52 protein-coding genes and 1 pseudogene (1 of these 53 only partly in view) are annotated in these 57,186 nt (G+C 64.9%); 18 read left to right on the plus strand and 35 right to left on the minus strand.

Going from position 1 to position 57,186, the window contains the following annotated elements:
- The 3 genes from DEH80_RS16150 to DEH80_RS16160 form a co-directional block, all read right to left on the minus strand.
- A partial coding sequence (locus DEH80_RS16150; protein WP_109721558.1) for an efflux RND transporter periplasmic adaptor subunit occupies positions 1 to 1,651 on the minus strand: 1,651 nt, incomplete at its 3' end.
- Positions 1,648 to 2,916, minus strand: coding sequence for a TolC family protein (locus tag DEH80_RS16155; RefSeq protein ID WP_109721559.1), 1,269 nt, complete (start codon positions 2,914 to 2,916; stop codon positions 1,648 to 1,650). The genes DEH80_RS16150 and DEH80_RS16155, both read right to left, overlap by 4 nt.
- 99 nt (positions 2,917 to 3,015) lie before the next feature.
- Positions 3,016 to 3,381, minus strand: a complete 366-nt coding sequence (locus DEH80_RS16160; protein WP_109721560.1) for a hypothetical protein — start codon at positions 3,379 to 3,381, stop codon at positions 3,016 to 3,018.
- A gap of 126 nt (positions 3,382 to 3,507) precedes the next feature.
- On the opposite strand from DEH80_RS16160, the gene DEH80_RS16165 reads away from it, so the two are divergent.
- Positions 3,508 to 4,644 carry an acyl-CoA dehydrogenase family protein gene (locus DEH80_RS16165; protein ID WP_109721561.1) on the plus strand — a complete coding sequence of 379 codons (1,137 nt, stop codon included), beginning with the start codon at positions 3,508 to 3,510 and terminating at the stop codon, positions 4,642 to 4,644.
- A gap of 92 nt (positions 4,645 to 4,736) precedes the next feature.
- Here DEH80_RS16165 and DEH80_RS16170 read toward each other — a convergent pair whose 3' ends face one another.
- Positions 4,737 to 5,726: an NAD-dependent epimerase/dehydratase family protein gene (locus DEH80_RS16170; protein WP_109721562.1), complete on the minus strand. Its 990-nt coding sequence runs from the start codon at positions 5,724 to 5,726 to the stop codon at positions 4,737 to 4,739.
- A gap of 127 nt (positions 5,727 to 5,853) precedes the next feature.
- On the opposite strand from DEH80_RS16170, the gene DEH80_RS16175 reads away from it, so the two are divergent.
- From DEH80_RS16175 to pdeM, 5 genes are all read left to right on the plus strand, one after another.
- A complete protein-coding gene (locus DEH80_RS16175; RefSeq protein ID WP_109721563.1) occupies positions 5,854 to 6,312 on the plus strand; it encodes a MarR family winged helix-turn-helix transcriptional regulator in 459 nt (152 codons plus the stop codon).
- Between the two features lie 315 nt (positions 6,313 to 6,627).
- Entirely contained in the window at positions 6,628 to 7,620 is a 993-nt protein-coding gene (locus DEH80_RS16180; RefSeq protein WP_109721564.1) for a ligase-associated DNA damage response exonuclease, read from the plus strand.
- The gene (locus DEH80_RS16185) at positions 7,617 to 9,215 is read left to right on the plus strand and encodes an ATP-dependent DNA ligase (RefSeq protein WP_109721565.1); all 1,599 of its coding nucleotides are present in this window, start codon (positions 7,617 to 7,619) and stop codon (positions 9,213 to 9,215) included. The genes DEH80_RS16180 and DEH80_RS16185 overlap by 4 nt, the downstream gene beginning before the upstream one ends.
- Entirely contained in the window at positions 9,212 to 11,623 is a 2,412-nt protein-coding gene (locus DEH80_RS16190; RefSeq protein WP_109721566.1) for a ligase-associated DNA damage response DEXH box helicase, read from the plus strand. Before DEH80_RS16185 ends, DEH80_RS16190 begins: the two co-directional genes overlap by 4 nt.
- A complete protein-coding gene (pdeM, locus tag DEH80_RS16195) occupies positions 11,604 to 12,293 on the plus strand; it encodes a ligase-associated DNA damage response endonuclease PdeM (RefSeq protein ID WP_165831524.1) in 690 nt (229 codons plus the stop codon). The genes DEH80_RS16190 and pdeM overlap by 20 nt, the downstream gene beginning before the upstream one ends.
- Here pdeM and DEH80_RS16200 read toward each other — a convergent pair.
- Positions 12,271 to 12,675: a hypothetical protein gene (locus DEH80_RS16200; protein ID WP_133249287.1), complete on the minus strand. Its 405-nt coding sequence runs from the start codon at positions 12,673 to 12,675 to the stop codon at positions 12,271 to 12,273. The genes pdeM and DEH80_RS16200 overlap by 23 nt on opposite strands.
- Positions 12,676 to 12,865: 190 nt before the next feature.
- Between DEH80_RS16200 and DEH80_RS16205 the strand changes: the two genes are divergently transcribed.
- Genes DEH80_RS16205 through DEH80_RS16220 form a run of 4 tightly spaced genes read left to right on the plus strand, consistent with a single transcriptional unit; the run spans position 12,866 to position 17,925 of the window.
- A complete protein-coding gene (locus DEH80_RS16205; protein WP_109721569.1) occupies positions 12,866 to 14,860 on the plus strand; it encodes a TonB-dependent receptor plug domain-containing protein in 1,995 nt (664 codons plus the stop codon).
- Positions 14,842 to 15,390 carry a YfiR family protein gene (locus DEH80_RS16210; protein WP_109721570.1) on the plus strand — a complete coding sequence of 183 codons (549 nt, stop codon included), beginning with the start codon at positions 14,842 to 14,844 and terminating at the stop codon, positions 15,388 to 15,390. Before DEH80_RS16205 ends, DEH80_RS16210 begins: the two co-directional genes overlap by 19 nt.
- Positions 15,391 to 15,394: 4 nt before the next feature.
- The gene (locus tag DEH80_RS16215) at positions 15,395 to 16,966 is read left to right on the plus strand and encodes an ATP-binding protein (protein ID WP_165831525.1); all 1,572 of its coding nucleotides are present in this window, start codon (positions 15,395 to 15,397) and stop codon (positions 16,964 to 16,966) included.
- A complete protein-coding gene (locus tag DEH80_RS16220) occupies positions 16,963 to 17,925 on the plus strand; it encodes a DUF3369 domain-containing protein (RefSeq protein ID WP_133249288.1) in 963 nt (320 codons plus the stop codon). The genes DEH80_RS16215 and DEH80_RS16220 overlap by 4 nt, the downstream gene beginning before the upstream one ends.
- Here the strand turns inward: DEH80_RS16220 and DEH80_RS16225 are convergent.
- From DEH80_RS16225 to DEH80_RS16265, 10 genes and pseudogenes are all read right to left on the minus strand, one after another.
- Positions 17,922 to 19,094 carry a molybdopterin molybdotransferase MoeA gene (locus tag DEH80_RS16225; protein WP_109721573.1) on the minus strand — a complete coding sequence of 391 codons (1,173 nt, stop codon included), beginning with the start codon at positions 19,092 to 19,094 and terminating at the stop codon, positions 17,922 to 17,924. The two genes, DEH80_RS16220 and DEH80_RS16225, sit on opposite strands and share 4 nt — an antisense overlap.
- A 112-nt stretch (positions 19,095 to 19,206) precedes the next feature.
- The gene (gene moaCB / locus DEH80_RS16230; RefSeq protein WP_279323128.1) at positions 19,207 to 20,223 is read right to left on the minus strand and encodes a bifunctional molybdenum cofactor biosynthesis protein MoaC/MoaB; all 1,017 of its coding nucleotides are present in this window, start codon (positions 20,221 to 20,223) and stop codon (positions 19,207 to 19,209) included.
- Positions 20,168 to 21,151, minus strand: a complete 984-nt coding sequence (gene moaA / locus DEH80_RS16235; protein WP_109721610.1) for a GTP 3',8-cyclase MoaA — start codon at positions 21,149 to 21,151, stop codon at positions 20,168 to 20,170. Before moaA ends, moaCB begins: the two co-directional genes overlap by 56 nt.
- The gene (locus DEH80_RS16240) at positions 21,148 to 21,777 is read right to left on the minus strand and encodes an NTP transferase domain-containing protein (RefSeq protein WP_109721575.1); all 630 of its coding nucleotides are present in this window, start codon (positions 21,775 to 21,777) and stop codon (positions 21,148 to 21,150) included. The genes moaA and DEH80_RS16240 overlap by 4 nt, the downstream gene beginning before the upstream one ends.
- Entirely contained in the window at positions 21,774 to 23,225 is a 1,452-nt protein-coding gene (locus DEH80_RS16245; RefSeq protein WP_109721576.1) for a ThiF family adenylyltransferase, read from the minus strand. Before DEH80_RS16245 ends, DEH80_RS16240 begins: the two co-directional genes overlap by 4 nt.
- Positions 23,226 to 23,231: 6 nt before the next feature.
- On the minus strand, positions 23,232 to 23,471 hold the full coding sequence (moaD, locus tag DEH80_RS16250) for a molybdopterin converting factor subunit 1 (protein WP_109721577.1): 240 nt from the start codon (positions 23,469 to 23,471) through the stop codon (positions 23,232 to 23,234).
- On the minus strand, positions 23,468 to 24,766 hold the full coding sequence (locus DEH80_RS17770) for a CmpA/NrtA family ABC transporter substrate-binding protein (protein WP_330408671.1): 1,299 nt from the start codon (positions 24,764 to 24,766) through the stop codon (positions 23,468 to 23,470). The genes moaD and DEH80_RS17770 overlap by 4 nt, the downstream gene beginning before the upstream one ends.
- Positions 24,755 to 25,573 (minus strand): annotated as a pseudogene (locus tag DEH80_RS17775) (ABC transporter ATP-binding protein); the annotation flags it as partial. The pseudogene DEH80_RS17775 and the gene DEH80_RS17770, both read right to left, overlap by 12 nt.
- 13 nt (positions 25,574 to 25,586) lie before the next feature.
- Positions 25,587 to 26,600 (minus strand): ABC transporter permease, encoded by a 1,014-nt coding sequence (locus DEH80_RS16260; RefSeq protein ID WP_109721579.1) that lies wholly within the window; start codon positions 26,598 to 26,600, stop codon positions 25,587 to 25,589.
- A 90-nt stretch (positions 26,601 to 26,690) separates the two neighbouring features.
- The gene (locus DEH80_RS16265; RefSeq protein WP_109721580.1) at positions 26,691 to 28,040 is read right to left on the minus strand and encodes a CmpA/NrtA family ABC transporter substrate-binding protein; all 1,350 of its coding nucleotides are present in this window, start codon (positions 28,038 to 28,040) and stop codon (positions 26,691 to 26,693) included.
- 246 nt (positions 28,041 to 28,286) lie between these two features.
- On the opposite strand from DEH80_RS16265, the gene DEH80_RS16270 reads away from it, so the two are divergent.
- The gene (locus DEH80_RS16270) at positions 28,287 to 29,141 is read left to right on the plus strand and encodes a uroporphyrinogen-III synthase (RefSeq protein ID WP_109721581.1); all 855 of its coding nucleotides are present in this window, start codon (positions 28,287 to 28,289) and stop codon (positions 29,139 to 29,141) included.
- Positions 29,142 to 29,148: 7 nt separating this feature from the next.
- On the opposite strand, the gene modC is transcribed toward DEH80_RS16270, so the two are convergent.
- The 10 genes from modC to DEH80_RS16320 all read right to left on the minus strand — a co-directional run bounded on the left by modC (position 29,149) and on the right by DEH80_RS16320 (position 42,285).
- The gene (gene modC, locus DEH80_RS16275) at positions 29,149 to 30,243 is read right to left on the minus strand and encodes a molybdenum ABC transporter ATP-binding protein (RefSeq protein ID WP_109721582.1); all 1,095 of its coding nucleotides are present in this window, start codon (positions 30,241 to 30,243) and stop codon (positions 29,149 to 29,151) included.
- Positions 30,240 to 30,932, minus strand: coding sequence for a molybdate ABC transporter permease subunit (gene modB / locus DEH80_RS16280; RefSeq protein WP_109721583.1), 693 nt, complete (start codon positions 30,930 to 30,932; stop codon positions 30,240 to 30,242). The genes modC and modB overlap by 4 nt, the downstream gene beginning before the upstream one ends.
- The gene (modA, locus tag DEH80_RS16285) at positions 30,929 to 31,699 is read right to left on the minus strand and encodes a molybdate ABC transporter substrate-binding protein (protein ID WP_109721584.1); all 771 of its coding nucleotides are present in this window, start codon (positions 31,697 to 31,699) and stop codon (positions 30,929 to 30,931) included. Before modA ends, modB begins: the two co-directional genes overlap by 4 nt.
- Complete coding sequence (locus DEH80_RS16290) at positions 31,696 to 34,380, minus strand: nitrate reductase (protein WP_109721585.1); 2,685 nt, start codon at positions 34,378 to 34,380, stop codon at positions 31,696 to 31,698. Before DEH80_RS16290 ends, modA begins: the two co-directional genes overlap by 4 nt.
- A 1-nt stretch (position 34,381) precedes the next feature.
- On the minus strand, positions 34,382 to 34,714 hold the full coding sequence (nirD, locus tag DEH80_RS16295) for a nitrite reductase small subunit NirD (RefSeq protein WP_109721611.1): 333 nt from the start codon (positions 34,712 to 34,714) through the stop codon (positions 34,382 to 34,384).
- Between the two features lie 5 nt (positions 34,715 to 34,719).
- Complete coding sequence (gene nirB / locus DEH80_RS16300; protein ID WP_109721586.1) at positions 34,720 to 37,197, minus strand: nitrite reductase large subunit NirB; 2,478 nt, start codon at positions 37,195 to 37,197, stop codon at positions 34,720 to 34,722.
- 34 nt (positions 37,198 to 37,231) lie between these two features.
- Positions 37,232 to 38,455, minus strand: coding sequence for an alginate export family protein (locus DEH80_RS16305; RefSeq protein ID WP_165831526.1), 1,224 nt, complete (start codon positions 38,453 to 38,455; stop codon positions 37,232 to 37,234).
- 214 nt (positions 38,456 to 38,669) lie between these two features.
- On the minus strand, positions 38,670 to 39,236 hold the full coding sequence (locus DEH80_RS16310; protein ID WP_109721588.1) for an ANTAR domain-containing response regulator: 567 nt from the start codon (positions 39,234 to 39,236) through the stop codon (positions 38,670 to 38,672).
- Between the two features lie 225 nt (positions 39,237 to 39,461).
- The gene (locus DEH80_RS16315; protein ID WP_109721589.1) at positions 39,462 to 40,058 is read right to left on the minus strand and encodes an ATP-dependent Clp protease proteolytic subunit; all 597 of its coding nucleotides are present in this window, start codon (positions 40,056 to 40,058) and stop codon (positions 39,462 to 39,464) included.
- A 142-nt stretch (positions 40,059 to 40,200) separates the two neighbouring features.
- Positions 40,201 to 42,285: a DUF1302 domain-containing protein gene (locus DEH80_RS16320; RefSeq protein WP_165831527.1), complete on the minus strand. Its 2,085-nt coding sequence runs from the start codon at positions 42,283 to 42,285 to the stop codon at positions 40,201 to 40,203.
- Between the two features lie 213 nt (positions 42,286 to 42,498).
- Here DEH80_RS16320 and DEH80_RS16325 point away from each other — a divergent pair, with 213 nt between their 5' ends.
- Positions 42,499 to 43,029: a Panacea domain-containing protein gene (locus tag DEH80_RS16325; protein ID WP_109721591.1), complete on the plus strand. Its 531-nt coding sequence runs from the start codon at positions 42,499 to 42,501 to the stop codon at positions 43,027 to 43,029.
- On the opposite strand, the gene DEH80_RS16330 is transcribed toward DEH80_RS16325, so the two are convergent.
- Positions 43,019 to 43,288, minus strand: coding sequence for a hypothetical protein (locus tag DEH80_RS16330; protein ID WP_109721592.1), 270 nt, complete (start codon positions 43,286 to 43,288; stop codon positions 43,019 to 43,021). The two genes, DEH80_RS16325 and DEH80_RS16330, sit on opposite strands and share 11 nt — an antisense overlap.
- Positions 43,289 to 43,389: 101 nt before the next feature.
- Between DEH80_RS16330 and DEH80_RS16335 the strand changes: the two genes are divergently transcribed.
- Entirely contained in the window at positions 43,390 to 43,776 is a 387-nt protein-coding gene (locus DEH80_RS16335) for an MAPEG family protein (RefSeq protein ID WP_109721593.1), read from the plus strand.
- 209 nt (positions 43,777 to 43,985) lie between these two features.
- Here DEH80_RS16335 and arfB read toward each other — a convergent pair whose 3' ends face one another.
- From arfB to DEH80_RS16350, 3 genes are all read right to left on the minus strand, one after another.
- Positions 43,986 to 44,408, minus strand: a complete 423-nt coding sequence (arfB, locus tag DEH80_RS16340; RefSeq protein WP_109721612.1) for an alternative ribosome rescue aminoacyl-tRNA hydrolase ArfB — start codon at positions 44,406 to 44,408, stop codon at positions 43,986 to 43,988.
- 70 nt (positions 44,409 to 44,478) lie between these two features.
- A complete protein-coding gene (locus tag DEH80_RS16345; RefSeq protein ID WP_109721594.1) occupies positions 44,479 to 45,123 on the minus strand; it encodes a hypothetical protein in 645 nt (214 codons plus the stop codon).
- A gap of 12 nt (positions 45,124 to 45,135) precedes the next feature.
- Entirely contained in the window at positions 45,136 to 45,756 is a 621-nt protein-coding gene (locus DEH80_RS16350) for a hypothetical protein (protein WP_133249289.1), read from the minus strand.
- A gap of 326 nt (positions 45,757 to 46,082) precedes the next feature.
- Between DEH80_RS16350 and DEH80_RS16355 the strand changes: the two genes are divergently transcribed.
- From DEH80_RS16355 to DEH80_RS16365, 3 genes are read left to right on the plus strand one after another with little or no spacing between them, the layout of a single operon-like run.
- Positions 46,083 to 47,075: a cytochrome-c peroxidase gene (locus tag DEH80_RS16355; protein ID WP_109721596.1), complete on the plus strand. Its 993-nt coding sequence runs from the start codon at positions 46,083 to 46,085 to the stop codon at positions 47,073 to 47,075.
- Between the two features lie 11 nt (positions 47,076 to 47,086).
- Complete coding sequence (locus tag DEH80_RS16360; protein WP_109721597.1) at positions 47,087 to 47,743, plus strand: cupredoxin domain-containing protein; 657 nt, start codon at positions 47,087 to 47,089, stop codon at positions 47,741 to 47,743.
- On the plus strand, positions 47,740 to 48,339 hold the full coding sequence (locus tag DEH80_RS16365; RefSeq protein WP_109721598.1) for a cytochrome P460 family protein: 600 nt from the start codon (positions 47,740 to 47,742) through the stop codon (positions 48,337 to 48,339). The genes DEH80_RS16360 and DEH80_RS16365 overlap by 4 nt, the downstream gene beginning before the upstream one ends.
- On the opposite strand, the gene DEH80_RS16370 is transcribed toward DEH80_RS16365, so the two are convergent.
- The 5 genes from DEH80_RS16370 to DEH80_RS16390 form a co-directional block, all read right to left on the minus strand.
- The gene (locus DEH80_RS16370) at positions 48,336 to 49,562 is read right to left on the minus strand and encodes a serine hydrolase domain-containing protein (protein ID WP_109721599.1); all 1,227 of its coding nucleotides are present in this window, start codon (positions 49,560 to 49,562) and stop codon (positions 48,336 to 48,338) included. The two genes, DEH80_RS16365 and DEH80_RS16370, sit on opposite strands and share 4 nt — an antisense overlap.
- Positions 49,563 to 49,567: 5 nt before the next feature.
- Positions 49,568 to 50,314 carry an SDR family oxidoreductase gene (locus DEH80_RS16375; protein ID WP_109721613.1) on the minus strand — a complete coding sequence of 249 codons (747 nt, stop codon included), beginning with the start codon at positions 50,312 to 50,314 and terminating at the stop codon, positions 49,568 to 49,570.
- A 106-nt stretch (positions 50,315 to 50,420) separates the two neighbouring features.
- Complete coding sequence (locus tag DEH80_RS16380; protein WP_109721600.1) at positions 50,421 to 52,175, minus strand: alkaline phosphatase D family protein; 1,755 nt, start codon at positions 52,173 to 52,175, stop codon at positions 50,421 to 50,423.
- Positions 52,176 to 52,282: 107 nt separating this feature from the next.
- The gene (locus DEH80_RS16385) at positions 52,283 to 54,652 is read right to left on the minus strand and encodes a neutral/alkaline non-lysosomal ceramidase N-terminal domain-containing protein (RefSeq protein WP_109721601.1); all 2,370 of its coding nucleotides are present in this window, start codon (positions 54,650 to 54,652) and stop codon (positions 52,283 to 52,285) included.
- Positions 54,653 to 54,727: 75 nt separating this feature from the next.
- On the minus strand, positions 54,728 to 55,177 hold the full coding sequence (locus DEH80_RS16390) for a metallophosphoesterase family protein (protein WP_165831528.1): 450 nt from the start codon (positions 55,175 to 55,177) through the stop codon (positions 54,728 to 54,730).
- Between DEH80_RS16390 and DEH80_RS16395 the strand changes: the two genes are divergently transcribed.
- Both DEH80_RS16395 and DEH80_RS16400 read left to right on the plus strand, forming a co-directional pair.
- Complete coding sequence (locus DEH80_RS16395) at positions 55,176 to 55,856, plus strand: imelysin family protein (RefSeq protein WP_165831529.1); 681 nt, start codon at positions 55,176 to 55,178, stop codon at positions 55,854 to 55,856. The genes DEH80_RS16390 and DEH80_RS16395 overlap by 2 nt on opposite strands.
- Positions 55,857 to 55,946: 90 nt before the next feature.
- Positions 55,947 to 56,336 carry a hypothetical protein gene (locus DEH80_RS16400; protein WP_109721604.1) on the plus strand — a complete coding sequence of 130 codons (390 nt, stop codon included), beginning with the start codon at positions 55,947 to 55,949 and terminating at the stop codon, positions 56,334 to 56,336.
- Between the two features lie 141 nt (positions 56,337 to 56,477).
- On the opposite strand, the gene ilvD is transcribed toward DEH80_RS16400, so the two are convergent.
- Positions 56,478 to 57,186, minus strand: the end of a protein-coding gene (gene ilvD, locus DEH80_RS16405) for a dihydroxy-acid dehydratase (RefSeq protein ID WP_109721605.1). The gene runs 1,148 nt beyond the window's last position; only the last 709 of its 1,857 coding nucleotides appear in the window; the start codon falls outside the window, past its right edge — the gene reads right to left on this strand; it ends in the stop codon at positions 56,478 to 56,480.

Genomic DNA, 57,186 nt, shown 5'->3' on the forward strand with positions numbered 1-57,186 from the left:
CCATCTCACCATGGTCCATCTCACCATGGTCCATCTCACCATGGTCCATCTCACCATGGTCCATCTCACCATGGTCCATCTCACCATGGTCCATCTCACCATGGTCCATCTCACCATGGTCCATCTCACCATGGCCCATCTCACCATGGCCCATCTCGCCGTGATCCATCGGCGCTGCCGACCTGGCGTCGATCTCGGTGATCACATAGCGCGCGGCGCCCTGCCGCTCGACCCGAACCTCGACCCGATCCCCCGGGGACCATGCTGCCGGGTCCAGTCCCGCACCCAGATCAAACGACATGGTCATCCCTGGCATGGACAGGCCGGTCTCGCCAAGCGGTTCAAGCGGCCCGTGTTCCAGGCGAACCGTGCCATCGGCGACGTTCACCTCGCGGACGATCGCCCGGGCCCGGCCAGCCGGCCGCTGACGGGCTCGCAGGCGTAGCGTCTCGGCATCCAGATTGGCCTCGGAATCGATCAAGAACTGACCGCTGATCACAACCTGATCGCCGGCCGCCAAACCCTCTAGCACCGCGGTCCGCCCCTCGGTGCTCAGCCCGGTGGTGACGGGAACAATGTCGTACTGGCCAGGCGCTGCCACGCGCACCACGCGATCACCCTGGCCCGTTCGGATCACGGCCTGTGTTGGCACCGTCAGCATCGAGGCATCGGGCTCCGGGGTCAGCGTCACGTCGGCAAACATGCCCGGCACGAGCTGCTCGTCTGGATTGTCGAACACCAGACGCGCCCGCTGCGTGCGGGTCGAGGCGTCGACCTCAGGCATCACGAGGTCCACCCGGCCGGTCCATTGCCGCCCGGGCCATGCCTGCACCGTTGCAGCGGCGGCCAGTCCGGGCCTGAGTCGGGCGGCTTGTCGCTCGGGCACGTCCACATAGATCCACACACGGTCGAGCCGGGCCAGCGTCATGACCATGCTCCCGGGCGTGACGAACTGGCCGGGGCGCGCATCCAGCGAGGCAACCACCCAGGGTGCCTGCGCGTGGCGGTCGCTCCGCTCCCTCGCTGAGCCTCGGCGCGCCAGCGCTGCGATCTGCGCGCGCGTGTAGCCCAGGGCCAGCAGCCGGTCGGCGGCGGCCTCCCGTAACGCGCGGTGCCCTCGGGCGCTGAGGTATTCGCGCTCAGCCGCCAACAGATCCGGAGAGAACAACGAGAACAGCAAGTCACCGGGCTGCACGCGCTCACCCACCGTCGAAACCCCCAGCTGCTCCAGCCAGCCAGCCGCACGGCTATGCACCATGTTCAGGCTATCGGCATCCAGCGCCACGACACCGCTGGCACGAATGGTGGGCGCCAGACGCTCCCGCCGCACGACGGCCTTGCGTATCCCCAAATGCTGAACGACGGCCGGCTCGATCTGAACATCGACGCTCTGACCGGAGCCCCCGCCGCAAACGGGCACCAAATCCATGCCCATCGGCGACTTCCCGGGACCGTCGCGCCGATAGCTGGCGTCCATTGGCGCCACCCAGTACTCGGCTGGTGCCCCCTCGCAAGGCCCGTCGCCGCCTCCGGCGCCGGACCGCATCGCCTCGGTGCCTGGCTCAGGGGCGCGAAACGTCCCCAGCGAGTAACCGACCACAGCGGCCATGAGCACGGCGATCAGCACAATCCAACGTTGATAGGTGTTCACGATCCGGTCTCCCCTAGCAGCTGTTCGTCCAGCATCCCACCGGTTAAGCGCGCGATACGGGCGCGGTGCTTCCATTGGCGCGCCTCCGCAGCCAGGCGGCCCACTCGCGCCTGCAACAGGCCCTCCTCGGCATTGATGACAGCATCTACATCGCCACGCCCGCTGGCATAGTCGGCCATCGCGGCCTCCAGCGTCTGACGCGCCAGAGGCACCAGATCGCCTCGATAAAGCTGCAGCATCTGCGCGGCGGCACGGTCGGCGGCCACCTGCTCGGCCAGCGCCGCGACCAGGTGCTGAACCTGCTGCCGCTGTTCGGCCTCCAGCCCGGCGATTCGTGCATCGGCGGCGGCCTCGGCCGCGCGGCGTTTGGATTGACCCAGGGGCAGATTCAGCATCACCCCGACCTGGGTTCGGTACTCCGACCGCGGCAAGGTCCCCAGATAGTTCGCGGTCAGCCGGAGGTCAGGCTTGTACGCCAGCGCCGCCAGTTCACGATTCAGCTGCGCCGTTCTACCCTGGGCCTGCAGTTTCAACAGGCGCGGATTGGACTGCCGCAACGCGCCCTCGAGTGCTGCGATGGGCGGCAGCGCAGGCAGGGTGGACCAGCCGCTGGGCCGGGGCACGCTCGAATGGATGGGACGATTGCGCATGGCATTCACCCTCGCCTCCACCATGCGACGCCGCGCGGTGAACTCCAGCGCCTGGCGGCGGCGCTCGGCCAGCCGCGTTGAGGCGCGGAGCAGCGCATGCTGAGACCCGGCGCCCGCCCGATAACGGCCCGACGTGGCCTGTTGAAGCTCGGTAAGCCGCTGCTGCTGCTCGGCATTGATTCGCAGGGCGCCATGCAGGTAGTGCAGCTCGGCGTAGGCCTGACGGGCTGTGGCCGACAGCGCCAGCCGCAGTGCCCGCAGATCTGACTCTGCGACGCGAACGTTGGATTCGGCCGCCTTGCGTTGTACCGCTCGCTTACCCGGCCAGGGCAGCGGCTGGGCAACACCCACGATATGGCCCGGATCGATGCCCGCCGCGTCCACGGACCGTGGCGCGATGGCGTAGGTTAGTTGCGGATCGTCCAGGGCACCGGCCGGCTCGACCTGCCAAGCCGCGGCGGCGACAGCCTGCTGCAGGGCGTCCACACCAGGATTGGCGGCCAGGGTTTCGTCAACCAGCGCCTGCGCCGTCCAGGCCTGCGCAAGCAGGGGCTGGCTGCACAACAGCAAAAAAGCCAGACGCCACCAGGCGCCATCGAAGTCTCTGTCAATCATGTTGAGTCCTGACTGGATCGGCCGTGCGAACGGCCCGAAGCCGGTCCGGTGCGGATTCCGGACAGGCGTAAGCGCCGCACCTCGTGGGTGCGGTGACCGTCAGGTCAGACTGGGAGGTCGGATGAGATCAGCCGTGATCCCGTCACGCGTGGCGCGAGTACCGGCACGCCGCGGCGAGTCGGCCAGGGGCGCTGCGAGGTTCCAGAGCGGGACGACAGCCCCCGCGAGCACGCCGCTCATACAGGCTGCGCCCTGTGCGCAATCGGCGTGAGGCAACTCAGGTCCATCCACCTCGGCGACGGCGCTGACCAGCGCGTGGCAAGGCGGTTGATCGGCCTGGGCACTCGCCTCGGTGTGTGTCGGCTGTGTCGGTGGCGCCGGCCGTTCGAGGCAACAGGCCTCTGTGGCCTGGACGACAGGCATCCCGGCCAGGACAAAGACGAGGCTTAGAACGATCCAGCGCATGGTGGCGAGTCTAACCCTGTTGTCGACTCCAGGGTCAATGCGCCCACCCCGCCCCCATCCAAAGACTGGCTGCCAGCCGTCGCCCACAGTGGTACCGTCCGCAGCCTGCGATGCACTGGATGAGACATGGATAACGAACTAGAACTCTTTCGCGACAACGTCCGACGCTTTTTCACAGACGAGGTCCTCCCCGATTACGAGCGGTGGGAGCGCGAGGGCATCATGCCCCGCGATCTCTGGAACCGCATGGGTGAGGCAGGGCTGCTTTGTGTGGATGTCGCGGAAGAACACGGCGGTATCGGCGCGGAATTTCCGTTCTCCTGCGTCATTCTGGAAGAGACCGCGCGCCTGGGCATGATGAGCCTGGCCACGAATCTGGCCGTTCACTCGGACATCGTCGCCCCGTATATCTCCCACCTCGGCACGGACGAGCAAAAGGCCTACTGGCTGCCCCGACTGGCCAGCGGGGAAGCCGTCGGCGCCATCGGCATGACCGAGCCCGGCGCAGGCTCCGACCTGCAGGCGATCAAGACCAATGCCGTGGCCGATGGTGATGACTACATCATCAACGGGCAGAAGACCTTCATCACCAACGGGCAGCATGCCGACCTGGTCATTCTGGCGGTTAAGACCGACCCCAAGGCCGGCGCCCGGGGCACGACGCTATTCCTGATCGACACCCACCTCGATGGTTTCAGCCGCGGCCGCAACCTGGAGAAGATCGGGCAGCACGCCGGCGACACCTCGGAGCTTTACTTCAGCGACTTGCGCACGCCAGCAAGCTCCGTGCTCGGCAGGCTGGGTGGCGGGTTCGGGCATTTGATGGACGAGCTGCCCCGCGAACGGCTGGCGCTGGGCGTCACGGCCGTTGGCGCTGCGCAGGGCTGCATCGAGCAGACCATCGACTATGTGCAAAACCGCAAGGCCTTCGGACAGGCCATCGGCAGCTTTCAGAACACGCGCTTCGAGCTGGCGCGCATGAAAACAGATCTCGAGGTGAATCGAGCCTTCGTGAATCACTGCGCCAGCCTGTATGCCCAGGGGCAGCTCGATGTTCCCACCGCAGCCATGGTCAAGCTGGCCAGCACGGAGATGCAATGCAATGTGGCCGATGGCTGCCTGCAGCTATTCGGTGGCTACGGTTACATGAGCGAATACCCCATCGCGCGGGCCTTTGCCGATGCGCGGGTCCAGCGGATTTACGGCGGTACCTCCGAAATCATGAAAGAGGTCATCGCCCGGTCCATGCTGGGGCGCGCCTAGCTACGCCAGATCGCGCCAAGCGCTGCAAGTCGTCTGGCGGGATCAGCCATCCCTGATCCCGCCATCACCTCCCGCCCGGCTGGGCGGCTCGCTCAGGCCGGGAGATAGCCCACACTGCGGAACCAGTCCAGCGCGCTGTCCAGGGTTTGCTCCAGGGTCAGCCGGGGCTGGTAATCCAGTTCGCGCAAAGCCTTGTCGCCGCTGAGGTGCTGGCCGGCCGACATCACCGCAATCGCCGTGGCACTGATCTGCGGTGGTGGTCCGCCCAACCGATACCGCAGGGCCTGCACCGCGCTCACGGCCCGGGCAACCGGCAAAGGCACCGCGCGCGGCACGGCGGTGCCCAGACGGCGAGCCGCCAGTGTCATGATCTCGTCCATACTCGTATTGCTGCCGGTCAGCAGGTAGCGCTCGCCCGCCGCGCCGCGCTCGATCACGGCCAGAATGCCGCGCCCGGCATCCTCGGCGGCCACGACATTGCGGTTGCCGCGCACATAATTGGGCAATGCGCCATTGCCGAGACGCGTCAGCAACTGGCCGGTCGACGGCCCATAGTCATACGGCCCGAACGTCATGGCCGGAATCGCGATGGACACCGCGAGTTGCTGATCCGACGCCTGGGCGTAGTGGGCGTCCATGGCCCACTTCAGGCGCACGTACGGATTACGTGTCCGGGGCGCCGTGTCACGGATGCAGCGCTCATCTCCGACCGCACCCTCCCCCGCTGGCGCCAGCGCAATCGAGCCACCGACGTAAACGGCACGCGACACAGCAGCGGCTCGGCAGGCCGTCAGGAAATCTTCGGTTTGCCGCAGTGCTGTGCGGACTTCATCGCGCCACGGTCGCGGTGTCGTGGGGTAGTACGCGGCCGCGTTGACCACCGCATCGAGCCCGGCGAAGGCCTGCTCCAGCGATGCCCGCTCGTTGGCATCGGCCACCCGGCATTCGGCGGCCAGATCGCTGACGCGTGACAGGTCTGACCCAGCACGGTGTAGGACCACAACCTCGTGCCCGGCTGCCTGCGCGGCCGCTGCAGCGTGGTGCCCCAACATGCCGGTGCCACCCAGAACTCCGATTTTCATGCCGCCTAACCCCTTGATGTGCCTCACGCACTGTCGAGCCCCATCGCAGCTGCGTCAAGACACAAGACTTGACCCGGTCCCGGCCAATATGGACAGTGCATAGGCACACTTATAGTTAGAGGCATCCGTGCCCCGATCTCGCGTCCCCGTTGGCCCCTCGTCCCTGATTGTCGAAATCGCCCGCCTGATCCGTCGGGATTTCGGTCAGCGTGCCGAGCACCTGAACCTGACCCAGTCCCAGTGGCGCGCGCTGTACCAAATCTCGCATCGTCCGGGGATCAACCAAGCCAAGCTCGCCGAGAAATTGGAGGTGCATCCGGTGTCCGTCACCCAGGTGGTCGACCGACTGGTCAAGGCGGGCTGGGTCGTCCGTGTTCCCGACCCCATGGACCGTCGAGCCGTGCAATTGCAGCTCACTGACGCCTGTGTCCCCCTGCTCGAAGAAATGGACCGGATTTCCATCGAAACCCGCGAGACCGTGCTGGCCGGGCTGGATGAGACACAGCGCAAGGACCTCGAGGATGTGCTGCGCCACGTCCGGGCCAACCTGCGCCAGGCGTTCGGCGCAGATGAAAGCGACGATTGATAGCCAAGCCCTCGGCTTTTCGTGCCGCCACGTTGCGGTCCGCTAACCGACGAGGCACGGCGCGCGAAGCAATGTTTGGTCATTCCGAATAAACGAGGCGCGACGCGGTCAGGCCTGTTTGCAGGCGCGCATGACCTGACGTCGCGGTGCCCTCGCCGCGTCTTGTTGTAGCGGGCGGCAAGATCACCGATCTCTCACGCGGCCAGCCTGCCGCCATCGACCTTGTTCACGCCTGCCAGTCCTGTGGCCCTGCACTAATCTCGCGCCCTCGACCACATCTGGCCGAAGGCCGCACTGGCGGCTGGGCGAGAATTCTTGGCTGCACCCCTGCTTCAACAAACTGATCGCGGGCTGTACTGCGCGCCCGGCGATTTCTACATCGACCCCTGGCGGCCGGTGGACCGGGCGATCATCACGCATGCCCACGCAGACCATGCGCGGCCGGGTCACGCCCACTATCTGGCCCATGCGCAAAGCTGGCCGGTCATGCAACGCCGTCTGGGCGAAATCTCCGGTGACATCGTTCGCTACGGCGAGGTCATCCGCCATCAGGGCGTCACCATCAGCCTGCATCCGGCCGGGCATATTCTCGGGTCGGCACAGGTCCGTGTGGAGTCCCGCGGCGAGGTCTGGGTGGTCACGGGTGATTACAAGCGCGATGCGGACGCCACCTGTACGGCGTTCGAGCCGCAGCGGTGCCACACGCTGATCTCCGAGGTGACGTTCGGGTACCCGGTGTACCGCTGGCCTGGCGAAGCGGTGGTGCTCGAGCAGCTACGGCAGTGGTGGGCGCAATGCCGCGTCCGGGGCGAGGCCGCCGTCCTGTTCTGCTACGCCTTGGGCAAGGCACAGCGCCTGTTACATGGCCTGCGTGCCCTCGATGAACCGGTGGTCGTGCATGGCGCCCTGCCCCCCATTAACGCCATCTACGAAGCCGCCGGTGTTCCGCTGGCACCATGCGAAACCGTTGGCCGCCGGCAACAAAGCTTTGCCGGACGCCTGGTCATGGCCCCACCCAGCGCCGCCGGCAGTGCCTGGATGAAACGCTTCCCCAAGCGTTCGACTGCATTTGCCTCGGGTTGGATGCAACTCCGCGGAAACCGACGGCGGCGGGGCTATGACCGGGGCTTCGTGTTGTCCGACCACGCCGACTGGGCAGGTCTGCTGCAGACCGTTGCAGACAGTCAGGCCGAGCAGGTACTGCTCACCCACGGCGACAGCGCCCCGCTGGAACGCCTGCTGCGTGAACGTGGTCTGGATGCCCGCGCCCTGGAGGCGCAGCGCCCGCCGGGCGAAGACAGCCCATGAAACGTTTCGCCGCACTCTTCCACACCCTGGACGGCAGCACGCGCAGTTCGCACAAGCGCGCGGCCCTGGTCGCATACTTCGCATCCGCGCCCGCCCGGGATGCGGCCCACGCGGTGGCAACACTCTGCGGTCAGCGCCCACGCCGCGCGGTTAATGCCACACGACTACGCCAGGCCGCCGCGCAACGCACCGGATTGCCGCTTTGGTTGATCGAGGAGACCTATCACCACGTTGGCGACCTGGCCGAGACCATTGCACTGCTGCTGCCCGAGCCCGATCACCCGCAGTCCATCCCCTTGCATGAACTGCTCGAACGGCGCCTACCGGCACTGGCAAGGGCGGATGAAGCCGGGCAAATCGATCAACTCTGTCGGCTGTGGTCTCACTTGCCTGCCGATGAGCGACTGGTCTTCAACAAACTGTTGACGGGGGGCTTTCGGGTCGGTGTGGCCCGCCAAAGCGTCATCCATGCCCTGGCGGCGCATCTTCAGGTCGACGCCGAACGGATCGCCGCACGATTAATGGGGCGCATCGAGCCGGACCCCGGCCTCATGGACCGGCTGGGTGCTGACGAGCGCCCCGCGGATTCGCTGGCCCCCTACCCCTTTTTGCTGGCACACCCGGCTCCGGAATCCATTCAGGATCTCGGGGACGCCACGGACTATCTGGCCGAATGGAAGTGGGATGGCATGCGTGCCCAGCTCGTCGTACGCAACGGTGCTGTCGCGATCTGGTCACGTGGCGAAGACGATGTCACCCCGCTCTTTCCGGAATTACGGGATGCGGCCGCAACGCTGGCGGATGGCACGGTACTCGATGGTGAAATTCTGGCCTGGGATGCCAGGGGTGTCCGTCCCTTCGGGGATTTGCAGCGTCGACTGAATCGCAAGCGCGTCAGCACGAAACTCATGGCAGACGTGCCTGTGCGGATGCTGGTCTACGACCTCCTCGAAGACGCGGGCATCGACCTGCGCGACCAGCCCCTGGCCATGCGCCGGCAACGGCTACAGCGCCGCGCGGTCCATCTGGGCGAGGCGCTGCGCCCGTCCCCCCTGGTCGAGGGCCGAGACTGGGCCACCCTGCAATCGGCGTTTCGTCAGGCGCGTGAGCGTGGCGTGGAAGGCCTGATGCTCAAGCACAAGACCAGCCGCTACAGCAGCGGTCGCCCGCGCGGTTACTGGTGGAAGTGGAAGGTCGAGCCCTACACCGTGGATTGTGTCCTGCTCTACGCCCAGGCGGGTCATGGGCGTCGCTCCAATCTGTACACCGATTACACGCTGGGCGTCTGGTCAGGCGATGCGCTGGTCCCGGTGGCCAAGGCCTACTCCGGTCTCACCGATGAGGAGTTGTCGGAAATGGATCGCTGGATTCGTCGACACACCACGGATCGGTTCGGCCCGGTGCGTGCGGTGGAGGCTGGCCAGGTCTTCGAGATCGCCTTCGAGGGCCTGCGCCCATCCAGCCGGCACAAGTCCGGGATTGCGCTGCGTTTTCCAAGAATCCAGCGTTGGCGGCAGGACAAGTCACCAGAGCAGGCCGATCACCTCCGCGCCCTGCAAGACCTGCTGCAAGGCGCCGGTTCCCAGACGCCATGACCCAGACGCCGATGCATCACTGGATGGCCGATCAGGGCATGGCGCCGCTGACGCATCAGGCCGCCTTGTGGACGGCCTGGTCCGAAGGCCAATCCGGGCTGCTCCACGCGCCGACCGGTCATGGGAAATCCCTGGCCGCCCTGGGCGGTTTGCTCAACAGCACGATCACCGGCGGCCGCCTGCGGATGCTGTGGATCACCCCGATGCGTGCACTGGCCGCCGACTTACAGCAGGCCTTCGAGGCGCCTGTTGCGGCGATTAAGCCCGGCTGGAGCGTCGAATGCCGCACCGGCGACACCGGCCAGTCCCAACGCAGCCGCCAACGCCGCAAACCACCCGAAATCCTGATCACCACGCCGGAGTCGGCCAGCTTGCTGCTGACCTATCGCGACATGCTCACGCACCTGGCGGGTGTCGACACGGTGGTCGTCGATGAATGGCATGAGCTACTGGGCAATAAGCGAGGGGTGCAGACCCAGTTGTTGCTCGCTGCACTCCGCGTCGCGAACCCTTCGCTGCGGGTCTGGGGCCTGTCCGCCACCATCGGCAATCTGGAAGAAGCCCGTGATGTCTTGCTGGGCCCGGGTCGAGACGGCGCGCTACTCGCTGCGACAAGCCAGAAACCTTTGGTCATCGAATCACTGCTACCGGACACCCAGGACCGGCTGACCTGGGCCGGCCACCTGGGCCTGCGTCTGCTGCCCCGTATCGTCGAACAGATCACGGCCGCCCGCAGCACACTGCTGTTCACCAATACGCGGTCACAGGCTGAACGTTGGTTTGAAGCCCTGGCCTGTACCGAAGCCTTGGATGGGCGGATCGCCCTGCATCACGGATCGCTGGACCGCAGCCTGCGCGATGCCGCCGAACAAGGCCTCAAAACAGGATCGCTGCGCTGCGTGGTCTCGACTTCCAGCCTGGACCTGGGCGTGGATTTCTCACCCGTCGACCAGGTCATCCAGATCGGTTCGCCCCGCACCCTGGCCCGTCTGATCCAGCGCGCGGGGCGTGCCGGGCATCAGCCCGGGGCCAGCAGCCGGATTCTTTGCGTCCCAACCCACACCCTGGAACTGGCCGAATTCGCCGCCGCCCGCCGACTCTGGGCGTCGGGCCGTGTCGAGGCACGCCAACCGCCGAATGAACCGATCGATGTGCTGTTGCAACACGTCGTCACCCGCTGTCTCGGCCAGCCGCAACGGCCCGATGCGCTGCTCGCCGAGCTGCGCCAAACCCATGCCTACCGCCATCTCAGCGATGCCCGCTGGGACTGGGTGCTGGATTTTCTGGGTCGCGGCGGCGAGGTGCTGCGAGCCTACCCGGAATACCACCGCGTGCGGGCCGACGCACACGGACACCTGCGCGTCAGCAATGCCACCGTGGCCCGTCGCCACCGCATGATGGTCGGCACCATCGCCGCTGATGCCACCATGCGTCTGCGCTGGTTGAAAGGTGGGTCGCTGGGGCATGTGGAAGAGGCCTTCATCTCCCGGCTGAAACCCGGCGACCAGTTCCTGTTCTCGGGGCGGGCACTGGAGCTCGTCCGGGTGCGCGAGCTCACGGCCTATGTGCGACGGGCGCGTCGCCGGCGGGTGGCCGTGCCGCGCTGGGCTGGGGGCCGCCTGCCATTATCAGAGGCCCTGTCCACCGCCTTTATTGATTGGCTTGCGAAGCCGGATGCCGCGCCAGAATATGCCGCACTTGCACCCTTGCTGCGGCTGCAGCAACAGGTATCGTCCCTGCCCAGCCATGAGTCTCTGCTGGTCGAGACCACCCGGTCGCGAGAGGGCTGGCATCTGGCGCTGTTTCCTTGCGCCGGCCAGGCCGTACACGAAGGCCTCGGCGCCTGCCTCGCCTGGCTGGTCACGCGGCAGCAGGCGCGCAGCATCACGGTGGCCAGTAACGACTACGGTTTGGAACTGCTGTCGAGCAAGCCCTGGCCGGACGATTCAGCCTGGCTCGCCCAGCTGCTGGATTTCGGATCGGTGGAGGATCTGCTCACCGAGGCGCTGAACGCCACCGAGCTGTCCAAGCGCCAGTTCCGGGATGTCGCGCAGACCGCCGGACTGGTCTTTACCGGCTATCCCGGTCGCGGCAAGTCGACGCGACAGGTGCAGATGTCGACCGGCCTGCTCTTTGATGTGTTCGCGCGCTACGACCCCGACAACCCGCTGTTAATGCAGGCCAGCCTTGAATCGCGTCGCCAGGCACTGGACTGGGGCCGCTTCCAGCAAACCCTAACCCGGCTACGCCGGCAGCCGATTCGCTGGCATGCCACCGAGTCTCTCAGTCCCTTCGCCTTCCCACTCTACGCCGAAGCCCAGCGTCAGCAGTTGTCCAGCGAATCCCTTGCCGAGCGACTGCAGCGAGCGGCCGAACTGATTGAACGTCGTGCAAGTCACGCCGCCTGAGGGACTTTCGCTGACGCTTGGCGGCGAGAAGCTCTGGCTGCTGCCCGAGCGCGCGCTCTGGTGGCCGGCTCAGCAGGCCGTGGTGGTGGCCGACGTGCACCTGGGAAAGGATGCGGTGTTTCGACGTCAGGGTCTGGCCATCCCCAAGGGCGGCGCCGGGTCTGATCTGGCAAGGCTCACGCAGCTGATCCGACGCCACGACGCCGCTCGGCTCCTCGTCCTGGGCGACTGGCTGCATGCGGCTCCGCGCGCTTCCGAAGACTGGACTCCCGAGTTACTGGCATGGCGCGACACGCACGCGGACCTGGAGTTCAGCTGGGTGGTCGGCAACCACGACCGCCGGATCGAAACGCTGGCCGTCCAACTCAATGCTCATTGCCTTGAGGAAGCCCGTTCGCTCAACGGCCTGGCGCTTTGTCACGAACCGCCAGAGCGACTGGATCGGCCCAGTCTTTGTGGTCACTGGCACCCGGTATTGCGACTACAAACCGGCGCGAGAACCCGTCAGCGGCTGCCGGCATTCTGGTTGGCGGGCCATCGCCTGGTGCTCCCGGCCTTTGGCAGCCTGACAGGCGGCCACCCCATCCAGGGGGCGCCAACAGATCGAACCTGGGTCACCGACGGCACGACGGTGTTCGAGTGGCCGCCTAGTCCTCGTTCAAAGCGCTGACGACCTGTGCGCGCAGCGCGCGACCGTCCGGCGGCGTGGCCCGACTGTCCAGCCGCTCGATGGCCAACGCACCCGCCTCGGTCAAGGTCAGCTCGTATCGATGTCCGGTGTGCCGTGATTCCAGCAGGCCGGCCCCCACCAGCGCGCCAGTCGCCCCTACAAAATCCAGACTCCGGATATGGGTCTGGTCAGCCAGCTCAGGCCAGTAGGCCCTAAGATCGACGGCATCGCCGGCCGAAACGCCCCTGGCCTTCAGGTCCAGCAAAATAGCTTGGCTGGCGGCCTGACAGAACAACTCATTGGCCGCCGTGCGCTTGGCCTCCCGGCGTTCGCGCGCAGCCTCACCGTCGTTGCGACGGTCGAACAATTGATCGCTTTTCATGATGTCCCCAATCCCCAAGCCTCGCATCCTACCGAAACCGCGGTGATCTCTGCGAGCCCGCCCCGGGCAGGCCATCGCCATCGCACTGCCTTCATCGCCCCTTCACCACGCAATCGCTACGCTCGACATCGATGCAGACCTGCGACCACCCGCTGCAGGGGGACTGGATGCGATACGCAGAGGGGGACAGATGAAGCCAGACAACCGCCGCGACGGACCCGGCCACCCAGACCGCTGGCCTGGGCGCATTGGCCGATGGGTCTGGCCATTGCTCTTGTGCGGACCGGCATGGTCGGCGCAGCTCGATCTGGCGTCCAACGATTTCACGGCCTTGTCGCTGGAAGAGTTGCTGGAGCTCGAAGTCGTCACCGTGTCCAAGGCAGCGGAGCCGGCGGCCCAGGCGCCTGCGGCGGTTTACGTGCTGACACGCGACGAAATCCTGCAATCCGGTGCACGGTCAATTCCTGACGCCCTGCGCCTGGTCCCAGGCGTCAACGTGGCGGCGGTGGACGCCCGCGAGTACGCAATCTCTATTCGCGGCTTTAACAGCACGACCTCCGACAAGCTCGAGGTACTCATCGACGGACGCAGCGTCTACACCCCCCTGTTCTCGGGGGTCTTCTGGGACGTGCTGGACCTGCCGCTGGATGACCTTGACCGTATCGAGATTGTGCGTGGCCCCGGTGCCACGCTTTGGGGCGCCAATGCGGTGAACGGCGTGATCAATATCGTGACCCGCAGCGCGTTCGAAACAGATGGCACGGCCGTGGTCACCCAGCTGGGCACCGAACGCAACGCTGCGACACTGCGCACAGGCTCCAGTCAGTGGCTGGACGGCCAGGCCGCCGCGCGCGTCTACGCTCGCGCGGTGGAGCGCAAGAGCAGCCGCATGCCCAACGGGGACAGCGGTGCCGATCGGCAAACCCTGGTTGCCAGCGGCGGCCGCTTTGATGCCCGGCTCACCGACACACAAACCCTGATGGGCACCGCCGAGCTTTATGCCGCGCATGCAGCCGACACCGCCGTGACAGGTTCGGAGTCGGTCGAGAACGACGCGCGCGGGGCATCGCTGAATCTGGTCTGGAGTCACCAATACGCCGACACAGGCAGCACCGAGCTGCGACTGGCGTACACCGGCTATCGACGGGACTACCCGACCCTGTACCGCGAAGTGCGGGACACGGTCGACCTGCAGGGCCAATGGTCCACGCGGCTGGCGGAGCGACACCAGATCACGGCAGGCCTGGGCTATCGTCGATCCCGCGACGAAACCGGGGGGCCGCCCCGCGCCATTATCTTCACCCCGGCCGACCGCAGCATCGATCAGCCCAGCGCGTTCGTGCAGGACCGGGTCACGCTCTGGCAGGACCGCCTGACGCTGACGGTCGGCTCCAAGTTCGAGCACAACGACTTCACGGGTTACGAGGTCCAACCCGGCGTAAGGATCGGCCTGAAAACCGACAACGGCTACTTCTGGAGCTCGGCATCCCGCGCGGTGCGCACGCCCAACCGCTTTGACCATGACATCGGCCTGTACTGCCCGCCACCAGACGGTCTTCCGGGCTTTTGTGGCGGGGACGAGACACTGCGCATCGGCAACCCGGACCTCGACTCCGAGCAGGTCTGGACCTACGAGGCCGGCTGGCGACATTCCCTGCTCGACTGGCTGACCATCGACCTCGCGCTGTTCCACAGCGACTATGAGCAGCTGCGCAGCAATGAGCCGGCCACCCTGGGCATCCGCTTTGACAACCGCCTGGCGGCCCGAAGCCGCGGTGGCGAGGCCCTGCTTATCGCTCGGCCTTTCGATCACTGGGAATGGCGGCTCTGGTACGCCGGTCTCGATATCGACGCCGAGATGGGCTCCAGCCAGGACCAGGAAGGCGCCGACGGGATCGAAGGTGGCAGCCCCAGCCACCAGGCGCTGACAGCGCTGCGCTGGTCTCCCGGTCAGTGGGTGCTGGCAGGCATTCTGCGGTACGTCGACGAACTGGAGTCCGAGCAGGTGCCCGCCTACACGGAACTGGACATCCTGGTAGAACGGCAGCTGCAGCCCGGCCTGTCCATTGCGCTAATTGGGAGTAACCTGCTGGACGATCACCACCCTGAGTTCGGTGAGCCGGATGAGCGACGCGAAACTGAGCGCAGCCTGATGCTGGAGTTGCAATGGCTATGGGACCGGTAATCGCGCTGCGCCCCGCCTCACTCTGGCGTGGCGGCGGATGGGTGTTGCTGGCGGCAGCCATCGGTTTTGCATCGCCGAGCCACGCGGCCGTAGGCGACCGGGTCAAGGCGGCCTTTCTGCTGAATTTCGCCAAGTTCGTGGACTGGCCTGCCGGCCACTTCGATGCGCCGGATTCGCCTGTTCAACTCTGCCTGCAAGTGCCTGATGACGTGGCGGACACCATCCGCAGCTCGCTGGCCGGTAAATCGGTGGGGCGTCGCCCGATGCGCGTGGAGCGTCGTCCCGAGTCGCTGGATGGCTGTGATCTGGCCTATCTGCGAGGCGACGACGACCGGGTACGCCAGCAACTGGGGCGGCTGCCCAGCCCCGGGCTGCTCAGCGTCTACGAACATCCCGACACCGTGGAAAGCGGCGTGATTCGGCTATTTTTGGAAGAACGCAAAATCCGTTTTTCCATTGATGTGGAATCTGCCCAGGCCCAGCAGCTCACGGTTAGCGCCAAGCTGCTCAGCGTGGCCCGGCAACCCTGAGCCCGTGCTGCGTAACCAGCCCATCGGCCGCAAGCTCACCGTCATCGCCATGGTGGCGGCCGCTGCAGGCCTGCTCCTCGCGGCGGGCGCCCTGATCTGGCTGGCCTATCAGTCCGAATTGCGCGCCAGCGAGCGCAATCTCCAGACCATCGGCACGCTGATGGCGGCCAACAGCACGGCGGCGCTAAGCTTTAATGATCCGTCCACCGCCACCGAGGTGCTGGCCACCCTGGATGCAACACCGGCGATTGTTCGGGCCTGCCTCTACGCCGAGGGAGAGCCCGCGGTGTTCGCCAGCTTTCAACGTCCCGAATCCGCTGATTGCCAAACCGGAGAGGTACAACTCGATGGCGTGGTCACGGCGCGGCTGCCCGTCCAGCTGCTGGGCGAAACTCTCGGACACCTGCAACTCACCGCCACGCTAGCCCCGGTCTATGCCCAGTTGCGCCAGCAGGTGCAGCTGACTTTAACGGTGCTGATTGGCAGCCTGCTGGTCACGGTCCCCCTGATGACCCGGCTGCAGCGGATGATCACCGATCCGGTTCTCCACCTGGGCACGGTGGCGCGACAAGTCAGCGAAACCCGCGACTACAGCCTGCGCGCCCAGGATTCCGGTGCGGACGAAATCGGCCAGCTCGCACGTGATTTCAACACCATGCTGGCGCGCATTCAGCACCGGGATGCCGACATTCTGGCCGCGCAGAAACGCCTGGCCACCCAGGTCGAGGAAACCCGGACCGCCAACCGCGAACTCGAGCAGACCATGGATCAGCTGCAAACAGCCCAAACCCAGCTGGTCCAAACCGAAAAACTCGCTTCGCTGGGCGGACTGGTCGCCGGCGTCGCGCATGAGATCAATACCCCGGTCGGTGTCGGGGTAACGGCGGCTTCGACGTTGCGAGCAGCCGCCGAGCAGCTGGTCGAGCGCCTGGCCGCGGGCACGCTGAAACGCTCGCATCTGAGCGAATTCACCTCGACGGCCGACGATGCCACCCGCATCATTCTCAGCAACCTGCACCGTGCTTCTGAGCTGGTGCAAAGCTTTAAACAAGTCGCGGTCGACCAGTCCAGCGCGGAGCGCCGACACTTCAACCTCAAGGAATATGTGGACGAGGTGCTGCTAAGCCTGACGCCCCGGCTGAAGAAAACGCCGCACCAGGTCACCACCGAGATTCCGGAAGACCTGATGCTGGACTCCTACCCAGGTGCGCTGGCGCAGATTCTGACCAACCTGGTCACCAACGCCTTGATTCATGCCTTCGATGACCGGCGCCCGGGCACCATTACGGTCCAGGCACAGGCCGAAGGCGAGCAGCTTCGGTTGATCTGCAGCGACGATGGCTGCGGCATGTCGCCCGATCACCGGAAGAAGCTCTTCGACCCGTTCTTCACCACCAAGCGCGGGGCCGGCGGCAGCGGACTGGGCATGCATATCGTGTTCAATCTGGTGACCCAGGCCCTGCAAGGCCGTATTACCGTGGAGACCGAGCCCGGTCAGGGCACACGCTACGACATGCTGATTCCGCTGCGTGCCCCGGACCGCCCGGCACCTCCTTCACAGGACCCCAGATCATGATGGATGACGACAGCCTCGACTTTCTCGACGAAGACGACGATCAAGCTGCCCCCTTGCGGGCCTGGAAGATCCTGATCGTCGATGACGACCCGGATATACACGACGTCACCAAGCTGGCCCTGACCGGCTTGGAGTTCAATGGCCGCGGCCTGGAGTTTCTTCACGCCTATTCCGGCGCCGAAGCCCGCGAGATGATCGCCGGCCAACCGGATATTGCGCTGGTGCTGCTCGATGTGGTCATGGAATCCGACCACGCGGGGCTGGACGTTGTGGAGTATGTCCGCAACGAGCTGGGTAACCAGTTCATCCGCATCATTCTGCGCACTGGTCAACCCGGTCAGGCGCCCGAGATCGATGTGATTACGCGCTACGACATCAACGACTACAAGCACAAGACCGAACTGACGCGCCAGCGCCTGTTCACGACCATTTACACCGGCCTATCCGCCTATCGCGACCTGATGGCACTGGATGCCAACCGCCGTGGCCTGGAGAAGGTGATCGACGCCTCCGCCCACATCTTCGAGCTACAGTCGCTGGAACGGTTCGCTCAGGGTGTCATCGAGCAGCTATGCGCCTTGTTGTTCCTGGAGGACGACGCGGTGATGCTGCATGCCTCAGGCATGGCCGCGGCAGACTGCGAACCGGCACTGCGCATTCTTGCCGGGTCTGGCCGTTTTGAGTCGCTGGTGGGCAGCGATGCCGCCCAGGCCCTGGATGCCGACACGCTGGCGCGCATCCACAAGGCCCGCGAGGAAGGTCGGCTGATCTTCCAGTCGCATCAGATCGCGGCCGTCCAGTCGGCCCCGACCGACCACAGCAACTTCGTGATTTATCTGGAATCTGATGCACCGCTGGAAGCCTCGGCCCAGCGGCTGGTGGAAATGTTCTGCCGCAATGTGTCGATTGCCTGGCGCAACCTGCGCGCGCCACAAAGCGCGAACAAGACGGCCGACTAGATCGGGAGATAAGCCGCCCAGGGCCCCGTGTCGTCCGGTTCAAGACGGACCAGCGCATTGGCCGACAGCAAATTGCCCAGCCTATGAGACCCCTGCCCGGGGAGCAGATCCAGCCGGGGTGGCTGTGCTGGGTCATGATGGGCCCGCGCTCTCGCGAATAAGGGCCGGTCACCCTTGAGAGTGGGCCGCGCATCCAACCGCCCCCATTGCCAGGGTAATGCGGGCGATGCGTCGCCAGCCAGGCGGGCGAGGATACTGCGCAGGTGCAACTGCAGGCCCAGATGAACCGACGCCGGGTTACCCGGTAGCGCCAACAACACCTGCGGCCCGCGCGAGGCAAACAGCAGGGGCTTGCCCGGCTTCTGCGCCACCTTCCAGAAATGCCGGATCAAGCCTGCGGCATCGGCTGCTTCAGGGATGAAATCCCGGTCGCCTACCGAGGCCCCACCCGAGGTGATCACCAGATCGGACTGATCCAGCGCCTCGGCCAGCGCCCGATCGACGGCCTGTCGCGTATCTGCCACCGCCACGGTCTGCAGTTCGGCCACACCTGCCGCCCTGAGCCAGGCGGTGATCAGCGGCCCATTGGCATCGGGCGTGGCGGAATCCGATAACGGCTGGCCGGCCGGAACCACCTCATCACCGGTGACGAGCACGGTCACGCGTGGCAAGCGCGTCACCTCGACGCTGGCCACACCGGCGGCACAAAGCGCCGCGACGCCACCCGGGGAGAGGCGCTGCCCGGCCTCGGCGATGCGCTGACCAGCAGCGACTTCCTCAGCACGCTTTCGGATATGGCGACCCGGCTGCGCACCGTCGACAAAGCGCACATGCCTTGCGTCCGACTCGACCTGCTCCTGGGGCACGACGGTATCGGCACCGGCAGGTAACGGGGCGCCGGTGAGAATACGTACGCAGCTCCCCGGCTCCAGCACCGGCGCGGCGCCACCGGCTTCCGCCCGGCCTTGTAATGGCAGGCGGCCGGGCGCGTCCTGATGCCGGATGGCATAGCCATCCATTGCGCTTTGATCAAAACGCGGTAGGTCGACTGCGGCCACGGCATCCGCCCGCAGCACGCGGCCACTGGCTGCAGCCGTCGGGAGTGGCTCGCTGGGCAGTGGCTGAACATGCTCGGCGTAGCTGGCTTGTGCGGCATCGAAGCTAATCATCGTTGCACGCGCCAAGCACTGAGCCAGCACAGACCGACGCGTACTCCCTGCTCGGCACTCACCGCATCGCAGGCCCGCCACCTAGCCGGGAGGGACGACATCCCCGCCCGCCCTACTGGTACCCGCCGGGATGCGCGAAGGCATCACGGCAGTCGAATAGATGAATCAGCCCGGGCAGGACGGCCAGCAGGGTCTCGGTGGCGCCCCCCCGGCTCCCCGGCAGGGTCATCAGCAAGCTCCGTCCATGCGGGCCGGCCAATCCGGCGATGCCACGCGACATCATGGCGTAGGGTGTCCGTCGCTGACCGAATGCGCGACCCGCCTCCATGATGCCCGGCATGTCGCGGCGAATCAGTGGCGCCAGGGTCTCCACGGTGATATCCCGCGGGCTGATCCCGGTGCCTCCAACCGTCAGAATGCAGTCCACGCCGGCCTCAAGCGCTTGATTGACCGCCTCGAGCAGCGGCTCGGGCTCATCCGGCATGATGCTGTAATCCAGCGGTGCGAAGCCGCAGGCCGCCAATCGCTCCCGCACCGCCTGGCCGGCCGTGTCGGGCTTGCGGCCGGCCGCGACGGTATCGGACAGGACAATCACCAACGCCGATTTAGGGGCGCGCAGTCGCGTGGAGAACTGCGACTTGCCGCCGGTCTTCTGGAGCAATCGAACCCCGTCGATATGCAGGTCTTCCGGCTCGCAATACATCTTGACCATGTCGTAAATGGTCAGAGCGGCGGCCGAGACGGCGGCCAGCGCTTCCATCTCCACGCCCGTGGGACCGATCACGGCCGCCTCGGCATGAATCACCACCGCGTCGTCGGTGAACTCGAATGCCAGTTCGGCCGCGTGGATGGGCAGCGGATGACAAAGCGGGATCAGGTCGTCCGTTCGCTTGGCGGCCTGGATGCCGGCCACCCGGGCCACCTGCAAACAGTCCCCCTTCTCCACCTGGCCGCTGCGGATTCGTTCCAGCACCTCGGCCGGTGCCTGCAAGCGCCCGGAGGCACGCGCCGTCCGGAGCGTGTCCGGCTTGTTGCCAACATTAATCATTCGGTGGCCTCTGGCCTGTGCACGCCTAGCCGCCCAGGCCGTGCATGGTAATGGGACGCTCGACCGCGCCGGTGCGGGCATAACCGGGCGGCTTGGCGCGGACCGCAGCCGACAAATGCGCGACCAGCGCATCGTCGCTGATTCCATCACGCAGCAGCGGCTGCAATGGGGTGCCCTGCGCCGAGAACAGGCAGGTGTACAGCTCGCCTGTGGCGGTCAAACGCATGCGGTCACACTGGCCGCAGAACGGCCGGGTGACGGTAGGGATGACCCCGAAGCGGGTGCCATCGTCCAGTTGGTAATAGCTTGCGGGCCCTTCGGCGCCGAGCGCATGCACCCGGCCGTGGACCCGGCGAATCTGCGTCAACATATCGGCTTCACTGCAGACACGCTCGCGGCGCCAGAGCGCCCCGCCCTCCAGGGGCATGAACTCGATGAATCGTAAGACCAGCTGGCGGCGAGACGCCCAGTCCAGCAGTGGCACGACCTGATCTTCATTCTGGCCGCGGATGATCACCGCATTGATCTTCACCGCCAGGCCGACCTCGCGGGCGGCCTCGATCCCGTCCAGCACCGCAGGCAATCGCCCCCGGGTGCGCGTCATCGTGTCGAACTGCGCCGGCTCCAGGGCATCGAGGCTGACATTGAGGTCGTCCAGGCCGGCGGCCTTGAGCGCCGATGCTCGCCGCCTCAGCAACTGGGCGTTGGTCGTTAGTGATAGCCGGAGCCCGCCGGTCTCGGAATCGTCGCGTAGCTCGCGCAGCATCGGCTCCAGATCGGGGGACAGCAGCGGCTCGCCACCGGTCAGGCGAACCGCACGAACGCCCGCGCGCTGAACAAACAGGCGAACCAGGCGCAATCGCTCCGACAACGTGAGCAGGTGCCGGGCGGGCGCCCACTGGGGCTGTTCGGGCATGCAGTATCCGCAGCGGAAATTGCACCGGTCGGTCAGCGAGACCCGCAGCTTGCGAGGCCGGCGTCCCTGGGTATCTTCAAACGCTCGGCTCATGCGACCGGCACCCACGGCTCCGGTGCCGGCTGCACACCGCAGTCTGCGGCCTCAGCCGGGGTGTTGATGCTCAACCGCGTGGCCGCGGGCATGGGGGCGGTGCCAACGGGGGTCAGGCTGAGCCAATCCCGCAGGGAACCCCGGCCGGGGGGCAGCGGTAAGGCATCCCGCTGCAGCAAACATGCGGTGTAGTGACGGTCCTGTCCGACCTGCGCAACCACGACACGCGTGGCCTGGGTGGTTAAAGCCTGGGTCATCCGTTGGACGAAATCGGCGGGCAGCCCGGGCGCGTCACCGGGCACCAGTAGCAGGTAGGGCGTTGAGCAGACCTTCCACACTGCACGCACCCCGGCGATCGGCCCCGCATAGTCCGCAGTCGCATCGGTCACCACGCCCATGCGCTGACCGGGCCGCGGCTCGATCCCGTCCAGCACGGCCTGGTAAGCCGGGACGTTGCGATGAATGCTAAGCCAAAGGGCACAAACATCGGGTTGAAGTTGCTGGATCAGCGTCTTGACCAGCGGCGCGCCGGCCCGGCGCATCAGGCCTTTATCCAGCCCGCCCATCCGCCGGCCTGCTCCGCCGGCAAGAATGCCCGCGGTCACCTGCTCTGGTGCCAATGTCATGCGCTGCAGGCCAGCGGCGTCGACTCGTCCGGCAGGGCACGCACACCGCCGGTCAGCGTCCAGACCTGACCAAAACCCTGCTCGCGCAGCGTGTGGCAAACGGCCTCGCTACGCCGGCCACTGGTGCAGATCAGCAAGTAGCGCTGGTCTGGCTCCAGACCACGGCCAGCCATGGCCTCATCAAAGGCAAGCGGCTGTGCACCGGGCAGCGGGCGCAGACGACGCTCGGTCGCTTCACGCAGGTCAATCCAGTGCAGGGCGGGGTCCAAGCGGTCACGTTGGACTGCGTCCGATCGGCCGTCCGCCTCCTGGTGACAGCGGCAGGTCTTGCGCTGCTTTGGCACGAATCGCTGAAACTGGCCGGACCCGAAATCCAGCACGGTCCACCGCCCGGCGAGCGCAGAATCCAGACCGATTAGTCGTCGCAAGGCCTCGCCCGCCATTGCGGCACCGATGACAGCCGGTGTCGGGCCCAGCACGCCCTGGTCCCCACAGTCGCTCCCTTGAGCACTGATGCACGCCCAGCACACACCGTCCTGGGCCTGGCGGGGGCTGACGAACAGTCCGCCAGCCAGCTGGTGCACTCCACCGACGATGCAGGGCCGACCGCTGACTCGCGCCCGATGCGTCACCCATTGTTTGCTGGCCGGATCGTCGCTGCAGTCCACTACGAGATCGGCATCGTCCAGCCATGCCGTGTCGTTGCCGGCAGCCAATGCCTGCGGCCTGGCATCGATGACGGTCGAGCTATTGCGCTCCAAAAGTCGCCGACGGGCGGCATCCACCTTGAGCGCCCCCACGTCGGCCTCGGCATAAAGCGACTGGCGATGCAGATTGCTGAGCTCTACCCGATCCGGGTCGATCAAGGTCAGACGACCAACGCCTGCTCCGGCAAGCAGGTCGGCCACGGGACACCCCAACGCCCCGACACCGACCACCGCGACATGCGCTTGCCGCAGGCGTTGCTGGCCAGCCTCGCCGACCCCCGGCACGCGCTGCTGGCGGTCATACCGCGGGTCGTGACCATGGTCGGCACAGCCCTGACAGCCCACCCACTGGGTCTCGCCGTCCAGATAACGTTCATGTTTCCAGACCGGCAACCGCCGCTTCACCTCATCGATCACATACCGGCAGGCGGCAAAAGCGGCGTCCCGGTGAGCCGCGCCCACACCGACCCACACCGCGGTGTCGCCAATTTGCAAATCCCCCGTCCGGTGAATACAGGCCACCGCATCGATGGCGTAGCGCTGTCGGGCCTCCTCGAGAATGCGCTCTCCCTCCGTGATGGCCAGCGCTGGGTAGGCGCTGTAGTGCAATTGCTCGACCGAACGCCCGTGATGGTGATTGCGCACACAGCCACGAAACTCGACAAAACCGCCACTGTGCGGGTCTGACAGAGCCGCGGCCGCAGCGGTGATATCGATGGCTTGGTCGGTTAGGCGAAACATGCGGCGTCAGCCTCCGGACATGGGCGGCAAAAAGGCCACCTGATCACCGGCACGCAGCACATCGGACCAGTCGGCGAATTGCTCGTTAATCGCAACCCGGAGCTGTCGACGCGACAGGCGGAGGCCCCGTTGCTGCGCCAGGCGTTCATACAGCTGCTGCGCCGTGTCGGACGGCTCGGGCGTGAGCCACTCCTCGTGGCGACCGGCTTGGTCCGCCAATGCGGCGAAGTACAGCACCCGGATCACGCCGCCTCCCGACCCAGCGCGGCCGCCAGCCAGGCTGGTTTGGCGCCAATCGGCAGCTGATTGAGGTAATCCAGGGGCCTGGCGGGGTCGAACTCAGGCCCCAGTATCCGCGTGTTGGGCGCGGACGCCTGAGCCGGCGTGCCCAGCACCTGATCAAAGACCTCGGCACCGTAAACCGCAGCGGTGGCATTGGTCATGGCCACCGGCCGCTCCAACTGCCCCCAGCGGTACATCTGCGTCAACCACCAAAGGGCAGACGCCGCATCCGGCCGCGCGCTCGCATCGTGGGTGAAGCGCTGGATACGCACCGGCTCGGGGTCTAGCTCACGGGCGAAGCGGAACTGCCCGGACAGCGTGGGCAACAGGTCATCCACGGACTGATTGAGATAATGCGGCGAGGCCAGCAACCGTGCGATGTCCTGGGTGTGTGTGCGGTCTTCCAGCCAGCGGCCAGCGGTGTTCAAGGCCCGCAGCAGCCCGGCCAGCGCCTCCGGCCGACGGCGTGACAATGTCTCGCCGACACCGAACACCTTTTCGACATGATCGGGCCACAGCTCGGCGCTGGTGGCTAGGGTCACGCCGATACCCCGCTCCACGGCCACGGTATTCCAGGGCTCGCCGACACAGAATCCGGCGACATTGCCGACATCGAGGTTTGTCACCATCTGCGGCGGCGGAATCACGACCAGCCGCACATCGCGGTCGGGATCGATGCCGCCGCTGGCCAGCCAGTGTCGGAGCAGATAGTTATGGCTGGAACTCGGGAACACGACGCCGAAGGTCAGCCGCTGCCGGCCACGTGCCGCGCGCTGCTCCACCACCTTGCGCAAGGCGGCGGGTGCGCGTCGACGATCGCTGCTCAGATCGGGGTCGAGATCGCACATGTCCCGGAACAGGTCGCGCGAAACCGTGAGACCGTTGCCGCCCTGTGACAGGGTCATCGGCGCTGTCAGTGCCTGTTTGGGTCCGCCAGCACCGACGCTAGCCGCCAGCGGCATCGGGGCCAGCATCTGCGCGCCATCGAGCATGCCAATGGCCACCTTGTCGCGAATAGAAGCCCAGGAGGTCTCGCGCACCAGCGATACGTCAACGCCCTCCTGCCGGAACAGACCCAGTTCGTGGGCCACCACCAGCGGCGCCGCATCGGTTAACGGGATGTAGCCAATCTCCAGCGGACGCCCGGCCGGCACCCGGCCGGTGCCCGATGACGAGCGGGCCGCCGGCTGCTCGGTCCCCGCCACCGTGTCCGGACCGGCTGGCGCTTCGGCGGAATCGGCCAGCGCGCTTGCCGGCACATCGGGCTTGGCATGGCGCTCGTGCAGAAAGTGCAGAACTTCGGCACGCAAATGGTTGTAGTGCGGATCATCGGCCAGCTCCAGCCGCTTGCGCGGTCGCAGCAGATCGACCTGGAGAATCTCGCCCACCGTGGCTGCCGGACCGTTGGTCATCATGACAATCCGGTCGGATAGCAAGACGGCCTCGTCCACGTCATGGGTAATCATGATGACCGTGTTGTTGAGACGCTGATGGATCTCCATCAGCGAATCCTGCAAATGCGCCCGCGTCAGCGCGTCCAAGGCACCGAAGGGTTCGTCCATCAGCAGCACCCGCGGCTCCATGGCCAGCGCCCGGGCAATGCCCACGCGCTGTTTCATGCCGCCGGAGATTTCATCCGGGCGCTTATCGGCGGCGTGACCCATGTGCACCAGCTCGAGGTTGTGCAGAATCCAGTCGCGCATCTCGGCCTTGGTCTTGCGGCCACGAAACACATGCTTCACGGCAATGGCGACGTTTTCGTACACCGTCAGCCAAGGGAATAGCGCATGGTTCTGAAACACCACCGCTCGCTCGGGGCCGGGGCCACGGACCTCGCGCCCCTCCAAAATCACCCCGCCCTCTGTCGCATCCGTCAGCCCGGCGACAATGTTCAGCACCGTGGACTTGCCGCAGCCCGAGTGGCCGATGAGCGAGATGAATTCGCCCTCGGCAATCTTGACGTGCACGTTGTCCAGGGCCTTGAACGTCCCGGACTGGGTGTCGAAGACCTTGCTGACCTGGCTGATTTCCAGATGTGCGGAAGGCGCTTGTTGTTGTTCGCTCATGTCGAAACCTCGCCTAGCGATCCGTTTCGTAGGAGACCAGCCGCTGGAGCGTGAGCATCAGCCAGTCGAGTAAGAAGCCGATCAATCCAATGGTGATCACTGCCACCAGAATCCGGCCGAGAGAGTTGGAACTGCCGTTCTGGAACTCGTCCCAGACGAATTTCCCCAGACCGGGGTTCTGCGCGAGCATTTCCGCGGCGATTAGCACCATCCAGCCGATGCCCAGGGAGATGCGCAGCCCGGTGAAGATCATCGGCAAGGAGGCCGGTAGCGCGATCCGGCGGATGCGCGTGGCCAGCGGCAGGTTGATCACCCGTCCGACGTTGATCAGGTCGCTATCAATACGAGAAACGCCGACGGCGGTGTTGATCAATGTGGGCCACAGCGAGCACAGCGTGACGGTCAGCGCCGAGTTGATGAACGACTTCTCAATCATCGGATCAGGCGTGACGTACACCGCCGACACCACAATGGTGATGATGGGCAGCCAGGCCAGAGGCGAGACCGGTTTGAACACCTGAATCAGCGGGCTGATCGCCGTGTTCAGCGTCTCGCTCAGCCCACAGGCCACACCGATGGGAATGGCAATAATCGTGGCCAGCACAAAGCCGGCGAAGACCGTTTGCAGACTGGTCCAGATCTGGTCGTAAAACGTCGGTGCGCCGGTGTAGTCCCGGTACACCAGCTTGGCGTCCGGGTTACGGGCCAGCTGCCGTTCATGCCGTTGCTCCTGACGCTCGTAAAACGCCTCTGCCCGTTCGCGTTCGGCACGATGTTCGGCATGTAGATTCTTGGCCTGCGCCCAGGTCTGCGCCGGGCCCGGCAACTGCCCCAGACTGGTATTCACCTGCGCCGCGCCCGCAGCCCACAGCATCAGGAAGATACCGATGGCCAGCAATGGCAGGCCGATACGCTGCCACAGGGCGTGCAGTTGCTCACGGGGATTGTCACCACTGGCCAGCAAGACCATGGGCGAGAGCCAGGCAAAGCCGGCCGTGTTGAGTCCATTGACGATGCGCGCTTTCATCGAGTCTCTCCGTGATCCCGCCGGGGATCGGTTACTCGGCTGCAAGAAGCCTGCCGTGCCCGGAGCCTGTGCCCGGGCACGGCCCGTGCACTAGCGATAAATGTCGCCTTGCTTCATACCGATAGGGAACGACGACAAATAGGCATTGGGCTGGGTGCCGTCATAGGTGATGCCGTCGATGAATTCGGTCTGCGGCGGTTTGAAGCCGGTTTCCTCATCGAAATCCGGGAAATCCGAGGCTTCGAAGTAACCCTCTTCGATCAACTCGCGGGCCGCCGCGGCGTACACATCGGGCCGATACACCTTGCGGGCGGTCTCCATGTACCAGTCGTCCGGCTTGTGTTCGGGAATCTGCCCCCAACGCCGCATCTGCGTCAGGTACCAGATGGCATCCGAGTAGTAGGGATAGGTGGCGTTGTAGCGGAAGAAAACGTTGAAATCCGGCACGGCGCGCTTGTCGCCTTTTTCGTATTCGAAGGTGCCGGTCATGGAGTTGGCGATGACCTCCTCGTCCGCCCCCACGTAGTACGGCCGCGCGAGCATTTCCACGGCCTTGCCGCGGTTGGCGTTGTTGTTTTCATCCAGCCAGGCCGCTGCGCGAATCAACGCCTTGACCACAGCCTTGTGCGTTTCCGGATAGCGATCCGCCCAGGCCTTGGACACGCCGAAGACCTTCTCGGGGTTGTTCTTCCAGATTTCGTAGTCGGTGATGACCGGGACGCCGATTCCCTTGAACACCGCCTGCTGATTCCAGGGCTCACCGACGCAGTAACCGTAGATTGTGCCGGCTTCCAGCGTCGCCGGCATTTGCGGCGGTGGTGTCACGGATAGCAGGGCATCAGCTTCCAGCGTGCCCGAGATATCCCCCTTGAGCGGCGCGTAGAAACCGGGGTGAATCCCGCCGGCAGCCAGCCAGTACCGCAGCTCGTAGTTGTGGGTGGATACCGGGAAGACCATGCCCATCTTGAACGGCTTGCCGGCATCGTTGTACTGCTCGACCACGGGTTTGAGGTAGTCGGCCTTGATCGGATGCACCGGCTTGCCGTCGGCGCGCTTCGGGATGCCGGGCTTCATCTGCTCCCAGACCTCGTTGGACACCGTGATTCCGTTGCCATTCAGATCCATGGAAAACGCGGTCACCACATGTGCCTGGGTGCCGAAGCCAATCGTGGCCCCCAGCGGCTGGCCGGCCAGCATGTGGGCGCCGTCGAGCTGGCCGTCAATGACCCGGTCCAACAAGACCTTCCAATTGGCCTGGGCTTCCAGTTCGACAAAAAGCCCCTCGTCCTCGAAGAAAAACAGCTCCTTGGCCACCGCCAGCGGCGCCATATCGGTGAGCTTGATGAATCCGAATTTAAGGTCGGGCTTTTCAGGCTCGGCGGCCAGGGCTGTGGTCGACAGCATGAGGGCTCCGAGACTGGCAATGCAGTGCTTCAACATGGCTTGGGCTCCGTTCAGCGCAAAAAAAAAGCGCCCGCCGAGTGCAGCCTTTGGGGCTGACTCATGCGAACGCCTTTGTTCGGGCCTGACCAGCCGCAGGGCTGTGCAGACAATGTTCGGGCCGGGCCGCTGCTGGACACCGTTGTCCGCGACTCGACGCCATGTCTAGAAGCAATGCTGATGCCAACCCGGCCGTGCTGGCTCGACCATTGCAGCCACGGGTGACAAACCCGCAGAGTCACTGGTATGGAACAGCCCTCGAATCGTCGCCCCGTGGTTGCGTCTTCCCTGCAGGGGAAACGCATTGCCGTACCGGAAACCCGCTCTCTGGACGTGTTCTGCCGCTTGCTGGAAGAGCGCGGGGCTCGCGTGCTGCGTTGCCCGCTGGTCGCGATTCTGGACGCGCCAGACCCCGAACCGGTCGCCCGCTGGTGTGACCGCTTGGTTGCAGGAAGCTTCGATACGGTCATCTGGCTCACCGGCGAAGGGCTACGCCGCACCATGAAGGTGGTGCATCGCACCAACCCGGTGCTGGAAGAGGCGTTTGTGCGTCAGCTGGGCCAGTGCTTCAACGTCTGCCGGGGCCCCAAGCCCGCCCGCGAACTTCGAGCCTTGCGCATCACCCCGTCACTGGTCGTCTCCCCTCCCACAACAGCCGGTGTCATCCAAGCGCTAAAAGACCATGCACTGGCCGGCCAACATGTCGGCGTTCAGCTCTACGGTGACAATCCGAACACGCCGTTAATGCAATGGCTGGAACAGGCCGGCGCCCTGGCCGATTGCGTGGCGCCCTACGTCTATGCCGACAAGGCCAGCGAACAAGACGTGCTGGGTCTTATCGACGCGTTGGTGGATGGTCAGGTGGATGCCATCGCACTGACCAGCGCACCGCAGCTGCGCTACCTCTTTCGAGTGGCGCGCAAGTATGAGCGGGATGCGGCCCTGAAGACCGCGCTGATGCAGACCTGCGTAGCGTCGGTCGGACCGGTCGTCACCGCCAGCCTGGCCGAGGCGGGAATCACCGCGACCGTGCAGCCGGAGAGCCAGTTTTTTCTTAAACCGCTGACTCGGGCACTGGAGCACTACTTTGCCGGTCGCTGAACAGCAATCAGCGCAGCACGGCCACCGCCTTGATCTGCGCCCAAAGCTGGTCGCCTGAACACAGCCCGAGTTCCGCGACAGATCGTCGGGTCACCCGTGCCAGCAGAGGGGTCGACCCGGCACGAAGCCGAACCAGCTGATCTGGCCCATCGCCGGGCCCATCCAGCGCCTCGACGGTGACGGGCAGGCGATTGAGCAGGCTGCTGCGGGCCTCGGGGTCACGGCTCAGGCTGACATCGCGGGCCTGCACCTGCAGCCGCAAGTAGGCGCCGGGCTGCCCGAGGCGCCCATCGACCCACAGTGCACCACCTGCGAACGCGGCGCGCAGCAGCCCCCAGCGGGCATCCTGCTCGACGACCTGCGCCTCGATGAGCGCGCCGGGTTCTTCATGGGCGCCCCGCAGATGCGGCAGCACGTCCCGCACCGTCCCCTGCCTGGCCACCCGCCCCTGACGCAGCTCCACGACGTAATCCGCCAACCGAGCGACTTCGTACACGCGATGCGTGACGTACAGCACGGGCAGCGCCTGATCACGGCAGAGACGGTCGAGATACGGCAGCAGCTGGTGGCGTCGCTCCGGGTCCAGCGCGGACAAGGGTTCGTCCAGTAGCAACAGCGCGGGCCCGACGAGCAATGCGCGAGCGATAGCGACACGCTGGCGCTCCCCACCGGATAGCGTTTGCGGACGCCTGTCCAGCAACTGACCCAGTTCCAGTGATTCGACCACCGCATCGAAACCGGGGGCCCCGTCACCGGCCCGCCGGGCGGCATAACGCAGATTGCCCCGCACTGTGAGATGCGGGAACAGCGCGCAATCCTGGAACACGTAACCGATCCGGCGTCGGTGAGCCGGTAGCTGATGCTGCGGTGATTGCCAAGACTGCCCACCCAGGGTCACCCAACCCTGAGCGGCCGACAGGCCGGCGATGGCGCGCAGCAGGGTGGTCTTTCCGGCACCTGACGGGCCGAAGATGGCCGTCACACCTCGACCCGGCAACTGCAAATCGACCGCCAGACGATCCGCGCATGACGGGACCGCAGCCGCCAGCCTGAGCTGCACCCGCAACCCGCAGGGCGATGTTGTCGGCGGACAGCCGGTCATGTCCCGACGCCGCGCAAGCCAAGCAACCGTCCGCGCCAGCCGTAAACCGGCAGCAACACGGCAAAGGACAGGCCAACCAGCCACGCCGCCAGCCCATGGGCCCGGTCGTAGTCTAGCGATTCCACATGCTCGTAAATCTGCACGGCAGCCACGCGCGTCTCGCCCGGCAGGCTGCCGCCCATCATCAACACCACGCCGAATTCACCCAGCGTGTGCGCAAACCCCAGCACGGCAGCGGTCACGAAGCCGGGCCAGGACATCGGAAGCACCAGCGTGACCAGGCGGTCCAGCGGACCGGCTCCCAGGGTCGCGGCGGCATCCAGCGATGCGGACCCCACCGCCTCCATCGCGCCCTGAATCGGCTGGACGACGAAGGGCAGCGAGTACACCACCGAGGCCAGCACCAGCCCTTCGAATGTGAATGGCAGACGCCCCAGCCCCAGGGCTTGCGTCCATGCCCCGATGGGGCCGCCCTCACCCAATACGATGAGCAGGTAGAAACCCAGGACACTGGACGGCAACACCAGCGGCATGGCCACCAGTGTTGCGACGATGGCCCGCCAGCGGCTGCTGCCCCGCGCCAGCCACCAGGCCAACGGTGTGGCGAGAATGAGCAGGAACAGCGTCGAGACCAGCGCCAGCCGCAGGCTTAACGCCAGCGCCTGCCAGTCAGCGGCGGCCAATGTCACGAGATAGCGGCGCGATCGACAACGGCATAGCCAGCCGCCTCGATACGCGCTTGCGCCGGCTGGCCGCGTAGCCAACGGATGAAGGCCACCGCGGCCGGCTGCCCGGCACCACGGAGCAGCAACACGGCTTCCTGGTCGATCGGTGCATGCCAATGCGCGGGCACCAGCCAGGCCTGGTTACGCTGGGACGGCGGAATCAGCGACCACGCAACCAGCCCGATCGGCGCGTGTCCGGTCGCGACATAACGCGTGGCCTGGGCCACGTTTTCGCCCAGCACCCGTTGCGTGGCATCCAGATCGAGTGCGAGGTAGCGCAGCACCTGCATCGCGGCCTGGCCATAGGGCGCCAGGCGCGGATTGGCCAGCGCAATCGTCGGTTCGGCGTACAGCCGCTGAGGCCCGCGCAGCGGCTGCCCGTCACCGGCCCAAAGTGCCAGCCGGCCGCTGGCATAAACAAAGCGCTTGCCTGGAACGGTGAGCCCCAGCGCTTCCAGCCGCGCCGGTTTATCGCGATCGGCCGATAACAGCACGTCATACGGAGCGCCTTGGCGAATCTGGGCGTAAAGCTTGCCGGATGCGCCACCGATCAACGTGAGGCGGTGTCCGGTTTGTCGCCGAAACAAGGGCGCCAATTCACGGGCAACCGGCAGAAAATTCATCGCCACGGCCACGCGCGCGGGCTCTGCCGGACTCGCCAGGCCAGGGTGTGTCCATACGAACAGCCCGAGCCAGGCCAGAGCCAACCAGCGCAGCAGGGCCGCGATCATCCGGCGGCCGCGAGTAATGCGCGTAGCTCCGGCAGGCAGGATCCGCAGTTGGTTCCGGCCTTGAGCCGGGCGCCAATGGCATCCGTATCGCCGCAGCCCTGGGCAATGGCATCGACGATGGCCTGTCGGCCGACGCCAAAGCAGGCGCAGACCTGCGGTCCGGGGTCGGCCCCGGGGTCCGGCGATTGACCCGCCAACAGACCCCGGCGGTCTGCCTCGTCGAGCGCCGGTTTGGCAAACAAGCCGCCAAGCCAACCTCGATCCGGCAGACGCGCCGGTCCTGCCGCAACAAATAGACAGCCGACCAGGCGACCATCCCTGATGCGCGCGATGCGACCCTGCCGCGTCCTGGCGTCGACATACTGCAGCCATTCATCGCGCTCGCCTCCGAGCCACACCTTGGCTCGCTCCACCCAGTCTTCCGGCGACAGGTGTTCGTCGATGCTGACGAACTCCATGCGCCAGAAGGCCGGACCTCTCGCCCGTACCCAATACGCCGGTGCGGTGTCTCGTGGCCCGCCGGCATCGGCCGCCAGCGCCTCGCGGCTCAAGGCAAAGCCATACCAGGCGGCCGGCAGCGCACGCACACGCACGGGGGTGTGCTTGAACTCGGGCTCGCCCGAGTCGGGATCGACCACCGGATTGACCACGGCATCGATCCGACAGCGACTGGACACGGCATCGTTCCAGTGCATCGGCACGAAGACCGAACCCGGCCGCTGACCGGTATCGATATGGACCCGGGCCAGCGCCCGTCCCCATCGGCTCTCGATCAGGGCCACGTCCTGCTCAAACAGAGACAGACTGCGCGCATCCTGCGGATGCACATCCACGGTCGGCTCCGGCCGATGCCCACCCAAGCGAGGTGCCTTGCCGGTGCGCGTCATCGTGTGCCAGTGATCACGCACACGTCCGGTATTGAGTACCAACGGATAATCGGGATTGGGCGGATGCGCCGGGGCACGTGGCTGGAGCACCTGCATGCGCGCCTTGCCCTGATCCGTTGAAAACGGGTGATCCGCGAACGGTCTGGCTCGATCCTCGGGTCCGAGTATCGGCCACCGGCGTGGGGCCATGGCCGCATAGGCCTGGGCGCCCTGCCCGACCAGTCCCGCCAGATTCAACTGGCGGATGCGACCGTTGGCGTCGTTCTCGAATGCAGTCAGCCGCGCATGTTCGTCAAAGATCTCCGCCGTTGTTTCATAATCAAAGCCCTCCATCCCAAGCCGCTGGGCCACCTGGGCCACCATCCACCAGTCTGGCCGCGCCTCACCGGCCGCCGGCAGAAACCGCCGCTGCCTGGAGATCATCCGCTCCGAGTTGGTTACCGTGCCGTCCTTCTCCCCCCAGGCCTCGGCGGGAAGCCGGACGTTGGCGGTGGCCACCGTATCGGTATTGGCCATGCAGTCGGAGACGATCACATTCGGACAGCGCAGCAATGCCTCACGCACGCGATCGGCGTCCGGCATGGAAACCACGGGATTGGTCGCCATGATCCAGATCAGCTGTATCCGGCCGGCATGCACGGCCTCGAACAAATCGACCGCTTTCAGCCCCGGCTGGCGGGCGACGGCCAAGCTCCCCCAGAACCGCTGGACCCGATCCGCCTCGTCAAAACCCATGTGGGCAGCCAGCGTCGATGCCAGGCCCCCGACCTCGCGCCCACCCATGGCGTTCGGCTGACCGGTTATCGACAGGGGGCCGGTACCGGGCCGATTCAGGCGTCCGGTTGCCAGGTGACAATTAATGATGGCGCTGACCTTGTCACTGCCGGCGCTGGATTGATTCACGCCCTGCGAGTAGAGCGTGACCACCCGGTCCGTGCGGGCGAATAGCTGGAAGAAGCGCGCCACATCCTCTGCACCCAGACCGCAGCGCGCAGCCACCGCCGCCGGGGATGCGCCTTGCTCCCGGGCAGCGGCCAGCGCCTCGCCAAACCCGCTGACCTGGGCCTCCAGATAGCGGTAGTCCAGATGACCGTTGTGCTCCAGAAAGGCCAGCAGTCCCTGGAACAGCGCGACATCGCTCCCCGGCGCGAGCGGCAAATGCAGATCTGCCTCCTCTGCGGTGGCGCTGCGCCGCGGATCGATCACCACGACCTGTGCCTTGCGTTGCCGCTGATTACCACGAATGCGCTGGTAGACGATGGGATGACACCAGGCCGTATTGGCTCCCACCAACACGATGAGGTCGGCCACATCGAGGTCCTCGTAACAGCCAGGGACCACGTCTTCGCCGAAGGCCCGTTGGTAGCCCACCACCGAGGACGACATGCAAAGCCTGGAGTTCGTATCGATGTTGCCGGTGCCCAGTCCACCCTTGGCGAACTTGTTGGCCACGTAGTAATCCTCGGTCAACAACTGACCCGAGACATACAAGGCCACCGCCTCCGGCCCATGCGAATCCAGCACGCGACGAAAACGACCCGCCACGTCATCCAGCGCGGTGTTCCAGTCCACGGCTTGGCCGTCCACGCTGGGGTGTAACAGTCGCTGATCCAGATCCAGCGTCTCACCCAACGCGCTGCCCTTTGAGCACAGCCGTCCCGCATTGGCCGGGTGCGCCGGATCACCGGCAATCGTGGCCTGGCCGTTCTCCAAGGGGGTGGCCAGCACGCCACAACCCACCCCGCAATAAGGGCAGGTGGTGCGAACAGGCGACTGCGTGGCGGTCGCTGGCATCTCAGATGGGCAGCGCGACAAAGACCACGTCGCCATCGACGCGGGTGGCCAGCGTGCCGGTCTGCCCTTCATCCGGGGCGACCGCCTCGCCTGACTGCAGCTCGATGCACCAGTCATGCAGCGGGCAGTACACCCGGCATCCAGACACAATGCCCTGCGACAACGGACCGCCGCGATGCGGGCAGGCATCGTCCAGGGCAAACACCTGATCGTCGGCCGTGCGGAACACCGCAACCCGGCCACCCGGATGGGTCAGCGTCTTGGCGCCCATGCGGGGAATCTCGTTGAGCAAACCGACGCGCTGCCATTGCGGCGCGGCTTCACTGGCGGGCATCGCAGTCATGATCCAGCTCCGGTGAGCGCGTTCAGGGGACGGAATTCGCTCGCAGCCTCAGTGCCAGGCGCCATGGTTTCCCAAGGGTCGACCTGGGCGGTTTTCTGTGACTCGAGAAAGCGCGCATAGGCCGCCTGTCGACCCGCCGGGTCATCCACGACCCGTGCCCGGATGTAATCCAGCCCGACCCGTTCGATCCAGGGCGCCGTGCGCTCCAGGTAATGCGCCTCTTCGCGGTAGATCTGCATAAAGGCGCCGCAATACTCCAGAACTTCGGCCTCGCTGGTGACCCGGCAGAGCACGTCGGCCCCACGCAACTTGATGCCACCGTTACCGCCGATTTGCAGCTCATAACCCGAGTCGGTGCACAGCACCCCAAAATCCTTGATCGAGGTCTCGGCGCAGTTACGTGGGCAACCGGAGACCGCCATCTTGAACTTGTGCGGTGTCCAGGACCCCCAGGTCATGCGTTCGAGCTGCACACCCATGCCGGTAGAGTCCTGGGTCCCGAAGCGGCACCACTCGCTGCCGACACAGGTCTTGACGGTTCGCAAAGACTTGCCATAGGCATGGCCTGAGATCAGCCCGCCCTGCTCGCGCAGGTCCTTCCAGACCGCGGGCAAGTCCTCCTTTTTGACGCCGAACAGATCAATCCGCTGGCCACCCGTCACCTTGACGGTCGGGATGGCGTACTTGTCCGCCACATCCGCGATTGCCCGCAGCTCCCGGGGTGAAGTCAGCCCGCCGAACATGCGCGGAACCACTGAATAGGTCCCGTCCTTCTGAATGTTCGCGTGAGCGCGCTCGTTGATGAACCGAGATTGCGGATCGTCGCGGCCATCGGGATGGGTGGAGATCACGTAGTAGTTCAAGGCCGGTCGGCATTTGTTGCACCCATCCGGCTGCTTCCAGCCCAGACCGGCCCGCGCATCCGCCGCATCGGTCCAGCCCTGCTCGCGAATCGCTGCACGGACCTCGTCATGGTCCAGGTCGGTGCAGCCGCAGATGCTCGGCTTCTCAACCACCATGTCGTCGCCCAACGTGGCCTCCAGCACCTGCTCCACCATGGGCTTGCAAGAACCACAGCTGGTACCCGCCTTGGTGTACTGGCCGACTTCGGCCGCCGTCTTCAGCCCCTCGCGCTGAATGGTTTCGACGATCGCGCCCTTGCACACGCCATTGCAGTCACACACCTGGCGGTCATCCGGCCAGTCAGCTGCCGATGCGCTGTTCGCCGCAGGCGCATCCACAAAGGCCTGACCAAACACCAGCCGGTCACGAAACTCGGACACATCGGCGCCCTGGTTCATCAGATCGAAATACCAGCCGCCATCGAGGGTATCGCCATAGAGCACGGCGCCGGCGATGCGATTGTCCTTGACGATCAGGCGCTTGTAGACGCCGCGGCGCGGATCCTGGAAGACGATATCTTCGCTGCCCTCCCCGCCGGAGAAGTCGCCGGCCGAGAACAAATCCACGCCGGTGACCTTGAGCTTGGTCGACACCGCCTTGGACACGAACCGGCCTGAGCCGACCTGGGCCAGGTGTGAGGCGCAGACCTTGGCCTGATCCCAGATCGGAGCCACCAGCCCGAACACGGCCTGACGGTGCTGCACGCATTCACCGATGGCGTAGATGCTGGGATCGTAGGTCTGCATGGTGTCGTCGACGACGATGCCACGCTCACAGTGCAGGCCGATTTGCTGAGCCAGCGCAATATTCGGGCGGATGCCCACCGCCATGACCACGAGGTCGGCCTCCACCTCGCTGCCATCGGCAAAACGGATTCCGGTGACACGATCATCGCCGAGAATCTCCTGCGTTGCCGCCTGCATCCGGAACGCCATCCCGCGTGACTCCAGTTCCTGCCGCAGCAGATTGCCGGCCGGCGCATCAAGCTGGCGCTCCATCAGGGTGTCCATGATGTGGATGACGGTGACCTCCATGCCCCGCTTGGCCAGGCCATTGGCGGCCTCCAAACCCAGCAACCCGCCGCCGATGACCGCGGCCTTGCGATGGGTCTTGGCCGCATCGAGCATGGCGTTGACATCGTCCACATCACGGAAACTGATCACACCGTCCTTGTCCTTGCCCGGCACGGGGATGATGAACGGATTCGAGCCGGTGGCCAGCAGCAATCGGTCGTAAGGCACCTCAAGCCCTGATGCTGAGACCACCACTTTCTGTCGGCGGCGGACATCCACGACCGGATCACCGGCATGCAAGGTGATGCCGTGCTCGGCATACCACTCCGGGGTATTGATCATGATCTCGTCGAGCGTCTTCTCGCCCGCCAGCAGCGGCGAAAGCATGATCCGGTTGTAGTTGCCCAGCGGTTCGGCACCGAACACGGTGATGTCGTAGAGATCCGGCGCCAGCTTGAGCAGCTCTTCGACCGTCCGCATCCCGGCCATGCCGTTGCCCACGACCACCAGCCGGGGTTTGCGAGTCGAAGAAATCGACGGTTCTGTGGATTCGGTCATGATGCAGTCCTCGCGATCAGTCGGGGGAAGCGGTTCAGAAGGCGTAAGCGGTTTGCAGCCACAGGCGTCGCGTATCCACGGCGTGGGTATCGGCGCTGTAGTCGGCAAACTTCGCCAGCAGGCTGACACCGCATTTCAGTTTTTTGGCTGCGACCAGGTCCAGCTCCGTGCCCAGATCCTGGCCGCCGGTATCCGCCGTGAACTGGTGCCAGGCAGCCACGAGCTTTACGCCGCCCAACTTCGTGACGACCGAGGCGTAGAGATCCTCGACCCCGAAGGCCGGGATCGCCGCGACGAAAATATCGGCAAAGCCCTGGAACTTGTGGTTGGTGCCAAAAGGCGTCTGGAACGCATAGCTCCCGTCACCCGACAGCAGCTCGTAGCCGATGGCGGGCTTGAAGCCGGCGAATTGGTAGCTCAACTCCAGCTGGCTGTAGTCGGCGTCCACGGTGTCGGGACTGTCGGCATAGTCGCTCTGGGTTGCGTAGCTGGCGCGGTAGCCAAACGCGCCCAGTTTTCCTGCGGCCGCAACCCCCAGCGTCTGGCTGTCAGGTGCGCCCGGAATACGCGGCGCGGTGCCGGCATCCACATCAAAATCCACCAGGTAGGCAAATCCGCTCAGCGACCAGGCGGCCGACGGTGCCAGCCGTGCGTGCAGCAAATGCGACGACATCTCGTTGTCGTTGAAGAAGATGAAGTTCTGACGGGTCAGATAGCTGTAGTCCAGCGTGACGGCATCGCTTGCCTTGTACTGCAGCCGCAAGCCGTCGAAGGTCTGCTCATCCTGACGCCAGCCGACATTGCCGACAAAACGGGCGTTGTCGAGGATGATGCGCTGGCGTCCCAACGTGGCCTTCAACCCATGACCCGGCGCGTACTGGAGCTGCGCCCGGTTGATATCGGAGCCGGTGGGGTCGGGAATCATCGAAAATCCGGACTGGCCATTGGTGGTCGCCAACACCCCCGGGCCGCTGTTGTAGTCCTGGCCCCCGGTTGCGAAAACACCCTCGTACTCGACCAGCACACTCCAGTCATCGGCTGGAGCAGCGACATAGCCCAGGCGCAGTCGCGTGGTCAGCGCATCGCCATCTTCCAGTGCATTGTCCTGCTCCACATGTTCATAGCGGATTCGCAGGTCAACCATCGGCTCACCAGCGGCCAGCCCCGTTGCATCGGGTGCAGACGCCAGGGCCTGCAGGGGCAGGATTAACGCGAATGGGCCGACAACGGCGGCACGTAAAAAGCTTGGTTTGGTCATGTTCAGGCTCCCAGAAACGAAAAAGCGCCCGACAGCCAAGCTGCCGAGCGCCATTGCTCAAATTCGGTTGTGGAGCTGAGTCCGCTGAATGGGCCGCCGTTGACCCGCAGAATCAGTCAGCCTCTGTTATGCATCTGGCGTGCCAAACGAAATTGCGCGTCAATACGGGCTTGGAGACGCCGGATCCCGCAGATGCCGCACCGCAGCAGTGCGACTACGCGCTATTCTGGAGCAAGCGCAATGAGACATCGGCCATCGGCGTGCCGGAGCGCATCGATTCATCACGCAGCCGTTTAAAGGCCTCGGCCTCAGTCAGCCCATGCTGATCCATTAATAAGCCTTTGGCGCGTTCGATCAACCGGCGGCCCTCCAGCGAATGCTTGGCTTCCTGTAGTTCCGCCCGTAGCAAATCAGCCTGCCGGTACTGGGCCACCGCCACTTCGACCATCGACCGGAGCAGCGCCGGTGACAGGCCATCCACGCTGTAGGCCGCCACGCCCTGGCCCAATGCCATCCGCAACAGCTCGGGGTTATCGGTTCGGGTCAGCATCAACAAGGGCTGGCCAGCATTCGCGCCTGCAGCAACCAGGTCTTCCACCACGTCGCGCGCGGGTGAATTGGCGTCAGCCAAGACCACATCCGGATGGAGCTCGGCAACCCGGTCATAAAGCTCCAAAGGCTGGGACACCGTGGCGATGACTGAGAATCCTGCGTCTTCCAGGGCCGCTCGCAATAGCGAAGCGCGGCCGGACTTGGCATCGACGAGTAGGATTTTCAGCATGTTTACTGCACCGCAACATTCCGATGTAGCAAGCAGTGAGCAAGCTTCGTGCCGTAAGACTGGCCTACGGGCTTGCCATCCCAACCGACGCCGCGAGCGACCCAGGATGCTGCGGCCCGCCTGGCAGGACGAGGTCGGCCCGAAGCCTGCCCAGCGCAGCCATCGGGCCGCACAACGAAAACGGCCCGCTAGAGCGCGGGCCGTGAATGGATCGCCGGCGGCCAGCTAGTCCAGGTCGCCAATCGTCTGGATGGTGCGGCTGACGATGCCGTAGTCCATCGCCTCCTGCGGACTCATCCAGAAGTCACGCTCCATATCGGTGAGCACCTTGTCATAGTCTTGGCCGGTGGCATCGGAGACGGTGCGTGCAATGCGCTCGCGGGTCTTGATGATCTCCTTGGCCTGAATGGCGATGTCGGCAGCCGGACCACCGGCCCCACCACCCGGCTGATGAATCATGAACCGCGTATTGGGCAGACACACCCGCCGTTCCTTCGGTGCCGACAGGAAAATGTGCGTGCCAGCGCTGGCCACCCAGCCACTGCCGATCGTCGTCACCGGCGACCGGATGAAACGAATCATGTCGTGGATGGCGTCCCCCGACTCGACATGCCCACCCGGCGAGGAAATCAGCATGCGGATGGGTGCGACCTTGTCATGATCCATGGCCAACAACTGGCGGCAGATCAGCGCAGCCGTCTTGTCATTAATGCCCCCGAACACGAGTACGAATCGGGCATCGAACAGCAGCTTGCCTTCCAGCTTGAAAATATCGTTCAAGGGGTTGGCCTCGTCTCCAGAGGCCATGTGCAGGTCGCTCATAGGTTGATCCTTTCCATTCAATTCAACCGGCGGTCGAGCCTGTCGACGCCGGCGGGCTGCAGAGGATCGGATGAATCGCCATCAATCGCAACGACTGATCCGCCGCCTCGCGCTTCCGCCGCGTCGGACGGTGGTCGGGGCATCAGAATTCGTAGGCAATAAACGCCTTGACGTGATCCCGGTCGCGCTCGAGATTGGAGTTGCCCGCACCCGTGTACCAGTTGTAGGAGACACCGGCCGTCCAGGCGGCGCCGAAGGTGGCATCCAGATTCCCGATGATCAACTTGCGTCCCTCAACAAAGTTGGTCATCGGCGACGGGGCATTGCCGCGGACATCGTGAAACCAGATCAGCGTGGGCTTGAGCGCAACGCCCGGGAAGACTTCGTTATAGGTCAAACGTACCAGCCCCCGCCATCCCCAGGAGGTGGGTGTCACGAAGTGATCGCGTTGCTGCGTCGGGTTCTGCCGCCGGGTGTCGGGCTCGCCATCCGGCGTGCCGGTGCCATCGGCTCCCGGGCTGGGATGCGTGTAATCACCCGGTCCCTGCAAGGGCAGCGTCTGCGGGCCGGCCAAGTCCCGAACGTGCATCAAGCCGGCCTCCAGCAGCAATAACAATTGGTCGGACCCGAATGGGTTGGCCGACAGAATGCGTAAGGCGGTCATCGACATCTGCGCCACGCCGTGGCGCTCATAGCCCTGGATCCGCGTGCCCGGTTGAACATCGATTCCCCGATTCTGGGCCGCGTAATCCGGCACCGCCGACCGGGCGCCCGGAATCGTCGAGTCCGCACCGTCCACCGTCGGCACGCCGGGAATCGCTCCGGCGCCAATCACGATGTCCTGCTCCGGAAACGCCGGCTGCAGCGCGGCGAAGACCAGGTCGGCTTGGTGGAGTTGCAGCGGCAGATTCGGGCGGTAGCTCAGCTCGCCCGCCAATGCCCAGTCACCGGCATTGGTGTTGAACGAGAGCCCGAACATGCGAATGTCTTCCGGATACTCCAGCTGCGCCTTCATGGTATCGACAGGTAGCAGATCATTGGCATTGCTGCCCGGCACGCGGCCGAAGCCCTCGCAAGCGACCAGGACTTCTGCGAATGTGCCGTTCTGCGTCCCTCGACCGCAGCTTTCCTGGGCTCCGAAGGTGGTCAGATAAGGCAGCCGGCTGTGGTAGTTCAAAAAATGAAACGCCAGCTCGGTGCCGTTGTTCAGCCAGTCGGCGTAATACGAGACCCGCAAGCCGAACTGACCGCCATCGTCCGGTTCGTTGTCGGGCAGCCGGTCCACCGTCCGTGTCGATTGCGAGATCTCGCCGGTCAAACCCGCGGCGCGAAACAGACGCTCCGGATCATCGTTGGTGTTGCCCAGGCCGATCATGATGTAGTCCTGGTCGCCTCCCGCCACATCGGACGTGGACAGGAAGGAGCCCGCCGGCGCGGGACGCACCGACTCCCAGCCGTACTGGTAGATCAACTCCGTGGAGACGAAATCGCCAATCGGGAACTGGACCAGCGCCAGCGGCGCCGGGATGTTGACATCCGCAATCTGAAATCCGGGGAAGCTCGCCACTGAGCCATCCAACGGGTTGAGTTCGTTGATCGAATTGAACAGCAGCAGGTTGGCCTCGCCCCAGGGGACCGTTTGGCGACCGACCGAGAACTGCACCTCGCGATTGAACATCGGGACGTAGGCCCGCAGGTAGGCCTCGCGCAGCTCGCCCCCCAAGGCATAACGCTGAACGATGCGCTCATCGCGCGGTGTTCGAGCCGGTTGGAACCGCGCGTCGGGATGATGCTCGTCGAAATCGGCATTGACCGGGTCATAGAACAACATGCCGGCGGCCGTGAAGGACACCGAACCGCGCGACACGGTCATCTCCGGTGCGATGAGCGTGGTCGCCGCTGTCACGTCCCCTTTGTCGTAGTTCAGGTTGCCGTTATCGCTGTTCAGCAATCCGAAGCCGCCCGGGGCGTCGACCAGGCGCTGGTTAGGTGCCGGATCGCCACTACTGGACTGACAGTTGTCCTCGGCACAAAGGTTCTGCTGACCCGGCACCGCCATCTTGTCGATTAACTCGTGGGCCCGATCCTGCGTGCGGATCGCCACGCCGCTCGACAGGCGGGTGGTCAACCGCACGTCGAATCCTGCGATGGATTCCTCGACCCCCCAAGCCGACGCACTCACCCCTGCAGCCAGTAGCGCCAACGCGCCCAGTCGCGATTGCTTCACCCGTTTTGTCTCCCAGTCCGACGCGGTTGTTCGCGCCTTGTCGTTGTTTTGCGGCAGCCTTGGACGGCTGCTCTGTCAGCCAACAGTAGCGCCCCGGCAAGGATTTCGGAACGACCCATCCGGTCGCCGGGACCCGGTGACCTGCCGGCAGTGGTAACGGCTGGTCAGTTCGTGCTCGCCGCCAGCGGGCGAGTTCGATAGGATGTTCAGGCCATGTTGAAAGCCGTCACAGAGCAAGCGGCTGCGGTCGCCAACGAGCTTATCCTTGTTGCTTATGAGGACGAGGGGCCGTTGTCTGCGCGCAAGTTGATGGCACTGGTCTATCTCGCCCATGGCTGGCACCTGGGCTACCACCACAGCCCGCTGCTGAATGAACCGATCGTGGCGACGCGTTACGGCCCGTCGATTCGCTCGCTGGAACAGTGGCTACGCATGGACAGCAAGCGCGATGTTCGCGCCTTGTTAATCCTGCGAGACGGCAGTTCGCCGCGCATGGCCAATCCCTCGCGGATGCAGAACCACCTGGAGGTACTGTGGACGGTTTATGGCCGCATGAGCGCGAACCAGATTCAGCGGATTACCTGCCTGGGTGATTCTCCCTGGTCGCTTTGTTGGCGCGAGCGTCATGAGAATCTGGGCGACGAGCTGATCATCCCGGACGATCTGATCTACAGCTATTTTTCCCGTCGCACCAACCGCCGGCGGGGCACGGCAGCGGCCAATCAGGACGCGTTCAGCCGCTAAGCCCCATCGCCTGTTGCTCCGCAGCTTCTGGCGGCGGGCCGTAGGGAATACCGCCCGGCTTCATCCGCCGCAGTCCGTCATGCCGGAACCACAGCCCCCCGCGCTCGTGGATGTAGGCCTTTGCGACGAGATAGGGCATGGCGCGCCCCTCGAACAGCGGCGGCGGTAACCGGCACAACACCACGGCGTCACGCGCCTCTTCGTTGTCGTCCACGGCCACGATGCGTCCATGCTCGCCGGCGTAGAGATGGGTCTTCATGATCTGCTTGTGCGTGAGGGGTCCGGTGCATAAAACGCAAAGCCGAGGTAGAACCGGACATGCGATGATGTCCCCGACTTCAAAACAACAAGGGGAGACTCATGACGATTGCATTGTGGTGCGTGTTGGCCGGTGGACTCATGCCGCTGATCTGGACCGGCATGGCCAAGTTCACCGGTGACCGCAAGCTCAGACCGCAGGACAACAAAAACCCGCGGGCCTTTCTCGCCGACGCCACCGGCCGACAGGCGCGCGCCAACAACGCCCAGCTCAACGCCTTCGAAGCATTCCCGCTGTTTGCCGCCGGTGTGCTAACCGCAGAGTGGCTCAATGCCACCCAGTCGGTCGTCGACGGCATTGCGCTGCTCTGGGTGGGACTGCGCCTAGCCTATGGCTTCATCTACCTGGCCGATTTGGGCACCCTGCGCAGCCTGGTCTGGTTTGCTGCCCTGCTCTGCTCGGTCTCACTGTTCGTCGTCGCAGCCTAATCCGTTCGCGCCGCCAAGTCGCTGCCTGCCAAGCGGCACAGCGTAGCGCGTTGATGCGCTTCGCCCTTTGCCCGTGTGAATCCGTTCCGCGCGCATTCGCGTTGTTCACCGACTTGGAGTGACCCAGCGGCACTCAGGTCGCCTGGCCTCACGCCAATCCGGCGCTGATGCTGCGAATCAATCAGCGCTGTGCTTGCTCGCGACCGCGATCAAGCATCGAGGCCGGGCGGGCGGCGGAGTTGCTTCGCTCGTCCGGTCGCCTTTTTTGACTCGACCCTCCGACGCTTGGCGGCGCGGCTGGGGCGTGTGGGCACCCGCTGTTTCGGTGCCTGCGCGGCCCGTTGTAACAGCCGCACCAAGCGTTCGATGGCATCGGCCTTGTTCTGCGCCTGGCTGCGGTAGCGTTGCGCCGTCAGGGTGATGACCCCATCGCTACGCATGCGCCGGCCCGCCAAGCTCCTTAGCCTTGCTAGCACCGCCGGAGAGACGGCGCTGGAGCGGGCGGCATCGAAGCGCAGCTGCACAGCGGTCGATGCCGTATTGACATGCTGCCCGCCCGGCCCCGAAGCCCGCAGGTGGCTAAAGCTGATCTCTTCGGACGGGATCCACCAGTTGTCATCAATCTCGATCATGGCCCACACGGTAGCGCCGCCTGTGCGGGTCTGACCAGCCGGTCTGAACAGCCAGGCCGGCCCTACGGGGCTAATGCTGGGCCGCCGCCCGTAATTTGCGGGCGCCGCTGAGCCGATAAAAGCGGCGCAGGCGGTTCAGGTGAGCACGCGGCCCCACCGCCGCATCCAGACGCTCGCAGTATTGGCGCGCCAATTGGCTGGCCCGGCGATAGCGCCAGCGCTGCTCGGCATCCAGCGTCTCACGTAGCTGAGGTTGATCGAACAGCCAGCGCAGCAGCAATGCCGGTGGCACGACCTGCTGCTGTTCGGTCAGCCGGTGCTGCAACCAGACAAACTTGTCGACTTCCGCCTGTAATTCAAGCTCCAGTTGGCTGACCGGCTGGTCCGCCTGGGCACGTTGCACCAACAGCTCGAAATGGCTGACGCCCTCCAACGCTTGCAGCCAGGCGTCCAGATTCCCGCCGTCGACACGCCCCGACGCCAGCTGGGACAGCAATTGGGCGTCGACAAACAGGCTGATATCGAGCTGCTCCCCCTGCTCATGGACCAACAGGGCCTCCTGCAAGTCCGCCGGCAATGGCGACAGTTGACTGGCCTGACGGCGATCGGTGATCAAAAAGCGGCGAACATCCGGACCGGGCACCAGGTCATAAACGCCTTGCAGGTCACGTTGCAGCCGCGCCATCACCGAGGTGACGGCATGCGCATTGGACATGACGGCGCAACCTCAATGCGGCCGCAGCGTATCCCGCTCGGCCACCGGCTGAATGCCTAGCCGGGCCAGTTGACGTGCGGCCCGTTGACTGCCCGTCTGTGCCCACAACGTGTACAGCTGCACGACATCCGCATCGGATTTGAGGTCTGATCGCTCCGACACTTCGTGCAGTACATCCACGAACCGGGGAAATTTCTCGGACAGCTCACCGAAAATGTCTCGGAACACAGCCCGTGCACGCGATGACTCGTAGATGTCACGCAGGCAGCTATACGCGGAACCGCCCATGGAAACGTAGTAGCGCAGCCCCACCTGACGCCGTTCCAGCCACTCGGGAAAGATGCCCGCGATGAAGAGCGCAAGATCGCCCATACGCTGGAGGGCCTCGTTGCGCGCCTCGGGCGACGGTGCCTCCACAGCCTGTTGATACAGTCCGGCCAGGGGTTGCAGGACCACCCCATCGGGCGTGGTCTCGAACACACGTTCGGCATGGACGAAGCCCGAGAGCATCTCCACCAGATACACCACCGTTTCGCCGGTGGCCTCCAATTGCTGATGAGCCATGGCCTCACGCACGGAAGTATCCAGGTACTCCCGCAGTCCCATGTCAATCAAACCCGTGGTATCTCTCACGTTGTCCTCCTGTCGCTGACTCGACGGCTGGTGGGTACTCCGGTTGGTTGTCCTGAGACGTCCAGCAAGCTTTGTGCCTGCGTCCGCCCACAGATCCGGACAGGACGCTTCCAGCCGTTCTAAACGATGCCTCGACGCCCGCCGGATTCGACGGCTGGTGACCGAACAACGGCCGGCTCCAGCCGACCAACGCGCATGACGCGGCCACATCGCAATGCACGACCTGCCTCATCGAGGACCGAAGCGGTTTGTGGACTCAAGTTCCCGCAAAAGGCGCCGATGTCTGCTGTCAGAACGGCCCTGTTCAGCCACGTGTGACTCCCAACATGATCTTGACGAACCGTCTCCTACGCCCCCTGATCGCCACCTTGCTGCTCATCGCTAGCGGCGTGGTCTTGGCCACGACACCACTGGGGACCCCACACCCGGACGACATCTGGTATCCCGACGACGAACCCCATAGCGCGCGGGAGATCGAACTCGGCAAGCTGCTGTATTTCGACACCCGGTTGTCGCATGACCAGGCACGGTCCTGCGCAAGCTGCCATAACCCTGATCTGGGATTCGGCGACGGCATGCGCCGCAGCCCGGGCATCGATGGTCAGCCGCTGGGTCGCAACACGCCGCACATCTACAACATGGCATGGAACACGGTGTTCTTCTGGGACGGCCGCGCCGCCACGCTGGAAGAGCAGGCCATCATGCCCATCCAGGCGGCCGAGGAAATGAATCTGCCGATGGCAGCTCTGGTGACCCGGCTACAGACGGTGCCGTACTACCGAGAGGAATTCAGCGCCGTCTATGGCAGTTCTGCCATCGATGAGGCCCAGATCGGCCGCGCCCTGGCGGCATTCATGCGAACGGTGGTCGCCGACAACTCACCCTTCGATCGCTACCTGCAGGGCGAACAAACCGCCATGAGCCCGGAAGCCGTGCGTGGCCTGGCGTTGTTCGAGGGCAAGGCGCGCTGCCACCTCTGCCATGACGGTCCAAACCTCACCGATGAGAGCTTCCACAGCCTGGGCATCGACGATGAGGACCTGGGCCGCGGCGGCGTCATCGGCGTCGAATCGCTCAATCACGCCTTCAAGACCCCAGGCCTGCGTAACGCGACCCTGACCTACCCCTATATGCACGACGGCTCGCTGCCGGACCTGGAGGCGGTGATCCGCTTCTACAACCGGGGCGGCGGTGATGCCGCACACAAGAGCAACCTGATGCAGCCCTTGAATCTCACCGAATCCGAGATTGTCGACCTGATTGCCTTTTTGGGCGCACTGGAAAGCCCGGTGCGTGTTACCCGCCCCACCCTTCCTTAACCCGGCCACCCATGATGAACAAACGCAACAAGACCCCGCTACATGCCCGACTGACGACCATCCTGCTCGGTGGCCTGCTGGCACTTCCGGTGACCGCCGCCGATCAATTCACCGGTCAGATCAGCTTCTCCAGCCGTCCCGCTGTGGTCGCCGTGCTCTACGTCCCAGGCCCCGGTGCTCAGGCGCAGACGCCCGTGGTCGACCAGGTGGATAAGCAATTCGCCGAATCGCTGGTTGTCGTTGCGCCTGGAGAATCCGTGGAGTTCAAGAATTCCGATGCCGTGGACCACAATATCTTTGCCAACGATATTCGTAAGAACGCGCGCTTTGACGTCGGCCTGATGCCGCCGGGCGGACAGCAGGCGATCCCCGCCGACTGGAACGAAGACACGCTGGTCCGCGTCGGCTGCAAGATCCATCCGAAGATGCGCATGTACATCGCCTCGCTGGAAGCGCGCTACCACAAAGTGGTGGAGTTCGACTCACGCACACGCGAGTACCCGCTGTCGCTGGCGGGCGTACCCGCAGATGCCGAGACCCTGGTGGTCCGCATTCCAAAATATGACGTCGTCGAGCTCGATCTGCGTGGCGCATCAGCATGGACGGTGCCGCTGACCAAGGGCGGCAAGCCCCGCGGTGAGATCACCCTGGCACGGGCTACGCCGTGAAACAGATCGTCCTGGGGCTTGCGGTCGCACTGATCCTGGCCGTCGGGCCCGCCCTTGTGGAGGCCGGAGACGAGGCCTCGCCCTACCCCCAACACATCAAAATGTTCGATACGCCACCGGCGTATGCAGAGCAGCTAGGGGATTACCGTCGACGCTGGGAGCGACTCACCGGTTTTGAGTACTCCGGCCTGCACTGGAACCAGTTCATCATGGTCTACACCAACCTCGGCGGCGAGGTGTACCAGAACAATTATCTGGAATTCATGCGCTGGTACGAGGATCCGGACGAGCCCGACAATCTGCCCCAGTACCAGCCGTATCCTGTTGGCACTGTGGTGCTCAAGGAAAACTTCCTGGCAGAAGAAGGCAAGCCCACGCAGGCCACCACGGTCACGGCCATGATCAAACAGCCGCCTGGCTACGCGCCGGCGGCCGGAGACTGGGAATATCTACAGTTTGACGCAGCCGGTCGGATCATCGTGGCCGGTCGCGGCGACGATCCGGCCATTCATGCGCTATGCGCTGACTGCCACAACAATATGGCCGAGCGAGACTACATTTTCTCGCAGATCTACAGCGCAGCGGGCCGCGACTAATCTGCAGTCGCGGCCGCGCGCAGGCCATCACGAATCGCGCGGAATACCACGATGGATTCATCCATGTTGGCCCGGTATTCCGGGTCGACGCTGCTACGCACGATGATGAGCCGGTCGGGCTCGGACACATAGATGTACTGGCCCCAGACACCGGCAGCAAAGTACTCGCGCTGCGCATCCGCCGGAATCCACCAGTGCAGCCCGTAGCCTCGCGGGCCGTACGCGTAGTCGGACTGGCCCGGTTGCATGTCCTGACGCGGAGGCGTCGTTGCCATCGGCACCCAGCCATCCGGTAACAAGGCACGGCCTTGCCATTGGCCCTGTTGCAAATACAACCGCCCGAGCTTGGCGTAATCACGCAGCTGGGCGTTGAGGCAGCAGAACGCCAGTTCCATGCCCTGCTCGCCCATGCGATCCGTGTTCCAGTACGCCTGACCGGCCATACCCAAGGGCTGCCATAGCTTGTCCTCCAGCAGCTTGCTCAGCGGCTGGTCGTACAGCTCGCTTAGCAGCTGGCCCAGAGCCTGGGTCTCGATGCTCGCATAATGAAAGTGACTGCCACTGGGGCGCGCTCGGTCGTAGTCATGCAAGACCGCCGTCAGGCGTTGCCGGAACGCGAACAGCTTGACGAACAGCATCTGAATATCGGAGCGACGGCTGTTGTAGGTCTCGTCAAAATCGATACCTGACGACATCTCCAACACGTGGCGTATCGGCACCCCTTCGTAAACGCTGCCGGTCAGTGACGGCGCATAGCGGTCTATCGGATCATCCAGCGACGCGATGCGACCTTCGCGCAGCGCCACACCCACCAACGTGGCGACGAAAGACTTGGCCACCGACCACGAGGTGTGTCGAGTGGTCTCGCTGGCCCCGAGGCGATACTGCTCATGCACGATGCGATCGTCCTGAATGACCAAGAGCCCGGTCGCGTCGACGCGAGTCAGGAAATCATCCAGGCGTCGCGTCTCTCCCGCATACGAGTATTGATCGACAATCGCGGCGGGCGCCGCGTCGAATTGAAACGGCCGGTCGGCGGCGTCAACCACGCGATACGGCATCAATCCTTCCATCGCCCGGAAGTGCGCGACCCGTTGATCCTCCGCGAACATCGTGTTGAGTTTGATCGGATTGTAGGTCGCCCAGGGCCTGAGCAGACCCAGCAAGGCGAGCACCCCGGCGAGTCCGATCAGCCCCAGTGCGGCCAGCAGTCGACGACGCATCCCGCTCAGCCCATCCGCGCCAGCGCGCCCAGGGGCAACCAGCGCATCAGCCGGGCCACCAGCCCCCAGGGCCAGCCCGGCACGAATGCCGAGGCCGGTTCACGCTCGATGGTCTTGACCAAGGCCCGGCAGCCGGTCTCGACATCGACCCGAAACGGCGCGTTTTTCAGATCGGCGTTAATGGCGGTCAGAATGTAGCCCGGCAGAATGGTCGACACATTGATCGGCGTGCCCAGGCAATCTAGGCGGATTCCTTCGGCCAGATTGGCCAGGCCTGCCTTGGTGGCCGCGTAGGTGGCCGCCGGCCCCTTGAAGCCGCGCACGGCGCTCACCGACGACATCGCCACCAAATGCCCGGCGTTCTGCGCCCGGAAAATCTCCATCGCCGCCTCGCACTGGGCCAGCGCGGCCGTGAAATTGGTCGTCGCCGTGCGGAGATTGGTGGAAAAATGCCCCGTGCCAATCTGCGCGCCGAACCCGATACCGGCATTGACGATGATGCGATCCAGCGTTCCGAATTCTTCACGAAACGCGTTAAAGACTTCGAAAACCTGGTCGTAATTGCAGACATCCAGTGCCCGCAGGCTGATGCGGATCTCGGGATACTTGGCCGACAGCTCGGACCGCAGGCTCTCCAGCGCATCGGTGTTGCGCGCACAAAGCGCCAGATGACGCCCCCGCGCGGCAAACTCGCGTGCCATGCCGGCGCCCAGCCCAGCGCTCGCGCCGGTGATCAGAATTGTTTTTCGCACCCCTGCTCCCTGGTGATGAATCATCTTGTCTTGGGACGGCGCTGATTGCGCGCCGTCCTGCTCAGGGCGCAGGGTAAGCCCTGCCTGCCGTCAGTGCGAGTCCGGTCTATGACAGCCGTGGGCTGAGGTGATTGGGTCGGCCCACCGATGAATGCGAGGTGCCGAAACGCCCGATGACCTCGGCGTCGTCCGTGTCCGAAAAGGGCACCAGCACAGTCCCCACGTTCCAGAAGGTGCCCGTGGCCGATTCGGGGGTGATCTCAAGCTCGACAAATCCATGCGCACCGGCGTGGTGGAACGCGACATTTGGATTGGCCGCGACCACCGCGGCGTTGTAGAGCGGTGCCAGCACGGCACCGCCTGGCGAATCGGCCAGATTGTTCGAGGTCACGCTCATGCAGGTGAATTCGACCGCCACGCTGCCGTCCCCGGTTAGCGGGTTGTATCCGGGCACGCCGGTCAGCTCAGCGGTCAGCGGATTAAACGGCGTATAGGGATCCTCGACGACATCGCTGGCCCAGCCGGTGTGGATGTCGCCGGTTAACACGATATTGTCCACAATCCCCTCGCTCCGCCAGATCTGCATTAACTGGTCGCGCTCGAACTGGTAGGCGCCCCAGTTATCGCCGCCCTCGTTGCCACCGCCAGGGCGCAGGCCCATTTCCTCGGCCACCTCGGGTGGCAGGTAGGGCAAGGGCGAATAGCGGGGATCCGGGTTATTCCGATGCGGTGACATCATGGTTTGCTGACCCAGCACCCGCCAACGGGTGCCTGCCGCCTTGGAAGCACGCATCCGATCCAGCAACCAGGCCTTTTGCGGCTCACCCAGCATGGTCCGGCTGGGATCGGCACTCTCGGTGCCAGTGGCCGACGTGTCCGTCTCCGGAGCGTTCCGCTGCAGGCGGGTATCGAGCATGAGCAGGTCCACCAGATCCCCGAATGGCAGATGGCGCCAGATGCGTAGCGGATTATCCGGCTCGGGCAGGCGGATCGGCAGCCACTCGGCATAGGCGCGGGTCGCCGCCGCACGGCGTTCGGGCCAGTCACCCTCGGTGTCGGGCTGGTGATTCTGCGCCCCGTCCGCCCAACTGTTGTTCGTGGATTCGTGATCGTCCCAGACAGCGATCAGCGGATGGGCCGCCGTCATGGCCTGGAGATCAGGGTCGGTCCGGTACTGGGCATGGCGCTGCCGGTAGTCGCTGAGCGTGACAATCTCATGCGGCGGAAAATGATCCCGCCCCAGATCACTGCTGTTCCCGTACTCGTAGAAATAATCGCCGACATGAATCACCGCATCGATGTCCCGTCGCGCCAGCACCTTGTAGGCATTGAAGTAGCCGGTGGAGTAATTGGAACAAGACACCAAGGCGAAGCGGGCCCGTTCAGCACCCGGCGCGGGCGCCGTTCGTGTACGCCCCACCGGCGAGGTCACCGCACCAACCCGGAACTGAAAGTAATAGGTGGTGGCGGCACTCAGGCCGGTGACATCCAGTTTGACCGTGTAGTCGGACTCGGCTCGCGCCCAAGCACTGGCCGCCGCGTCGAGCCCGTCCCCGGATGTTCGCAGCACGTTGGTCATCGCCGGATCGGAGGCCAACACCCACTCCACCGGCGTGTCCGTCGTCAGCCCGCTAACCCGTGTCCAAAGCACGACGCGATCTGCCAGGGGATCACCGGAGGCCACCCCGTGCTCGAAACTGGCATGACTCGCTTTAGGGCCCTCAACAGGCGGGCGCGGTTCGGAGCTGTCCTGTGCACAACCGGCGAACACCACGGGCGCACAGGCGGCGCCCACGAGAAAGCGTCTGCGCGACAACGCACGCTGGGACAAACGCCGCATGCGGCGCAAACGTCTGCTCATGACCGGGAACCCTGCGAATCATTGAAAGATGGATCCGCACTTTGAGCCTGATCTGTAACAAGACGATGACGCCTTGCCCGCACCCGCGCTGATGCCGAGACGGGGGTCTATGCCGGAGGCGCCTGAGATCCCGGGCAGTCGGCCTGCGATGCCGACACCGTAAACGCATCCGTTACCACGTCATAGGCCCGAAGCGACCCATCCAGCCCGCGGGATTGACCGGTAAAACGGAACCGATAGCTGCCCGCTGGCAGATTCGCCGGAGTCTGCCAGCGGGCATCGGCGGTGCCGCCACTGCTGGTCAGCGGCCGTTCGGTCGCCACGGGGACAGGGAGCAACGGCTTCCAGGCGTAGATCAGCTGTGGATCGCGGTCCTCAATCCAGGTCTCCCAGCTGCCATCGCCACGTTGGCGCTCGACATTCAAATAACTGCCCTGCAGTTGCAAGTCGTTACCGGGGTGCCCTGCCACCACCTCAGCTTCCACCAATTCGCCGGGTGTGACAGCCGCAGGAGGCTGGCGAACCAGGGTGCCAGGCTCGCCGGCCGGGTGCGGGCTTTCCACCGGCCCCGGCACCAACGCGAGGTCGATTCGCTCGGCGGGCGGCAGCTCGACCGAGACCGCCTCACCGCGACGCATCGCCCGGGCCAGCTTGAGCGACTCCTGCATCACCGCAGCATGGGTCCAGGGGCCATACAGCGTCGACGCACCTTCGTACTGCTGGGCCGCGTATTCCTCACGTGTCGTCAGGTAGTGCACGTAGTCGTTCACCAGGCCGGCCACCACGATGGTCTGCACGCCAACAGGCGCAAGCTCTGCGAGCAGCAGCGTCTTGAGCCGGCGCGCCGCCATGGTTGTCACCTCCCAGGGCAAGCCGATGACCGCGAGCTGGCCGATGCGGAACAACTGCAACGGCAGCTCCGTGCCACCCCGCGGCAACAGCACGGGCTTTTCCGCCTGGCAGGAGAAGTCCCCGAGTACGGGAGGCAGCATGGAGACATTGCACATCACCACGGCAGACAACGTCTGACCGGGAATCGTCTCGGCCGGCCAGCCACCGGGAAAGCCTTCCAGACGCGTGCCGGTCAGCGTGGCGATGTCATCCAGCGCGGCATCCAGCAACGCCGGATCATCACTGCAAGTCAGGCCCTCGGTCGTGGGGCCTGGCCCATCCTCTGCACCGGCCCCGAAGGAGGCACCGAGAATGCCGGTGCAGGTTCGCTTGTCCTCGGCGTCCAGCTCAGCGGGTAGGTTCAGGCTGGCCAGCACGGCCGGGTCATCGATGCTGATCGACTCGATGGGCACGCGAATCAACCGATAGTCCACCGGACCCGTGACCACCTCACCCGTCCCCATGAGTTCCAGCGAACGCGCCAGCTGTTTGAGGCCGGATATCGCATTGGCATCCAGATCATCCACACCACCGCCCCGCCTGGGGTCCGGGTAGGGGTAGGTCTCAATGGCGATATTGGGCGAGGCATCGCCTTCATCAGCCTGGGCGAACGCGCCGACAAACGTGCCTGCCGCAGGGTCGGCTCGGTAGTCAGTCCCCATCAAGGCTTCCAGCCCCAGCGAGGCCTGCCCCTTCACATCTCCACTGACGTAGTGCTGCGCGGGACCGATCACCGTGGGGTGCACGCCGAACCAGTTGATCAGCCCTGTCAGGCCAGCCTCACGCAGCAGTTCCAGCTGCACCATGCGCTTATTGACCTGCACCTCTTCGCCGCGCTCGTTCAGAAACGCCTGACGGTCAGCCTCGGCGTTCATCACATAGGCAGGCTTGGACCGGTTGATGTTGGTGTTGAGCAGTTCACCCGACGACAACTGGATCGTCGCCAGCTGCGCGTGGGCAACGAAATTCTCATGCGCATTGCGAATGGCCGCGACCGTGCCACCGACGATGACGGCCGCGCCATTGCCGACCCCGGCCAAGCCGGTGCCCGGATCGGAATGGGTGTGCGTGACCGACAGCATGACGTTATGGGCGTCATAGTGCGCGGACAGGCGCTCATCGGCAGCCAACTCCGCCAGAATTGCCTGCCGCACGGCGGCGCTCATCAAGCCCGTGTCCAGCGACACGAACAGAACCCGCCGACCGTTGCAGGGTGACTCGATCACAAACGCCCGGGCATAGACACGCGTGTGCAATGCGGAGAACACCTGCTGCGGGTTCACCCAGGCCAGGCTTGCGGTATCGGCAATGGGCCCGGTGATGTCGTGGATGCCAACACCCACGCGATAGCCCCTGTTGTCGGCACAGGGCGCGGGAATGGGACCGGCTGGTGGGGTGTCGACGACCAGGCGGCCCGGCGCATCCAGGCCATCGCCCACCTGCCGGCGGGGGTCGCTCGTCACGCACTCCAGCGCCTCGGCGTCGACACCAGCCACGCCCGCGTTGGGGGCGTCAGATGCCGGTCCGCCACCACAGGCCGCCAGCGCGGCCATCCCCACAAAACCCAACCAACGCAGCTGCACCATCACCCCCGGCCTCCTCACGCCTGCAAACCTTGCAAGCTAACCCGCGCCCGGCCGCAGTGCGATGGTAAATCGGGATTAGTGGCGACAGCCTTCCGACCGGAGCGTACAGGCGCGGCGGATCGCGATGCTGCGCGCGGCCGGCAGCCCCGAGGGCGTCAGCGGCAAACCGGCGTCGGGATTGGCATCCGCCCAGGGCGAGTAGGCTCGGGTCTGCAGCAACCCGGCTTCAAGATCCAACGCCCAAACCTGCAAATACCCACCGCCGCCCTGCTCCAGATGCTGGTAGTCCACAACCAGCAATGGCACCGGCAGGCCCTGCGCATTGGTCGCCTCCAACACGGCATCACCAATGTGGTGCCCGCCGATCGCAAGCACGATCTGCGGATTCGGCGCGATCAGCGCCTGCCAGATCGCTTGACCGAAGACGCTGAGCTCCGCCGGTTGATCGATGGCAGCCTGCACCAGCGGCCCCAAGCCCGCACCGGCCGAGCACTGTCGTCGCCGGGCCCGTCTGCTGGACATCATGGCCGAGCATCTCTACAGCGAACTGGGCGGCATGACGCTGAACTGGGCCGGCAACAATCCGGGCAGCTATGGCCTGCATCTCATCCAGGGCGAGGTGAACAACGGGCTGCGGCGCATGCTGTTCGGGATGATTCGCCTGGCCGGCGATGAACTCTCCGGTGAACGCATGCAGGTCCCGCTGCTCAGCCAGTCGCCTGAGGAGGAGCAGGATTGCTTCTCTGATGACACGCATCAGTCGCTTTATTACAACGCCCGGGGCATAGCCAACGTCTATTATGGCCGCTACCGGATTGTCGGCCAGGACGACACTTCGACCTACCGCGCGCCGCAGTCCCTGGCCAAGCGGGTGGCCCAAATCGACCCTGAGCTGGCAGCCCGCCTGGACCAGCAGATTGACCGGGTGGAGAGTCTGATGGCGGCGATCCGACACCGCGGCGAACACGGTGAACCCTTTGACCGGCAGATCCAGGCAAGCAATCGCGAATCACGCGTCTTGCTAGGTGAGGCGATTGCCGCCCTGCAGGCTCTCAGCGCGGCGTTGGAGGCGGTGGCCGCCCGACTGGCCCTGGGGTCGATCAACCCACAGGCGCCTCGCTCTGAGTCGATCAGTCGGACGTATACGGCACCGGCCACCGCCCATCGTTCAGGTGACCAGCCAGATCTGGATGGGCTTGGATGACAGATTCCATGCGCCGACATTCAGCGGTGACTGTACGAACCGCAAGAACACGGTAAAGTGCGTTCTACCCTGTTCACTCGGTGTTCAACCGTGGCCCAGCCGCCGAACGTACTTGATCGTCGATCCCGTCCGCGGCCCGTTGATAACCGCCGCAGCGTCGCCAAGCCCCGCTCTGGCCCCCTGCTCGATTCCATCATCCAGGCCATGCTGGCCAAACTCCACGCCGAGGGTGTGCAGCCCGGTCAGGCAATCGACCTGAACGCGCTTTGGCATCACCTCAGTGTCGAGATGGGGGTGCGGCAGTTCGACACCATCCCCGCGGCCGGCGAGTTGCTGGGTCGCGGCTATGTGCGGCATATCGGTGATGACTCGTACCAGGTCGCGCTCACCGAAGCCGGGTTTATCGCCGCGTCCCGTGCCTCCACCCAGCCGATGCAGCAAATGGTTTCCGCAATTCGGGATTTGCAGAGCGCGGTCTAGCCACACCATCAGTCAGCGCGCGCCCCGCATACAGCGGTTGACCTGCACCGCGCGGCTTGGCCGCCGCGGACAGCCAAGGCATCCGCCCGATGGCCCCACCGGAACGTTGGTGCACCGTCGCACCCCGCCCCGGCTGCCCGGTTATCCGGATTTCAGCTGAGACAGGTCGCGGACCGCTCCCCGTGCGGCAGACGTCGCCATGGCGGCGTAAGCCTGCAGGGCCAGTGACACCTGGCGCTCACGCTGCACGGGTTTCCATGCCTGATCGCCGCGCGCTTCCATCGCTTCGCGGCGTTCGGCCAGCTCGGCATCACTGAGGTCCACGCGAATCACGCGGTTGGGAATATCAATCTCGATGATGTCGCCGGGCTCGACCAGGCCAATGTCGCCGCCCTCGGCGGCCTCAGGCGAACAATGACCAATCGACAAGCCCGAGGTCCCGCCAGAAAAGCGGCCGTCGGTGATAAGCGCGCAGGCCTTGCCCAGACCCTTGGATTTCAGGTAGCTGGTCGGGTACAGCATTTCCTGCATGCCCGGCCCGCCCTTCGGACCCTCATAGCGAATCAGCACGACATCGCCGGCCTTGACCTTGTTGCTCAGCAGAATGCCGTCGATGGCCTCTTCCTGACTCTCGAAGATCACCGCCGGCCCCCGAAACTTGAGGATGGATTCGTCGACGCCTGCCGTCTTGACGATGCAACCATCCTTGGCGATGTTGCCGTAGAGCACCGCCAGCCCACCATCTGTGGAATAGGCATGCTCCACATCGCGGATGCAACCATCGGCCCGGTCGGTATCGAGACTGGGCCACTGCGCCGACTGGCTGAACGCCACCTGGGTCGGAATACCG

This window comes from Abyssibacter profundi (assembly GCF_003151135.1).
Lineage (GTDB): Bacteria > Pseudomonadota > Gammaproteobacteria > Nevskiales > OUC007 > Abyssibacter > Abyssibacter profundi.

What these genes read in the sequence shown, in the direction of transcription:
- DEH80_RS16155 (WP_109721559.1), bottom strand. Translation starts at nt 2,916, where the DNA reads ATGATTGACAGAGACTTCGATGGCGCCTGGTGGCGTCTGGCTTTTTTG.
- DEH80_RS16160 (WP_109721560.1), bottom strand. Translation starts at nt 3,381, where the DNA reads ATGCGCTGGATCGTTCTAAGCCTCGTCTTTGTCCTGGCCGGGATGCCT.
- DEH80_RS16165 (WP_109721561.1), top strand. Translation starts at nt 3,508, where the DNA reads ATGGATAACGAACTAGAACTCTTTCGCGACAACGTCCGACGCTTTTTC.
- DEH80_RS16170 (WP_109721562.1), bottom strand. Translation starts at nt 5,726, where the DNA reads ATGAAAATCGGAGTTCTGGGTGGCACCGGCATGTTGGGGCACCACGCT.
- DEH80_RS16185 (WP_109721565.1), top strand. Translation starts at nt 7,617, where the DNA reads ATGAAACGTTTCGCCGCACTCTTCCACACCCTGGACGGCAGCACGCGC.
- DEH80_RS16190 (WP_109721566.1), top strand. Translation starts at nt 9,212, where the DNA reads ATGACCCAGACGCCGATGCATCACTGGATGGCCGATCAGGGCATGGCG.
- DEH80_RS16200 (WP_133249287.1), bottom strand. Translation starts at nt 12,675, where the DNA reads ATGAAAAGCGATCAATTGTTCGACCGTCGCAACGACGGTGAGGCTGCG.
- DEH80_RS16205 (WP_109721569.1), top strand. Translation starts at nt 12,866, where the DNA reads ATGAAGCCAGACAACCGCCGCGACGGACCCGGCCACCCAGACCGCTGG.
- DEH80_RS16210 (WP_109721570.1), top strand. Translation starts at nt 14,842, where the DNA reads ATGGCTATGGGACCGGTAATCGCGCTGCGCCCCGCCTCACTCTGGCGT.
- DEH80_RS16220 (WP_133249288.1), top strand. Translation starts at nt 16,963, where the DNA reads ATGATGGATGACGACAGCCTCGACTTTCTCGACGAAGACGACGATCAA.
- DEH80_RS16225 (WP_109721573.1), bottom strand. Translation starts at nt 19,094, where the DNA reads ATGATTAGCTTCGATGCCGCACAAGCCAGCTACGCCGAGCATGTTCAG.
- moaCB (WP_279323128.1), bottom strand. Translation starts at nt 20,223, where the DNA reads ATGCCCGCACCGGCGCGGTCGAGCGTCCCATTACCATGCACGGCCTGG.
- moaA (WP_109721610.1), bottom strand. Translation starts at nt 21,151, where the DNA reads ATGAGCCGAGCGTTTGAAGATACCCAGGGACGCCGGCCTCGCAAGCTG.
- DEH80_RS16240 (WP_109721575.1), bottom strand. Translation starts at nt 21,777, where the DNA reads ATGACATTGGCACCAGAGCAGGTGACCGCGGGCATTCTTGCCGGCGGA.
- DEH80_RS16245 (WP_109721576.1), bottom strand. Translation starts at nt 23,225, where the DNA reads ATGTTTCGCCTAACCGACCAAGCCATCGATATCACCGCTGCGGCCGCG.
- DEH80_RS16260 (WP_109721579.1), bottom strand. Translation starts at nt 26,600, where the DNA reads ATGAAAGCGCGCATCGTCAATGGACTCAACACGGCCGGCTTTGCCTGG.
- DEH80_RS16265 (WP_109721580.1), bottom strand. Translation starts at nt 28,040, where the DNA reads ATGTTGAAGCACTGCATTGCCAGTCTCGGAGCCCTCATGCTGTCGACC.
- DEH80_RS16270 (WP_109721581.1), top strand. Translation starts at nt 28,287, where the DNA reads ATGGAACAGCCCTCGAATCGTCGCCCCGTGGTTGCGTCTTCCCTGCAG.
- modC (WP_109721582.1), bottom strand. Translation starts at nt 30,243, where the DNA reads ATGACCGGCTGTCCGCCGACAACATCGCCCTGCGGGTTGCGGGTGCAG.
- modA (WP_109721584.1), bottom strand. Translation starts at nt 31,699, where the DNA reads ATGATCGCGGCCCTGCTGCGCTGGTTGGCTCTGGCCTGGCTCGGGCTG.
- DEH80_RS16290 (WP_109721585.1), bottom strand. Translation starts at nt 34,380, where the DNA reads ATGCCAGCGACCGCCACGCAGTCGCCTGTTCGCACCACCTGCCCTTAT.
- nirD (WP_109721611.1), bottom strand. Translation starts at nt 34,714, where the DNA reads ATGCCCGCCAGTGAAGCCGCGCCGCAATGGCAGCGCGTCGGTTTGCTC.
- nirB (WP_109721586.1), bottom strand. Translation starts at nt 37,197, where the DNA reads ATGACCGAATCCACAGAACCGTCGATTTCTTCGACTCGCAAACCCCGG.
- DEH80_RS16305 (WP_165831526.1), bottom strand. Translation starts at nt 38,455, where the DNA reads ATGACCAAACCAAGCTTTTTACGTGCCGCCGTTGTCGGCCCATTCGCG.
- DEH80_RS16310 (WP_109721588.1), bottom strand. Translation starts at nt 39,236, where the DNA reads ATGCTGAAAATCCTACTCGTCGATGCCAAGTCCGGCCGCGCTTCGCTA.
- DEH80_RS16315 (WP_109721589.1), bottom strand. Translation starts at nt 40,058, where the DNA reads ATGAGCGACCTGCACATGGCCTCTGGAGACGAGGCCAACCCCTTGAAC.
- DEH80_RS16325 (WP_109721591.1), top strand. Translation starts at nt 42,499, where the DNA reads ATGTTGAAAGCCGTCACAGAGCAAGCGGCTGCGGTCGCCAACGAGCTT.
- DEH80_RS16330 (WP_109721592.1), bottom strand. Translation starts at nt 43,288, where the DNA reads ATGAAGACCCATCTCTACGCCGGCGAGCATGGACGCATCGTGGCCGTG.
- DEH80_RS16335 (WP_109721593.1), top strand. Translation starts at nt 43,390, where the DNA reads ATGACGATTGCATTGTGGTGCGTGTTGGCCGGTGGACTCATGCCGCTG.
- arfB (WP_109721612.1), bottom strand. Translation starts at nt 44,408, where the DNA reads ATGATCGAGATTGATGACAACTGGTGGATCCCGTCCGAAGAGATCAGC.
- DEH80_RS16345 (WP_109721594.1), bottom strand. Translation starts at nt 45,123, where the DNA reads ATGTCCAATGCGCATGCCGTCACCTCGGTGATGGCGCGGCTGCAACGT.
- DEH80_RS16355 (WP_109721596.1), top strand. Translation starts at nt 46,083, where the DNA reads ATGATCTTGACGAACCGTCTCCTACGCCCCCTGATCGCCACCTTGCTG.
- DEH80_RS16360 (WP_109721597.1), top strand. Translation starts at nt 47,087, where the DNA reads ATGATGAACAAACGCAACAAGACCCCGCTACATGCCCGACTGACGACC.
- DEH80_RS16370 (WP_109721599.1), bottom strand. Translation starts at nt 49,562, where the DNA reads ATGCGTCGTCGACTGCTGGCCGCACTGGGGCTGATCGGACTCGCCGGG.
- DEH80_RS16380 (WP_109721600.1), bottom strand. Translation starts at nt 52,175, where the DNA reads ATGAGCAGACGTTTGCGCCGCATGCGGCGTTTGTCCCAGCGTGCGTTG.
- DEH80_RS16385 (WP_109721601.1), bottom strand. Translation starts at nt 54,652, where the DNA reads ATGGTGCAGCTGCGTTGGTTGGGTTTTGTGGGGATGGCCGCGCTGGCG.
- DEH80_RS16395 (WP_165831529.1), top strand. Translation starts at nt 55,176, where the DNA reads ATGGCCGAGCATCTCTACAGCGAACTGGGCGGCATGACGCTGAACTGG.
- DEH80_RS16390 (WP_165831528.1), bottom strand. Translation starts at nt 55,177, where the DNA reads ATGATGTCCAGCAGACGGGCCCGGCGACGACAGTGCTCGGCCGGTGCG.